Genomic DNA, 56,438 nt, shown 5'->3' on the forward strand with positions numbered 1-56,438 from the left:
ACCCCACATGGACTGGGGATCCCATGCCCGCTCACGAACGGCGTTGGATGCGCCCACCACCGCAGTCGCAATCATGAATTCGCCGTTTGCGACCGTGGTCAGGAAGCGGTAATCCGGGTGCAAGACGCTCGACGCGCAACCACCCTCTACGTCATACGTATTGTAGCTGTAACCCGCATATCCGTATCTGCCGTTCATTCCTGTAACGCCGGACGTTCGCGCACCTTCCGGCTTGGTCGCAAACCAGCCAGCCAGTCCGGCGTCGGGGGTGCTGGGGGTCGGTGCCTTGAGACAGGTGGCACGGTCGCCGACTACGTCGGGAAGCTTCTCCACGCAGGCGGCGAAGTTTCCTTCCCATTGTTCGATCGAGCACACGTCCGCCGGTGCCCGCGTCGGCGCCGGGGCGGCGGTGGCGCCTAGGGCCGGCCAGCTGATGGTGGCGGCAGCCGCTACCAGCAGGGTGAGGACCAGAGAGGCTACCCGTGCTCGCGCGCGAGCCATCTACTCCTCCAGGTCAGCGGGGGTGCCCGGCGGGAGGATGGACGGCGTCTGGGCCGCTACCGCCGGGGTGGTGTCGAGGTGCTCGAGCAGGCCGTTCACGTACGAGACGTCGACTCTGATCTTCTGGACCCGGCCGTCGACGTCGCGCATGACGAACTCGCGGAAGCCTAGGCGGGTGGCCGACGACGTGTCCACGTTGGACAGCGACGCCAAGGTGGCCTCGTAGCCGTCGTTGACCGGGACGCGGAGCAGGCGCAGCGCCTCCGAGGCGATTTCCTGGTCTTCGGCTATGCGGCCGACGAAGACCGTGGACACCAGGTTTTGCACGTCCAGGCCGAGGATGTCGCGGGGGTTCTGCGACGCCACCAGGGCGGCCAGGTTCCACTTGCGGGAGTCGCGGGCCAGGCGCACCAGGAACGAGCGGCCCGAGCGCCAGCCCTCCATGAAGTGCGCCTCGTCGAGGCCGACCAGTTTGCGCGACGACATCGACCCGCCGTAGCAGCGGCGCACCGCCAGGCGGTGGGCCGTGTGCAGCATCGGCAGCGCGAGGGCTTCCTCCGCCGACCAGTACTCGCGCTCGATCTTGAGGTCCGGCAGGCGGAGGCCGGCCATCGTGATGACCGTGAGGGCCGCGTCGGCGCCGAGCAGGTGCTCCGGCGGGCGGCCGAAGAACAGCAGCGCCAGCGGCATCTCGGCCGTGTCGAGCAGCAGGTTGGCCAGTTCCTTGCCGTCGTCGTCGTCCATGCCGGCGAGGCACGCGACGACGTCGTCCAGAGTGGACGTCTCCTCGGCCGGGACCTGGCGCACCGCGTGGCGCAGCAGCGTGGCGGTGGACGCCTGGCGCGCGACCTGCGGCGGCACCAGCATCTGGCAGATGTCCTGCACCAGCATCCGGCGCTCGGCCCGCGAGTTGGAGACGGCGATCTCGTACTCCCGGTCGCCCGGCGCGCCCAGCGAGAACTCCGTGCGCAGCGGCGTCGGGATCAGCGAGTACGGCGCCAGCGTGCCGGCCTCCGAACCCGTCAGGTTGAGCACCCGGGAGAACGGCCGCAGCTCCGGCATCTGGCACAACCGGGCCAGCGGGCCGGACGGGTCGAGCAGGGTGACCTGCACGCCGCGCCGGGCGGCCAGGTAGCCCAGCGCGCCCAGCAGCGTCGACTTGCCACCGCCGGGCTCGGCGACGAAGACCGCCAGGCCGGACCGCTCGCGTACCTCCATCGGGAAGTGCAGGTCCAGGAAGACCGGGCGGCGGCAGGTGCCGGCGGTGCGGCCGATCAGGTCGCCGCGCCGGTCACCGACCGTGGAGGCGGCCTGGGGCAGCGCCGCGGCCAGCAGCTTGACCGGCATCCGGCGGATGTAGCCGGTGTTGGCGATCGGCTCGCCCGGGATGAACTCCCGCGCCAGCCAGTCCTGGTTCTTGGGGTGCTGCAGCGAGATGCGCAGCTCGCGTGAGTAGAGCTGGATGAGCCGGCGCGCCCGCTCGAGGCACTCGTCTCGGGTGCGGCCGCCGACCGCGATCCGGTGCCAGCCGTGGGCGCGCGCCGACTCGACCGGCAGCCCGGTGGTCATCTCGTCGCCGATCACCAGCGCGCGCTTGGCCAGCCGCTCCAGCTCGGGCGGGGCGTCGATGCCGTGCTCGGCGTAGTCGAGCTGCTGCGACCGGATCATCCGCAGCCGGTGCTCGAGGTTGCGGAACGAGTCACCGGAGCCGAGCACGTCGACGCGCGACGAGAGCTCCATCGGCCACGGCAGCCGCTCGTGGAAGTGCATCCACGGCTCGTGCCGCTCCGGGATCTCCAGCGGCTCCATCCGGCCGACCGCCAGCACCGCGACGTGCCGCTCCTCGCCGGTCATCCGGTTGACGAGCTTGACCGTCGACCCGTACGGCGTGCGGTAGCGCTCGATCTGCTCCGTCAACCCGAGCAGGTCGCCGCGCTCCCACTGGCCGTTGGTGACGGGGGAGAGCGTGTTCGGCGGCGCCATGCACAGCGCGACCGACCGGTAGAGCAGCCACTCCAGCTCGGTCGGGGTGACCCGGCGACCGCGCATGCCGAACGCGCCGAGCACCTCGTCGAACTGCTCCACCGTGCGACCCAGCTTGCGCCGCTCACCCTCGGCGACCCCGCGGCCGAACGTGCGCAGCACCCGCTCCGACAGGCTGTTGCCGAGCGAGCGCCGGGCGAAGGTCACGCCGAGGTACGTCTGCCCCTCCGCGTGGTTGACCGACAGCAGGTGCCGCTGCGCCGCGACGAGGTGGTCGGACCACGACGTCGCGCCGGGCACACCGGCCAGCGGGGCAGGCGTGTGCGCGTCGACCGTGCGGGCCCACTCGTCGGCCGGGAACGGCCGGGTCGTGCGGCGCAGGTGCAGCCGGAAACCAGCGAGGCCGGCATATTGCTCCGAGATCGCCGAGAGCAGCGCCTCGCGCTCGGCGTCGGGCCGGAATGCCCAGCGCACCTCCGGCAGCCAGTACCAGGCCGTCACCGTGTTGGGCGTGAACGTCAGGTGGCCCGCGATCTCGGTGATCGCCAGCCCAATGGCGGGGTCGCGGTCGCCGAACTTGATCTGCGGCGCCTTGACCTGCACCGGCTTCTTCGCCGGCTCGCGCTGCTCCTTGCCCTTGCGGCGCGGCGGCTTGGCCGGCTCGCGCACGGCCGGCAGGCGCCCGCCGGGCAGGTCGGGGGCGCGCTCGGACCGCGGCGCGACCTCCGCGCCACGCTCAGGCGCCGACGGCAACGGGGGTACGCCGGGCGCGGCGCCCATGGCCGGCCGGCGGGGCCGGGCCGGCTGCTGCTGGGGCGCCGCGAGCCGGCTGGTCGCCGGCGGCTCGGGCCGGCGGCGCGGCTCGGGGCGGGCGTCCGGTCGTGGCTCCGGCGGGAGATCGAGCCCGGGGTCTAGGAAGGCGTCGGTGCGCGCCACGGGCTCGCCACGGCGCCCGGCCCGGTTGTCGACGCGCGCGTCGCCCGGCGCCCGGTTGGCCCGGCTGACGATCCGCTGCCGGTCGACCGCCGGCCCACCGGCCCGCGCCGCCTCCCCGCCACGACGGCGGTCACCGCCGCGCCCCGCCTCATCGCCTCGGCGGTAGTCCGCGTCACCTGGCCGAACACGGTCGTCGCGGCGACGTAGGTCGGCGTCGCCGGCGCGCGCCGGCTCGCCTGCAGCGGCGTGTGGCCCAGCGCCGTCGTAGCCGGGATCGGCGCCATGCGGGAGAGCCGGGTCTGTGAAAGCAGGATCCCCGAAGGTGGCATCCGGGAAGCCCGGATCCGCGCCGTCCTCGAGAGCTGGGTCGGCGAAGGCCGGATCGGCGTAGCCCGGATCCGAGTAGTCCACAGCGAGCGCATCGGCGGCACCACCACGGTGCGTCGCCTCCGCACCGTGAACCCGCGGCTCGGACCGCTCACCGCCGACCGGGCGGCCAGGCCCGGAGGCGGGTTCTCCCGCTCCCCAGCGCGGCGGGTCGGCGTCGGTCGGGTGGGTGCCGTTTCCGTTGCCGGCCGCGTGCCGGCCGCCGGCCTCGCCGGTCTCACCCGCCCGGGGTGGCGGCGCGCCGGTCCCGCCGAACAGGTCGAGGAACGGCGAGTCGATGTCGGCCTCGGGCGGCGTGGGCCGGCGCCCGGCGGGCACGCCGCCGCGGCCGCGCTCGTCGGTCGGCCGGGAGCGTGGCGGGCCCGGCGCCTGGAACACGGCCACCGAGCCGTGGCCGGGGGTGGTCACGAGCTCGTCGTCGGTGCGGTCCTCGTCAAGATCCGTCGCAGGGTAGCCGCTCGATCGCGGACGGTGACCGCCGCCTCCGGACTGCGCGTCGGCCGGACGGGACTCCGGCGGGACGGGTCGACTCATGCGAGAACCTCGCTCCGTTCCGCGTACGCACCGATCCGAGGGGTCATACCAGCTCCTCGCGAATGCGGATCTTGGTCGCGATCAGTCGCGGGTCACGCTGTTCGACGGCGGGCTCGCGGGTGCGGCGCCAGTCGGTCAGCGCGGTGCGGATCACCATGCGCGCCGGGCGGTCGGGATCGACGTGGCGGAAGATGAACGAGGTCGTCACGATGGCGAGCGCGATCTCCCAGGCCGGGAAGAGTTCGACGTCGAACGTGAACAGCCAGTGGATGAACATGTAGAGCGGCACGAGAAGCATGAACAGCCCGTATTGCGCATAGGGCAGGTGGACCGGAAGCGTGTATCCGGGCGGGCCCAGGTAGACCAGGCGGGCCCGGTAGATGTCGTCATCGGTGCGCAGCCGCATCTCGTGCTCCGCGGCCTATTCGAAGATCAGCTGGATCAGGTAGTCGCCGACGAAGAACAGCGTGGCCGCGCCCGCGATGAACACGAGGCCCACGATGGCGATGGCGGAGCTGGTCAGGACCTTCGAGATCTCACCCCGGCTCGCACGCCCGATGAAGATGACGCCGAGCACGGCCAGCAGGATCGGCGCGACCTTGCCGGCGAAGAAGGTGACGATGCCCTCTGTGTCGATGCCCTTCGGGTCTGCCTCACCCGCGATGACGTGGGTGAGCACGCCCGAGGCGGCGTGCGCGTATGCGCCCCACGCCTGCTGGACGAGCTCAGTGGCGATCATCGGAACTACCTCCCCGGTGCCGACGGCCGGCGGAGCCGCGGCACTGCGATTGTCAGGCCTTCGGGTGACGTTTTGTCGTACGCCGTGTCCGCTGGCCCGGGTGTTGTGCGCTCACCGCTAACGGTGTCTCATGCTCGGGCGTTTTGTCCCGGTTTCGGCCCGTCTCCTCCGTATCAGCGCCGGAATCATTAGCAATTGCAAAGCGTACGGCGGCGTCCTCCTTCGAACAAGCTACGTGGAATTCGCCTTCACGTGCCGGGCGCGAACCCTGTGACTCCTGTGGCACACGAGTTCGAAATCAAGACCACGAGCCCCGTTCGGTACGGTCTACGGGTGGCCGATCTGCTGCGGTCGCCCGACCCGGTGGTGATGGGCGTCCTCAACGTCACGCCCGACTCGTTCTCGGACGGCGGGCGCTACTTCTCCACCGACGCGGGCGGCGGGCTCGCGGCCGCGGTCGCGCACGGCGTCGCCATGCACCAGGCGGGCGCCCACCTGGTCGACGTCGGTGGCGAGTCCACCCGGCCGGGCGCCGACCGGGTCGATCCGGAGACCGAGGCGGCCCGGGTCCTGCCGGTGATCCGCGAGCTGGCCGCCCGGGGCGTGCCGATGAGCATCGACACCACTCGCGCCAGCGTCGCCGCGGCCGCCCTGGAAGCCGGCGTCACGGTGGTCAACGACGTCTCCGGCGGGCTCGCCGACCCGGCGATGGCCAAGGTCGTGGCCGATGCGGGCTGCCCCTGGGTGCTGATGCACTGGCGCGGGCACTCGCGCCGGATGGCCGACTTGGCGACCTATCACGACGTGGTGGCCGAGGTGCGCGACGAGCTGCGCCAGCGGGTCGACGAGGCGCTGGCCGCCGGGGTCGCCGCCGACCGGATCGTCGTCGACCCGGGCCTGGGCTTCGCCAAGCGGGCCGAGCACAACTGGGAGCTGACCGTGCGCCTGCCGGAGCTCATCGCGCTCGGCTACCCGTTGCTCTTCGCCGCCAGCCGCAAGTCCTACCTGGGCAGACTGCTCGCCGACCCCGACGGCACGCCCCGCCCGGTCGACCAGCGAACCGCCGCGACAGTGGCGACCAGCGTGCTGGCGGTCGCCGCGGGCGCGTGGGGCGTACGCGTGCACGACGTCCGCGAGACCGTCGACGCGATCGCCGTGTGGGAGGCCAGTGGCCGCCCCCGGCTGGCCGGAGGAATGAAGAAGGAATGAACGACCGGATCACCCTCAAGGGGCTGCGGGCCCGCGGGCGGCACGGGGTGCTGGCCAGCGAGCGCGCCGAGGGCCAGGACTTCCTCGTCGACGTGGAGCTCGAGCTCGACCTGAGCGCGGCTGCCCGCGACGACGACCTGACCAAGACGGTCGACTACGGCGTGCTGGCCGGCCGACTGGTCGAGGTGATCACGGGCCGGCCGGTCGACCTGATCGAGACGCTCGCCGACCGGTTGCTCGACGTCTGCCTCGACGACCAGCGCGTACGCGCGGCCACCGTCACCGTGCACAAGCCGCACGCGCCGATCCCGCACGAGTTCGCCGACGTCTCGGTCCGCATGCGCCGGGGGAGGGCGGAGAGCTGACCCGGGCCGTCCTGTCGCTCGGCAGCAATCTCGGTGACCGGCTGGCCCACCTGCGGGCCGCGGTTGCCGCGCTGACGCCCGTACTCGAAGCGGTTTCGCTGGTCTATGAGACCCCACCATGGGGCGATCCGGACCAACCGAGCTATTTCAACGCGGTGGCCCTCGTCCGGGACGAAGCGGCGACGGCCCGCGACTGGCTCGACCGGGCCCAGGCCATCGAAGCCTCAGAAGGCCGGGTACGCGACCCCGAGCGCCGGTTCGGCCCCCGCACGCTGGACGTCGACGTGATCGCCGTGTGGGCCCCCGACGGCCGGCCCGTGACCAGCGACGACCCCGTGCTCACCCTGCCGCACCCCCGGGCCCACCTGCGGGCGTTCGTGTTGCGCCCGTGGGCCGACCTCGAACCCGACGCCGAGCTGCCCGGACACGGCCGGGTGGCGGAGCTGCTCTGGTCCGGGCCGGCGGCTGACGACGTCGCGGCGGTGCGTGCCCGCCCGGAACTGCGGATACAGTCGGCGGGATGAGCCAGCAGTCTCCCCCGCGCGGCCACGGGCCGCACCGGCCGCGGATGGGCCCGACCCAGCCGGCGACGCTGGTGCTGGCCGCCCTGGTGGCCGCCGCCCTGGCCTGGCTGCTGGTCAGCATGACCTACGCGAGCCTGCCCGACCTGCCGTGGTCGCCGACCGCGGTGCTGGCCGGCCTGGGCGTGCTGGAGGGCTACCTGGCGCTCAACACGCGCGCCCGGATACAGCGCAAGCCCGGCCGGCCGCCGGTCGACCCGCTCGCGGTGGCCCGGTTCGCGGTGCTGGCCAAGGCGTCGTCGCTGGTCGGCTCGATCTTCGGCGGCTTCTTCGCGGGGCTGCTGATCTTCCTGATCTTCAAGCACACCGACGCGGCCCGCCACGACCTGCCGGCCGCCATCGGCGGTGTGGTCGGATCCGTCATCCTCGTCATCGCCGCGCTGCTGCTCGAGCGCGCGTGCCGGGTGCCGAAGCAGCGCGACGAGGACGAGAACCGCGACGACGACGCCCGCTCCACACATCTCTAGGGCCAGCGGCAGGCTTGTGCACAGGGGGTGACGTCCGGGCGGCGGCGCGGTTAGGGTGCGTGCGAATGGTAGGAAGGCGCACCTGATGGGCTACGACGAATCGATCTACCGGCGACGCGTGGGCGACAACACCGACGCGGGCGGTCCTGGCGACTACCGCGACGACTACCCGCCCGGCGACTTCGGCGTCGGTGAGCTGCGCGCGAGCGAGACCACCGACACCAAGCGGCAGGCCGTGTCGCCGGCCGCGCTCGACGACGTGTTCGACGACCCCGCGCACGGTGAGCCGGGCCGCGACCGGCTGGCCTTCCATATCGTCTGGGAGATCCTGCTCCTGCTCGGCGTGGCCGCGGTGGGCTACCTGCTCCTCCGCGACGACTCCGGAGCGTTACGAGGCAATGCCCTGGAGCAACTCCTCGTCGCCGGCGCCGCGCTCGGTCTGATCGCGATGGGCGCCGGGCTGACCCTGCGGGCCGGCGCGGTCAACCTGGCCCTCGGTCCGGTCGCGGTCGCCTCCGCATTGCACTTCGCCGAGAACGGCGACCGTGGCGTGGTGCCGACGCTGGCCCAGGCCGCCGTCGCGGCGCTGGTGCTCGGTGTGGTGGTCGGCGTCGTCGTGGTGGTCTTCCACGTGCCCGGCTGGGCCGCCAGCCTCGCGGCCGCGCTCGGCACGCTGGTGTTCATCCAGCGCCGGCCGCTGCCGGTCGACGTGCAGGGCGACTACGACCCCAGCAACCACGCCCTCTACCTGTTCGTCGGTGTTGCCGTGGTGGCGGTGCTCGGCGGCCTGCTCGGCACCGTGAAGTCGGTCCGCCGCGCGGTCGGCCGGTTCCGCCCGGTCGCCGATCCCGCCCGCCGCCGTGGCTCGGTCGCCGCCCTGCTCACCGCCGGTGCCATCGCCATCTCGATGCCGCTCGCGGCCGGTGCCGGGGTGCTGCTCGCCTCGTCCGCCGAGGGGCCGGTCGCGCCGGCCAGCGGGCTCGAGTGGACGGGCCTCGCGGTCGGTGCGGCGCTGCTCGGCGGGACCAGCGCGTACGGCCGCCGTGGCGGCATCTTCGGCACGGTGCTCGCCGTCGCGCTGCTGGTCGTGGGCCAGCGCTACCTTGCCGTGCGGGGCTGGGAAGAGGTCACGCCGGCCGCGCTGGGCGCCGGCGCGATCGCGCTCGGGCTCCTGGTGACCCGGCTGGTCGAGACGTTCGGCCGGCCCAAGTCGGCGGTCACCGACGAGACGCAATGGCAGACCGCCACCCCACGCGGCAACACGCTCGGCGACCGCACCGACTCGTGGTCGTCGCTGCCGGCCCAGCCGACCGAGAGCCGGGCCGACGCCTGGGACACCGAGCGGTGGAACGGCGACCGCTGACGCGGCGGGCTAGGCTCGGATCATGACCGAGTCGCCGGAGTTCGCCGCGCTGGACGCGCTGTCCACCGAGGAGCTGCGCGAGCGCGCGTTCCATGTCGCCCGGGAACGCCTCGACGTGCGCTTCTTCTGGTCGGTGCTGCGCCACCTGCCCGGCAGCGAGAACGCCGCGGGCCTGGACGGGGACCTCAGCGAGACTGCCTCGTTCGTCGACGACGCGGTGGCGGTGTTCCGCGAGTTCGAAGGGAGCGGCCTCGGCGAGGAGGAGCCCCTGCTACGGGCGAAATTCATCGACTATCTCCTCAAGCACGACGCACCGAAATAGCGAATCGCGCCGATTGGCGGCGATAAGTCCGCCAGGTTTCGTCGATGGATGCCGCCGGGAAATACCGGCGCCATGGCTCTCACCAACCGATACAAGACCGCTACCGGGTCGGGCACCGTTGCTGCCCTGATCCTGGTGCTGGTCTTCGGTAGCCCCTGGTATCGCGACTGGGTGAGCGAGAACCACACCGACCAGACGGCCGGTGGCTGGTTCCTGCGACTGCTCGCCTATCCCGCCTGGCGGTTCGACTCCAACGACCCGCTCCAGGACGTGCTCGCCGACGACCTGCGCGCGATTCTCGTCGTGGTACTCACGGCGCTCTTCCTATATCTCCTGCCCGGCAGCCAGCTCGCCCGGGCCCGCGGCACGCTCAGCCAGCTCTTCGCCGGCTGGGGTGCGTTCGTCTTCGCCGGCGCGTTCGCCGGCCTGATCACCGCGCTCGTGCGCAGCAACCCGACCCTGCTGGGCGCGTTCGGCGCCGCCGGCCAAGGCGCCACCTACGGCTTCTTCGTCGGCTGGATCATCGGCATCGTCACCTTGGGCGCCTGGCGCGGCACCCGCAGCTGACCCTGACCCGTCGCGGACCCGGCTTTCCCCCAGCCGGGTCCGCGGCTTTATTCGGCCGGGTAGTCGATGCTCAGGATGCGGTGCCGGCTGATCAGGCCCAGCACGCGGTCGCCGTCCTTGACCTCGGCGTAGTCGCTGTTGGTGACCAGCATCGCGGCCAGCGCGTCGTAGAGCGAGGTGCCCACCTCGACCGCCGGGACGGGCCCGTCCAGGGTCACGTCAGCCGCCGGGACCAGCATGTCCTCGGTGACCGGGAGCACCGCCAGGCGGCGGATGCCGCGGTCCTTGCCGACGAACTCGCGCACGAACGGCGACGCCGGCTCGCCCAGCAGCTGGGCCGGCGTGCCGAACTGCTCGACGTGGGCGCCCTGCGAGAGCACGACGATCCGGTCACCCATCCGCACGGCCTCGTCGAGGTCGTGGGTGACCAACACGACCGTCTTGCGCACCTCCGCCTGCAGCCGCAGGAACTCGCGCTGCAGCCCGGTGCGGGCGATCGGGTCGACCGCGGAGAAGGGCTCGTCCATCAGGAGTACGACCGGGTCGGCGGCCAGGGCACGGGCGAAGCCGACCCGCTGGCGCTGCCCGCCGGAGAGCTCGTGCGGGTAGCGACGGCCGTAGCGGGCCGGGTCCAGGCCGACCAGGTCCAGCAGCTCGTCGGCCCGCTCGCGGGTGCGCTGCTTGGGCCAGCCGAGCAGGCGGGGCACCGTACCCACGTTGGTGTGGATCGTCTGATGTGGAAATAGGCCGACGTTCTGGATGACGTAGCCGATCCGCCGGCGCAGTCGCACCGCGTCCGTTTGGGTCACGTCTTCGCCGTCGATGAGGATCTGTCCCGCGGTGGGCTCGATCAGCCGGTTGATCATCCGCAGCACGGTCGACTTGCCGCAGCCGGACGGGCCGATCAGCACGACCAGCTCACCGGCGTTGATGGACAGGTCCAGGCTGTCGACGGCCACGGTGCCGTCCGGGTACTGCTTGCGCACCGAGCGGAGCTCGATCGGCGCGGCCTTGCGATCGGCCGGCGCGCGCGTGCCGCCCTCCGGGGTAGCGTCCACCTATGTCCCTCCGCGACCTGGCGTATCAGGATGCCGCCAATCCCTGGTTCTCCTGGGACTACATCCAGACAAACTCGACCACCATCCTTGACGCTCTTGGCGAGCATGTCACGTTGACGGCCGAAGCCGTGGCCGTGGCCGCGGTGGTGGCGATCCCCATGGGCGTGGCCGCGTACTGGTTCCGCCGGCTCAGCGGTCCGATCCTCGCGCTGTCCGGTGTCCTCTACACGATCCCGTCGCTGGCCCTGCTGGCGTTCATCGCGCCGGCGGTCGGGCCGACGAAGTCGACGTCGGTGCTGATCGGCCTGGTGCTCTACGCGCTGCTGTTGATCGTCCGCAACACGTTGGCCGGGCTCACCCAGGTGCCGCGGGAGGCGCAGGACGCCGCGCTCGGCATGGGCTACAGCCGGTGGGGCCGGTTGCTCCGCGTCGACCTGCCGCTCGCGTTGCCGGGCATCATGACCGGGCTGCGGCTGGCGACGGTGTCGACCGTGGCGTTGGTCACGGTCGGCGCGCTGATCGGCAAGGGCGGCCTGGGCAACCTGATCCTCGGCGGGTTCCGCAACAACTTCTTCAAGGCCGAGATCACCACCGGCACCATTCTGTGCGTACTCCTGGCGTTGGTGCTCGACCTGTTGCTGATCGGCGCCGGCCGGCTGCTCACCCCTTGGACCAGGAGAGCCCGTTGAACATCGTGCATTCGGCGTGGATCTATCTCAACGACCCGCTCAACTGGACCAACCCGGGCGGCATCCTCGACCGGCTCGGCGAGCACCTGACCATCTCGGCGGCCGCGGTCGCGATCGGCTGCGTGGTCGCCTGGCCACTGGGCGTGTGGCTGGGCCACGCTGGCCGCGGCGGCGGGCTCATCGTGCTGGTCTCCGACCTCACGCTGGCCATCCCGACGGTGGCGCTGCTGACGATCCTGCCGCTGACCGCGCTCGGGTTCGGCCAACCGCCGATCATCGTGGCGCTCGCCGTGTTCGCGATCCCGCCACTGCTCGCCAACGCGTACACGGGAATCAGGCAGGTCGACCCCGAGACGCGGGACGCGGCCAAGGGCATGGGGTTGTCCGGCTGGCAGCTGCTGCGCCGGGTCGAGCTGCCGCTGGCGGTGCCCTACCTGGCGGCCGGTTTCCGCACGGCGGCGGTGCAGGTGGTGGCGACGGCGGCGCTGGCCTCGTACGTCAACGGCGGTGGGCTCGGGCAGATCATCGCCGAAGGGTTCGGGCTGGGCATCTCGGCGGCCGGTGGGCAGATCCTCGCGGGCGGCGTGCTGGTCGCCCTGCTGGCGTTGCTGGTCGAAGGCATTCTGGCGCTGATCGAACGGCTGGTCACGCCGGCGCCGCTGAAGCCGGCCCGCCGCCGGGCCGACCAGGAGGCCATCGCGACGGGAGCCGCGCCGCGCCCGTAACGATCGTGATGACAACAACCACAGATTCTTGTCGGACCCTCCTGACAACATGTTGGGTGAGAACTCGCGGACGGGAAGATTGTCCCTCCGTCCGTCGGACACGCGGCCGGCCCTGACGGGTCGCGCCGGGACACGGAAGGCGGGCTTCATGCGCGCTGTTTCACGGCTCGCGACGGGGGCGGCAGGCGTCCTCTTCGTGGCTGGACTTCTTGCGGGTTGCGGTGAGGCCGGATCGTCCGGCACCGACGCGCCCGCTTCCGCCGCGGCGGGCGCGGGGTGCGCCCCGGTCGCCGGCGACCAACTCGTCGTCCTGCAAGACGACAAGAACCTGCAGAACAGCGACAACGTGGTCGCTGCCATCAACACCAAGGCGGCCAGCCCCCAGGTCGTCGCGGCCACCAACAAGGTCGCCCAGTCGCTCGACACCCAGAAGCTGATCCAGCTCAACCGGGCGGTCGACGTGGAGCGCAAGACCCCGGCCGTCGCGGCGCAGGAGTTCGCGACCGCCAACAACCTGACCGCCGGCATCCAGCGCGGTCCGGGCGGCGACATCGTCGTCGGTGCGGCCAACTTCAGCGAGAACCAGACGCTCGGCGAGCTCTACAAGATCACGCTGACCGCGGCCGGCTACAACGTGACCGTCCAGCAGATCGGCAACCGGGAGCTCTACGAGCCGGCGCTGGAGAAGGGCGACATCCAGGTCGTCCCCGAATACGCGGCCACCATGCTCGACTTCCTCAACACCAAGGTCAACGGCGCCAACGCCCCGGCGCTGTCGTCGCCCGACATCAACCAGACGATGAGCCAGCTCCGCCCCCTGGGCGAGAAGGTGGGCATCACGTTCGGTGAGCCGTCGGCGGCGCAGGACCAGAACGCGTTCGCGGTCACCAAGGCCTTCTCCGACAAATACGGCGTGACCACGCTGTCGCAGCTCGCGGAGAAGTGCTCGGGCTCAGCCACCGTCCTCGGCGGCCCGCCCGAGTGCCCGCAGCGCCCCAAGTGCCAGGCGGGCCTGGTCAGCACCTACAACTTCAACGCCGGCAAGTTCAGCTCGCTCGACGCCGGCGGCCCGCAGACCAAGAACGCGCTGCGCACGGGTGCGATCAGCGTCGGCCTCGTCCTCTCCTCCGACGGGGACCTGGCAACCACCTGACCGCTCGCTCCGGGTCCGGCACGCGTTCTGGTGCCGGCCCCGGACCGGCAGCACGGCCTCGACCAGCGCGGTCGGCGCCGAGCGGTTTCGGCGGGGTCGGGCGGGTTTGGGCGTAGCCGATCGCCGTTTCGACCGGCATCGGGCAAGTGGGTGGCGGGTGCCGGCCATTTCGCTGTTACCGAACTCTCGGTAGGCTTCCGACCCATGCCGACGACCGACGACGAGGAGCCGCGGGGCCGCCCGTTGCTCAAGTTGTTGTTCTGGGCCGGCATCGGGCTGGCCCCGATCGCCATGCTGTTGCTGCTGCTCGCCGACGGCAACGGCCCGCTGCGGATCGCCGCTGTGCTGGCCGTCCTGGCGGTGGTCCTCATCGGACTCTCGATCGGTCTGCGGTCCGACTCCGACGCCCTGCGGGGCGAGCTCGAGGACATGGTCGCCGACGAGATCGACGGGTTGCAGGGCGACGTGCGGCGGGACATCGAGACCGCCGCGCGGGCCACCCATCGGCAGCTCGGCGAGAAGCTTCAAGCCCTGCAGCAGACCGTCGACGCCATGCGGGCCCAGCTCGACGCGCAGCGGGCCGGACCGCGGCCGCCGTCGGTCGGCGTGCCGACCCAGTCGCGGGACGCGGCCAGCGCCGCGGTCACCTATGGCGCCGCGCGCGAGAGCACCGCGCGCGAGAGCGTGGGCGCGGGACGCGGCGAGGGCGCCACGTACGGCGCCGCTCGGGCCGACTACGGGCGCGACTCGGCCGACGACGACCGTTCCGCGGCGCAACCGGCGATGGCGGCGGGCGGGCGCACCTACGGCGGATCAGGCGAGAGCCAGCCGGGCACGGCGCGGACGCCGCGGGGCCGGATGCCGAGCGGCGTGGTGCGGCACACCGAGACCGTCCAGGTGACCACCCGGCACACCGTGGTCGATGGTCGCGGCGGCACCAGCTACGGCACCGGCGACATCTACGGCGACGACAACCGCTACCGCGACGACAGCCGCTACCGGGACGACAACCGCTACGGCGACGACGACCGCCAGGGCGGACGCCGATCGGCCGACTACAGCGGCGGCACCTACGGCGGCGGCTCCTACAGTGGCGGCTCCTACAGCGGCGGCTCCTACGGCAGCCGCCGGGAACCCGACGAGGACACCGGCTACCGCGGCCGGCGCAGCCGGGACGACGACGACGCGGAGCCGACCGGCTACGACGCCTACCGCGGCCAGGCCGCCGACTGGCAGGACCCCCGCGACGGCGAGGAGTCCTTCACCGACCGCCGGCTGCGCGAGCTGCGCGGCGACCGGCCCGCGATCGAGCGCGGCGACGACCCGGTCCTCGACCCGCAGTGGTCCTCCGCGCGGGCCGGCGACCGCTGGGCCTCCGTGCGCGCCGACGACCAGGGCCGCGAGCTGCGCATGGGCGAGCGCCGGGCGAGCGTGCGGGCCGACGAGTCGGGCACCGAGTACCGCGTCGAAGACCGCTGGGCCGCCGTCCGCCGGGACGACGACGACCGCTCACCCAGCCGCCGCGACGAAGACCGAGCGGGCAGCGGCGCCGGTCCGGACCAGTGGTACGCCGACGCCTGGTCGGACAGCCGCTCCCGGACCGGGTCGACCTACGGTGCCACCCGGGACGACGCGGGCGACGACTGGCGCCGGAGCGGCGGTGCCCGCGCGCTACCGCAGGCCCACCGCGACGAGTCCTGGGGCCGGGGCGCCTACGACGACGACCGTGGCGGCGACGACCGCTGGCGCTGAGAGCAAGCAGAGCTCACTTGTCGATGTCGCCCACCACGAAGAACATCGAGCCCAGGATCGCGATCAGGTCAGGCACCAGGCAGCCGGGCAGCAGCGTGCTCAGCGCCTGCACGTTGGCGTAGGACGCGGTCCGCAGCTTCATCCGCCACGGCGTCTTCTCGCCCCGCGACACCAGGTAGTAGCCGTTGATGCCGAGCGGGTTCTCGGTCCACGCGTACGTGTGGCCCTCCGGCGCCTTGACCACCTTGGGCAGCCGCACGTTGACCGGCCCCGTCAGCCGGTCGACGCGGTCCAGGCACTCCTGCGCCAGGTCGAGCGAGACGAAGACCTGATCGAGCAGCACCTCGAACCGCGAGTGGCAGTCACCGGCGGTGCGGGTCACCACGGGCACCGACAGCTCGCCGTACGCCAGGTAGGGATCGTCCCGACGCAGGTCCAGATCGAGCCCGGACGCGCGCCCCACCGGACCCGACGCACCGTAGGCGGCCGCCTGTTCGGCCGTCAGCACGCCGACGCCGACCGTGCGGGCCAGGAAGATCTCGTTGCGCCGGATGAGGTTGTCGAGGTCGGGGAGCCGGCGGCGGACCTCGCCGATCGCCGCCCGGGCCCGCCGCGTCCAGCCGGCCGGCACCTCCTCCTTGAGCCCGCCGACCCGGTTGAACATGTAGTGCATCCGGCCGCCGGACACCTCTTCCATCACCGTCTGCAGCGTCTCGCGCTCGCGGAACGCGTAGAACACCGGTGTGATGGCGCCGATCTCCAGGGGGTACGAGCCCAGGAACATGAGGTGGTTGAGCACCCGGTTGAGCTCGGCCAGCGCCGTCCGCAGCCAGACCGCCCGCTCGGGCACCTCGATGCCCATCAGCCGCTCCACCGCGAGCACCACGCCGAGCTCGTTGGAGAACGCCGACAGCCAGTCGTGCCGGTTGGCGAGAACGATGATCTGGCGGTAGTCGCGCACCTCGAACAGCTTCTCCGCGCCCCGGTGCATGTAGCCGATGATCGGCTCGCAGGAGACCACCCGCTCGCCGTCGAGCACCAGCCGCAGCCGGAGCACGCCGTGCGTGGAGGGGTGCTGCGGGCCGATGTTGAGCACCATGTCGGCGGTGTCGAGCCCGGCACCGGTGCCGACGGTCACCTCACGGAGATCCGACATAGCCGCCATCGTCCCACGCCCAGCCGTCGATACCCACCGGCTGGACGAGCCACCAGTGATCACCCAGGCCGCCCCGCGCGGTGAGCTCGGCCGCGGCCGACGCCGCCGCCAGCGCTCGCACGTAACCGGCCGGGTCGGTGGACGCCAGGCGGATCGGTGGCCGCCCGCCGTCGGCGCCCAGCGCGCGCAGGGCCTGCCGCTGGGACATCAGCTGGTACGGCCGCCCGGCGACCGCGGACCCGGCCACCGCGACGGAGTCCATGGCGACGTGCGCCGTCACGTCCCGAGTCCCGTCCGGCACCGGTGTCACCTGCCGCCCCTGCACATATCCGGTCAACGTCCCGTCGAACGGCCGATCGTCCCGCAGATGCCCGTAGTCGACCGCCACCGCCAGCCCACGCTCGACCGCTCCCACGGCCCCGGCCCACGCCTCGTCCCGACTCCGCCCGACCTCCCGCCGCGCCTCCGCCGCAACCGGCCCGTCCTGCTCTGCTGCCATCGGCGCATCACCTGTCGGGTCGCTACCGGTGATGCGTCCGTGGCTGCAGAGCAAAGGGGGCCACCAACGGTCCAGCCAGGCGGCGTCGGCCGGTTCGGTCGGCCCGCCGAGGTGCTCCTCCCCGGTGGGCGGCTCGACCTCGACATAACGGTCGCCGACGACCACGTCGAGCGGGACGTTGTCGAGCCACTCCGTGGCGATCAACAGCCCGGTGATCCGATGCGGGGGCGAATGGCGCCAGTCGATCTCGCTCGGCAGGAACGCAGGCCGGGGCGCGAGCTCGACGGCAACTGCCCGCACGCGGGTGCGCAGGGCCGGAGGTGCGGCGGCCAGCACCCCGGTGATGAGCTCACCGCGACCCGCGCCCACATCGACGAGGTCCAGCCGATCCGGCCGCCCCAGAGCCTCGTCGACCCGGGCCAACAGCCGGGCGACGGCCCTGGCCAGCACCGGTGAGGCGGTGGCGCTGGTGCGGAAGTGACCGGCCGGGCCGGCGCCGGAGACGAAGAACCCGTGCGGCCCGTAGAGGGCCCGCGACATCGCCGCAGACCAGCGCATCCACAGCAGCCTAGTGGCGGACAAACATGCCCGTGAAAGTCTTCACACAAGCTGTGTCCGGTCTGTTTCCAGATCGCATACTTGATGTTGACCGGTACCTAACCTGCGCGAGGACTGGATCAATATGAGCGCACTGCCGCGCCAGACCATCGGCATCATCGGCACGGGCCGCGTCGGGGCCGTGCTCGGGGCCGCTCTCCGGGCCGCCGGCCACGATGTCGTCGCCGCCTCCGGCGGCTCCGCCGCCGCACAGGGCCGCATCGCCCGCCTGCTCCCCGGCACCCCGGTGCTCCCCGCCGAGCAGGTCGCCCGGGCCGCCACCGACCTGCTGGTGCTCTCCGTGCCCGACGACGCCCTGGCCGGCGTGGTCGACGAGATCGCCGGCGTCCTGCGCCCCGGCCAGGTCGTGCTGCACACCTCCGGCGCGCACGGGCTCGCCGTCCTCGGCGCGGCCGCCATCGCCGGCGCCCGCCCGCTCGCCCTGCATCCGGCGATGACCTTCACCGGTACGGCCGCCGACCTCGCCCGCCTGCCCGGCATCTCCTACGGGATCACCGCGCCGGCCGACCTCAAGGCGTTCGCCGAGGACCTGGTGCACGACCTGGGTGGCACCCCGGAGTGGGTGGCCGAGCACGACCGGGCGCTCTACCACGCCGCCCTCGCGCACGGCGCCAACCACCTGGTCACCCTGGTCAACGAGGCGATGGACCGGCTGCGCGACGCCGGGGTCGTCTACCCGGAGAAGGTGCTCGCCCCGCTGCTGCACGCCGCGCTCGACAACACCCTGCGGATGCGCGACGCCGCCCTGACCGGGCCGGTGGTCCGCGGCGACGCCGGCACGGTGGCCCGGCACGTGGAGACGCTGACGGAGACCGCGCCGGACTCCGTACCCGCGTATGTGGCCCTGGCCCGGCGCACCGCGGACCGCGCCATCGCCGCCGGACGGCTGCGCCCCCACGACGCCGAGGCCCTGCTCGACGTGCTGGCCAGCGACCGCCCGGAGCGGGTCGCGTGAACGTCGTCGAGACAAGGGCAGACCTCGCGGCCGCGCGGAAGGACCTGCCCGGCACCGTGGCGGTCGTGATGACCATGGGCGCCCTGCACTCCGGCCACGAGGCCCTCCTCAAGAACGCACGGGACCACGCCGACTCGGTGATCGCGACCATCTTCGTGAACCCGCTCCAGTTCGGACCTAACGAGGACTTCGACCGCTACCCGCGGACGATGGAGGCCGACCTCGAGATGTGCCGGCGCACCGGCGTCGACCTGGTCTTCGCGCCGAGCCGCGACGAGGTCTATCCCGGCGGCGAGCCGCAGGTGCGGGTCAACCCGGGCCCGCTGGGCGAGCTGCTCGAAGGGGCGAGCCGGCCCGGCTTCTTCCACGGCGTGCTCACCGTGGTGCTCAAGCTCTTCAACCTGGTCCGGCCCGACCTGGCATTCTTCGGCGAGAAGGACTACCAGCAGCTGACGCTGATCCGCCGCATGGTGCTCGACGTCAACCTGCCGATCGAGGTGCGTGGCGTGCCGACGGTGCGCGAGGCCGACGGGCTCGCGCTGTCCAGCCGCAACCGCTACCTGACCGAGTCGGAGCGGGTCGCCGCGCTGCGCCTCTCGGGGGCGCTGCGGGCCGGCGCGGCCGCCGCCCAGCGCGGCGCCGACGCCGACGGCGTGCTGGCCGCCGCCCATCAGATCTTCGCCGACGGTACGACCGACGTGCGGCTCGACTACCTCGTGCTGCTCGACCCGGACCTAGGCCCCCCGCCCGGCCACGGACCGGCCCGGATGCTGGTCGCGGCCAAGGTCGGCGGCACCCGCCTGATCGACAACATGCCGATCGACCTCGGTTGATCGCTAACCTGGGGTGACCAGGCGGTTGCGCTCCGCCGTCCCGATGTGCTCCGCTTAGGACGGAGCGCAACGCCCCCGGGGAGGACGCGATGCGTCGATGGACGGCAGCGGTCGTGGTGCTGGTGCTCGCCAGCGCCGCTTGTGGCAGCAACGGCAGCGGTGGTGGCGGTGGCGGCCAGGCGGCCGCGCCCGGGCCGTCGGCCCAGACAAGCTCACCTCCGCCACGCTGCCACGCGCAGGTCGCGGAGGGCACCGCCGACGCGCGCGACGGCACCGTCGACTGCGCGGCGCCGCACCTGGCCGAGACGGTCCACATCGGTGAGTTCACGGGCGCCGCGGCCACCGCCGACTCGTTTCCGCCGCCCGTCAGCCGGGCGATGGCCGCGGTCTACGACGAGTGCGACAAGCGGGCGGCGACCGCGCTGGGCGACGACTGGCGCGTCGGGCGGCTCCGGCTCGACGTGGTGCTCCCGTCGACCACGGTCTGGACGGCCGGCGAGCGCTGGTTCCGCTGCGACCTCGTCGAGCTCACCGGCGTCGGCCCGGACGGGAAGGTCGCACAGCGCTCCGGCAGCCTCGCCGGCGGCCTGGAGGCGCCCGACGCGCCGCTGCGGCTGCGCTGCGTGCTGGTCAAGCTCGACCGCAAGGCCAACGTCGCGACGGTCGCCGACAGCCCCTGCGACGTCAAGCACGAGGGCGAGTTCGTCGGTGTCTGGACGGCGCCCGGCAAGGTCGCCTACCCGGTAAAGGACCGCGACTACGTGCCGTTCTACGAGGGCTGCCTCAAGACCATCGCGGCGTACGTGAAGGTGCCCTACGCGCCGGGCTTCGCGGCCCGGACCGGTTACGTGCCGGTGCTGCCCAGCAAGAACGCCTGGGCGATGGGAGACCGCGATGTGCGCTGTTTCCTCTGGGTCCGGTTCCGCCCGCTGAACACCTCGCAGAAGGGGGTGGGCGAGAAGGGTTTCCCGGCGAATATCGGGCAGTCGAGTTAGCCTGCGCACGTTTCGCCGGTCCGGGCGGACACCTGAATATCTGACGGGGTTCACTGAACAGATGGACCCCCGTGTCGCGGAGTTGCCGGAACTGCCCCGACGCCTCGCCGGCCCGGCACCGGGCTGGGCCGAGTCCACCGACGTGGTCGTGGTGGGCTCGGGCATCGCCGGCCTGACCGCCGCGCTGCACCTGCGCGCGGCCGGCCGGCACGTCACGGTGGTGACCAAGGAGAACATCGACGACGGTTCGACCCGGTGGGCCCAGGGCGGCATCGCCGCGGTGCTCGACCCGTTCGACAGCCCGGAGGCCCACGCCGCCGACACGGAGGTCGCCGGCGTCGGCCTGTGCGACCCGGCCGCGGTGAAGGTGCTGGTCGAGGAGGGCCCTACCCGCGTGCGCGAGCTGATGCGGCTCGGCGCCGAGTTCGACCGCAACGCCGACGGCTCGCTGATGCTCACCCGGGAGGGCGGCCACCACGCCAACCGGATCGTGCACGCGGGCGGCGACGCCACCGGCGCCGAGGTGCAGCGCGCCCTGCACGCGGCCGTGCGGCGCGACCCGTGGATCCGGGTCGTCGACCACGCGCTCGTGCTCGACCTGCTCACCGACGCCACCGGCCGGGCCTGCGGAATCACCCTGCACGTGCTCGGCGAGGGCACCGAGGACGGCGTCGGCGCCATCCTGGCCCGGGCCGTCGTGCTCGCCACCGGCGGGATGGGCCAGGTGTTCGCGTCGACGACCAACCCCGTGGTGTCCACGGGCGACGGTGTCGCGCTGGCCATCCGGGCCGGTGCCGCGGTCACCGACATCGAGTTCGTCCAGTTCCACCCGACCGCCCTCTATCTCGGCGACGCCGCCCGGGGCCAGCAGCCACTGGTCAGCGAGGCGCTCCGGGGCGAGGGGGCCCACCTGGTCGACGGCGACGGCAAGCGGTTCATGGTCGGCCAGCACGACCTGGCCGAGCTGGCCCCGCGCGACATCGTCGCCAAGGGCATCCACCGGGTGCTGCTCGCCGAGAACACCGACCACGTGTTCCTCGACGCCCGGCATCTCGGCGCCGAGTTCCTCGCCCGGCGCTTCCCGACGATCGTGGCGTCCTGCCTGGCCGCCGGCGTCGACCCGGGCACCGACCCGATCCCGGTGGCGCCGGCCGCGCACTACGCCAGCGGCGGCGTCCGCACCGACCTGCACGGCCGCACGTCGATCCCGGGGCTCTACGCGTGTGGCGAGGTGGCCTGCACCGGCGTGCACGGCGCCAACCGGCTGGCCAGCAACTCGTTGCTCGAAGGGCTGGTGTTCGCCCGCCGGATCGCCGACCACATCGCCACCGAGCTGCCGGAGCAGGCGGAGCCCGCGCCGGCCACGGCCGACGGATGGGTGCTCGACCCCGGCGTGCGCTCCGCGCTGCAGCGTGCGATGACCCGCGGCGCCGGGGTGCTGCGGTCGGCCGGTTCGCTGGCCGCCACCGCCGGGACCCTCGTCGGGCTCGGCGCGACCCGGGGCCGGCCGGCCACCGCCAGCTGGGAGGCGACCAACCTGGTCACGGTCGCGACCGCGCTGGTCGCGGCGGCCACCGCGCGGGAGGAGACCCGCGGGTGCCACTGGCGCGAGGACCACCCGACCGCCCGGCCCGAGTGGCTCGGCCACCTGTTCCCCGCCCTCGACGGCACGGGGACCCCGACGCTCGCCTGGGAGGCGTGATGCTGCCGCAGTGGATCTTCGACGACCTCCGGGCCAAGGGCCTCGACCCGGCCGAGGTCGAGCGGGTGGTGCGCGGCGCCCTCGACGAGGATCTCGGGCCCCAGCACCGCGACGTGACCAGCGAGGCGACCATCCCGGCCGACCAGGTCGACACGGCCGACGTGGTGGCCCGGGCCAACGGTGTCCTGGCCGGGCTGCCGGTGGCGGCGGCCGTGTTCGCGCTCGCGGGCCCCCGTACGCCGGAGATCGTGCTCAAGGCCCGTGACGGTGACCGGGTGTCCGCCGGCGACGTGCTGGCCACCGTGACCGGCCCGACCCGCACCCTGCTGACCGCCGAGCGCACCGCGCTGAACCTGCTCAGCCGCCTATCCGGCGTGGCGACGCACACCCGGCGCTGGGCCGACGCGCTGGCCGGCACGAAGGCGATGGTGCTCGACACCCGCAAGACCACACCGGGGCTACGGGCGTTGGAGAAGTACGCCGTGCGCGCGGGCGGCGGCACCAACAAGCGGATGGGCCTCTACGACGTCGCCATGATCAAGGACAACCACAAGCTGGCCGCCGGCAGCGTCGCCGAGGCGTACCGCCGGGTCCGGGAGGCGTTTCCCGAGGTGGCGGTCCAGGTGGAGGTCACCACCGTCGAGGAGGCGATCGAGGCCGTCGAGGTCGGCGCCACGTTCCTGCTCTGCGACAACATGACGCCGGCGGTGCTGCGCGAGGCGGTCGCGGCGGTCGGCGACCGGGCCGAGCTCGAAGCGACCGGGGGGCTCACCCTGGAGGTCGCGCCGGCGTACGCCGCGACCGGCGTCGACTACCTTTCGGTGGGGGCGCTGACCCACTCGTCACCTATCTTGGACATCGCGCTCGATCTTCGCCCGCCGCACCTGAGCCGGAGCTGACCCCACATGCTGCTGTGCATCGACATCGGTAACACCAACACGGTGCTCGCCACGTTCGACGGCGACAAGTTGGTGCACAACTGGCGGATCAAGACCGACGCCCGCTCCACGGCCGACGAGCTCGGGCTGATGTTCCGCGGGCTGCTGGCCGGCGACGCGGTGGAGATCACCGGTGTGGCCGCGTGCTCGACGGTGCCGGCCGCGCTGCGGTCGCTGCGCACGATGCTGGCCCGCTACTACGGCGACCTGCCCAACGTGATCGTGGAGCCCGGTGTGAAGACCGGCGTCCAGCTGGCCATCGACAACCCCAAGGAGGTCGGCTCCGACCGGGTGGTCAACACGCTGGCCGCGTACACCCTTTTCGGTGGCCCGTCGATCGTGGTCGACTTCGGCACGACGACCAACTTCGACGTGATCAGCGCGCGTGGTGAGTTCCTGGGTGGCGCGTTCGCGCCCGGCATCGAGATCTCGTTCGACGCGCTGGCCGCCCGTGCCGCGCAGTTGCGCAAGGTCGAGCCGGCCAAGCCGCGTTCCGTGATCGGCAAGAACACCGTCGAGTGCCTGCAGGCCGGGCTCTATTTCGGCTTCGCGGGCCAGGTCGACCACATCGTCGACCGGATGACCGAAGAGCTCGGCTCGGTGAAAGCGGTGATCGCCACCGGCGGGCTGGCCCCGGTGGTGCTCGGCGAATGCCGCACGATCACCCACCACGAACCGATGATCACACTGATCGGCCTGCGGATGGTCTACGAGCGCAACGTCGACGCGCGATAGACCTCGGTGCGGTAGGGCAACGGGAACGACGCCCGGCCGGCGAGGTCCGGATGCGTCTCCGCCAGCTCCGCCACGGCCGTGGTGAAAGCTTTCCGAGTGTCCGGGTCCGCCGTCAGGTAATAAGACCGGGTGGTCATCATTTCCACCAGGTGGGCAGCGGTGAGCGACGTCTCGTGCGCGAATTCGTGGTGCTCCACCGCGGTGAACCGGTCGCCGAACGAGGTGGGCCGATCGTGTTCCTGGTCACCGGCCGCGGTCGCGATCCGGTCGAGTGCCGCGACCCATGGTTCCCTCCGGTCACGGAAGTTCCACACCGCCGCGAAATAGCCGCCAGGCCGCAGCACGCGGGCGGCTTGCGCATGTGCCTCCGCCGGGGCGAACCAGTGGTACGCCTGACCGGCGACAACCGCGTCCACGCTTCCATCCGGCAATGGAATGTCTTCCGCGCCGCCCGCCAGGACGGTCACACCGGGACTGACGGCGGCCAGTCGCGCGCGCATTTCCGGATCCGGCTCGACGGCGATCACCTCGTAGCCGGCGTCGATCAGTCCGCGGCTCAGGATGCCGGTGCCCGCCCCGAGGTCGGCCACCCGCAGCGGCGCCGGGCCGCCGACCGCCCATTCCAGTGCGGCGCGCGGATACGGCGGGCGGAATCGGTCGTAGCGCTCGGCGGCCACGCCGAACGACAGCGCGTTGCGCTTCTTCGCGTCCATCGCGGGGCAGCGTACCGCGGCAATTCGTGACCGACGGCAATGTGACGGCCACCGATCCGGGCGGTGTCAATGGATCCATCGCTCGACCGCCGGCACCCAGCGTGGCCGCGCGGTCTCATCCACGAGATTCCGATCAGAGCGTGACGCGCCTAACAGCCATGGATCACCTTGAGGGTGCCAATCCAACACGCTCTGTCGTGTAATCGGAATCGTGCCGGCCGGCGCTGGCACGGTGATTTAACGAAAAGAGCAGGACGCGGACTCGGATTTTGCCGCGCTATTGACCGATCGCGCGGCGAAGGAGCTATTGTGCTCTTGTTTGTGGGAGGGACCACGCGAAAGGACAGCGGCCCGTGGCCAAGCAGATCATTCACAAGTTGGTCGACGACATCGACGGTGGCGACGCCGACGAGACGGTGAAGTTCGCCCTCGACGGTGTTCAGTACGAGATCGACCTCTCCAAGAAGAACGCCGACAAATTGCGGAACGCAATCGCGCCCTACCTGGCGGCCGGCTCCAAGGTGGGCCGGGGCGGGGTCGTGGTCGGCGGGCGTGCGGCGCGCGGCCGGGGCGGCGCCGCCGCCGACCGCGAGCAGAACAAGGCGATCCGCGCCTGGGCGAAGAAGGAAGGCAAGGACATCTCCGACCGGGGACGCATCCCGCAGGAGATCGTCGACGAGTACCACGCGAAGGCCGGCCGGTAAGGCGGACGACGTCGGTAGGCGGGGACCCCTCCCTGTCGGGCGCCCTCGGGTGACCCGGCCGTCCCCGCTCCGGCCTTCGTCCTTTGTCCGTTTTGTGCCCGCAATGCCCGTCGTTCGTCACGCCCGACTCAGTTGATCTTCATGAATCGCAACCTCGCGTGTTCGCTCTGCGCGTACACGTTCCCACCCGGGAACACCCGATAAGCGTGCAGAGTTGGCAGATACGTCGCGGACAGGGGTCAGTCCGGCGCGCACGGCCGTAGCTGACCGCGCCCGCGGCGATAGAGTGAGGGTGCGCAGGCGTCTTCCCCGGGCGTCTGTGCATTGGTTCCGCCAAGTCGCTGGTCCGGCCAGACTCAGGCGCACGGCACGTGAGGAGCACGAGGGCATGTTCGAGCGGTTCACCGACCGAGCGCGACGGGTTGTCGTCCTGGCTCAAGAAGAAGCCCGGATGCTCAACCACAACTACATCGGCACTGAGCACATCCTGCTCGGCCTCATCCACGAGGGTGAGGGTGTCGCGGCGAAGGCGCTGGAGAGTCTCGGTATCTCCCTGGAAGGCGTCCGCCAGCAGGTCGAGGAGATCATCGGCCAGGGTCAGCAGGCGCCGAGCGGGCACATCCCGTTCACGCCGCGGGCCAAGAAGGTGCTCGAGCTATCGCTGCGCGAGGCGCTGCAGCTCGGTCACAACTACATCGGCACGGAGCACATCCTGCTCGGGCTGATCCGTGAGGGCGAGGGCGTGGCCGCCCAGGTGCTGGTCAAGCTCGGCGCCGACCTCAACCGGGTCCGCCAGCAGGTCATCCAGCTCCTCTCCGGCTACCAGGGCAAGGAGCCGGCGGCCGCCGGCGCCACCCCGGGCGAGGCCGCGCCGTCGACGAGCCTGGTGCTCGACCAGTTCGGCCGCAACCTCACCCAGGCCGCCCGCGAGGGCAAGCTCGACCCGGTCATCGGGCGCGAGAAGGAGATCGAGCGGGTGATGCAGGTGCTCTCCCGCCGCACCAAGAACAACCCGGTCCTGATCGGTGAGCCCGGCGTCGGCAAGACGGCGGTCGTCGAGGGCCTGTCCCAGCGGATCATCAAGGGCGAGGTGCCCGAGACGCTCAAGGACAAGCAGCTCTACACGCTCGACCTGGGCGCCCTGGTGGCCGGTTCCCGTTACCGCGGTGACTTCGAGGAGCGCCTCAAGAAGGTGCTCAAGGAGATCCGCACCCGCGGCGACATCATCCTGTTCATCGACGAGATCCACACCCTGGTGGGTGCGGGTGCCGCCGAGGGCGCGATCGACGCGGCCTCGATCCTGAAGCCGATGCTGGCCCGGGGCGAGCTGCAGACGATCGGCGCGACGACGCTCGACGAATACCGCAAGCACCTCGAGAAGGACGCCGCTCTCGAGCGCCGGTTCCAGCCGATCCAGGTGGGTGAGCCCTCGCTGGCCCACACCATCGAGATCCTCAAGGGCCTGCGCGACCGCTACGAGGCGCACCACCGCGTGTCGATCACCGACGCCGCGCTGGTCGCCGCGGCCACCCTGGCCGACCGCTACATCTCCGACCGCTTCCTGCCCGACAAGGCGATCGACCTGATCGACGAGGCCGGCGCCCGGATGCGCATCCGCCGCATGACCGCGCCGCCGGACCTGCGTGACTTCGACGAGCGGATCGCCCAGGTGCGCCGCGACAAGGAGTCCGCGATCGACGCGCAGGACTTCGAGCGGGCCGCGCAGCTGCGCGACAAGGAGAAGCAGCTGCTCGGGCAGAAGGCCCAGCGGGAGAAGGAGTGGAAGGCCGGCGACCTCGACGTCGTCAGCGAGGTCGACGACGAGCAGATCGCCGAGGTCCTCGCCAACTGGACCGGCATCCCGGTCTACAAGCTGACCGAGGAGGAGACCTCCCGGCTGCTGCGCATGGAGGACGAGCTGCACAAGCGGGTCGTCGGCCAGGAAGACTCGGTCAAGGCCGTGTCCAAGGCGATCCGGCGCACGCGGGCGGGCCTCAAGGACCCGAAGCGCCCCTCGGGCTCGTTCATCTTCGCCGGCCCGTCCGGCGTCGGTAAGACCGAGCTCTCCAAGGCGCTCGCGGAGTTCCTGTTCGGCAGCGAGGACGCGCTGATCCAGCTCGACATGTCGGAGTTCCACGACCGCTACACGGTCTCCCGCCTGGTCGGGGCGCCTCCCGGCTACGTGGGCTACGACGAGGGTGGCCAGCTCACCGAGAAGGTGCGCCGCCGGCCGTTCTCCGTCGTGCTCTTCGACGAGATCGAGAAGGCCCACCCCGACGTCTTCAACACGCTGCTCCAGATCTTGGAAGACGGTCGCCTGACCGACGGTCAGGGTCGCATCGTCGACTTCAAGAACACGGTGATCATCCTGACCACCAACCTGGGCACGCGGGACGTCGCCAAGGCGGTGTCGCTGGGCTTCCAGGCCTCGGAAGACTCCGACTCCAACTACGAGCGGATGAAGCAGAAGGTCAACGACGAGCTCAAGCAGCACTTCCGGCCCGAGTTCCTCAACCGGATCGACGACACGATCGTCTTCCACCAGCTGACCGAGATCGAGATCCTGTCGATCGTCGACATCATGATCCAGCGGATCGAGGCTCAGCTGCGCAACAAGGACATGGGCCTGGAGCTGACCGACAACGCCAAGAAATACCTGGCGAAGAAGGGCTTCGACCCGGTGCTGGGTGCCCGGCCGCTGCGCCGCACCATCCAGCGCGACATCGAGGACAGCCTGTCCGAGCGGATCCTCTTCAACGAGCTCAAGCCTGGTCAGATCGTCGTGGTCGACTGCGAGGGCGACCCCGACAACATCGAGAAGTCCAAGCTGGTGTTCCGCGGCGCGGAGAAGCCGGTCGAGGTGCCCGACGCGGTGCCGGCCGACCTCGGCGCGGCGGAGGCCACCGAGTAAAGCGGTTCACGAAAGGGCCCGGCGCGAACGCGCCGGGCCCTTTCGCTATCTGCCGCTGGGCAGTGCGAACAGCTCGCCGGGGAGCGGGTCGACCAGGCCGTCGTCGATCAGCCCGCGTAGGGCGCGGTCCCGCTGGGTCGGCTCCGACCAGACCACGTCCAGCCGGGCCCGCGGCACCGGTTCGGCGGCTTCCCGGAGCACGGCCAGCAGCAGGCCGCGGACCTGGCGATCGGTGCCGGCGTAGGTCTGTGGGCGGCGGCTGGGGCCATCGAGCGCGGGACGGCCGGCCGCGCGCCAGGCGCACCGGTCGACGACCGGGCAGACCGCACAGCGCGGCGTGCGGGCGACGCAGACCACCGCGCCGATCTCCATGAACGCGGCGCTGGCCCGGGCCGCCGCGGCCGGCTCGTCCGGCAGCAGCGCCTCGGTCGCGACGAGGTCGGCCGGGCGGGTGGTTGGTCCGGCGTCCGCGGCGCCCGCCACGGCGCGGGCCACGAACCGGCGCACGTTGGTGTCGACGACCGGCTGGCGCTGCCCGTAGGCGAAGGCGGCCACCGCCCGCGCCGTGTAGGCGCCGACCCCTGGCAGCGCGAGCAGCGCGTCGAGGTCGTCGGGAACCACGCCGGCGTGCCGTTGCGTGATCGCCGTGGCGCACTCGTGGAGGCGCAGCGCCCGGCGCGGGTAGCCCAGCCGGCCCCACATCCGGATCGCCTCGCCGGGCTCGTCGGCGGCCAGCGCGGCCGGGGTGGGCCAGCGGGCCAGCCACGCCTCGTAGGCCGGGAGGACCCGGCTCACCGGCGTCTGCTGGAGCATGACCTCGCTGACCAGGACGGCCCAGGCAGCGGTGTCCGGGTGCCGCCACGGCAGGTCCCGGGCGTTGGCGTCGAACCAGCGGATCGCCGCGGCGGCGATGGTCTCTTCGGGCATGTCCCGTCGATCCTGCCACGGCTGATCCGGCAGACTCTCTGGGGTGGAGGAGCTTGCGATCACCGTGATCGGCCGCGACCGGCCCGGCATCGTGGCCGACGTCGCCGGCGTGCTCGCCGACCTCGGCGCCAACCTGACCGACTCGACGATGACCCGGCTGCGCGGGCACTTCGCGATGACGCTGGTCTGCACCGGGCCGCCCGCCGCCGACGTCGAGGCCGCGCTGGACCCGCTGGCGGCGAGCGGTCGGCTGCTGGCCACCGTGCGGTCGGTCGGTCCGGAGGAGACCACGGCCCCGACCGGTGAGCCCTATGTGCTCAGCGTGCACGGCGCCGACCGGCTCGGCATCGTCGCCGCCGTCACCCGGGTGGTCGCCGACGCCGGCGGCAATATCACCGACCTGACAACCCGGCTCGCCGGGCCACTCTACGTGCTGGTCGCCGAGGTCGAGCTGCCGCCGGGCACCGCCGCGACGACCGAGCAACGGCTCACGGAGGCGGCCGCCGGGCTCGGTGTCGACGTCGTGCTGCGCCGCGCCGAGTCCGATGTCCTGTGACGCCGAGGTGAGCCTCGACGGGTGGCTCACCGACGTCGCTCCCGGCACCGTCCGGCCCGTGGTCAGCGCGCCCGACCCGGTGCTGGCCCAGGAAGGCGCCGAGGTCGACCCGACCGACCCGGCCGTCGTCCGGCTCGCCGCCGACCTGATCGCCACGATGCGCGTCTCGCCCGGCTGCGTGGGTCTCGCCGCGCCCCAGGTCGGCGAGTCGGCGCGGGTCTTCGCGGTCGACGTCACCGGCCACCCGAAGGCCGTCACGGTGCACGGCACCTTCGTGCTCTGCAACGCCACCGTGGTCTCGGCGACCCGCTGGCGTCCGGGCCGCGAAGGCTGCATGTCGGTGCCCGACCTGACCGGCGACGTGAAGCGGGCCAGCCGGGTGGTCGTCGAGGGCGTGCTGCCCGGCACCGGAGAGCCGGTGCGGTTGACCGCGGACGGCTTCGAGGCCCGGGCGCTGCAACACGAGATCGACCACTGTGCCGGGTTGCTGTTCCTCGACCGGGTGGCCGGCGCGCACGCGCTGTATCAGCGCAAGGTCTATCTGTAAACCACCGCCGGCAGCTCTCATGTCGCGCGGCGCGTCGCGCGGATGGGAACGGCGCGCACCGATACGGTGATCGCATCATGCGTCTGACGGTTGGCCCCCTGCCACCCGCCGTCTATTGGCGGCGTCGGGCGATCGTGCTCGGAGCGGCCGTCGTCGTCATCTTCCTCATTGTGCAGTCGTGCTCGGGCGGCGACGCCAACTCCGTAGGGAGCGGCAAGAACGGGAAGACCAGCGCGCCCGCCGCCACGCCGACGAGTGACGTGACGGTCCTGCGCCCACAGGTCGACCCGACCGAGCCCGCCCCGACCGAAGAGGAAGAGCCACCGCCGAGCAACCCCGCCCCGCGTACGGGCGACGCGGCCCCGCCGCCCGACGACGGCTCCTGCACCGACGCGGAAATGCTGATCACCCCGGTGCCCGAGGCGACGAGCGCGCCGCGTGGTGCCGTCCTCGCGATCCGCCTGCGCATCAAGAACACGGGCAAGCGCACCTGCAACCGCGACGTGGGCGCCGACCAGCAGGAGCTCTACATCAAGAAGGGCGCCGAGAAGGTCTGGTCGTCGGACACCTGCGGCAACGTCAAGGGCAGCGACGTGCAGCCGTTCACGCCGAACTTCGAGCGCGAATATCGCGTCGACTGGAACGGCAAGGACGTCAGCAAGTGCGCCGACAACCTGGCCGACGGCCCGGTGCCGGCGGCCGGCGACTACCAGGTGTTCGGTCGGCTGGCCACGAAGACCAGCAACCCGGTCAAGCTGACGCTCAAATAGGACGCCGGCTCAGACGTAGCGCTCCAGAATGGACGCTTCGGCCAGGCGCGACAGGCCTTCGCGGACGCCGCGGGCCCGGGCGTCGCCCACGCCGTCGACCGCCTGCAGGTCTTCGACCGTGGCGCCGAGCAGGCGCTGCAGGCTCCCGAAGTGGTCGACCAGGCGGTCGACGACCGTGCCGGGCAGCCGGGGGACCTTGGCCAGCAGGCGGAAGCCGCGCGGGCTCACGGCGGCGTCCAGCGCGTCGGAGGCGCCCGGGTAGCCGATCGCCTTGGCCACCGCGACCAGGTCGATCAGCTCGGTCGCCGACAGCAGGTCGAGCTCGACCAGGGCCTCGTCGAGGGTGCGGGCGCGACGGCCGACCGGCAGGTAGTCGCGGATGACCAGGGTGCGGTCGGCGTCGACGCCGGCCATCAGCTCGTCTAGCTGCAGGGCCAGCAGGCGGCCGTCGGTGCCAAGCTCGACGACGTAGCCGGAGATCTCGTCGGCGATGCGGCGGACCATCTCGAGGCGCTGCACCACGGCCACCGCGTCGCGGACCGTGACCAGGTCTTCGATCTCGAGCGCGGAGAGCGTGCCGGAGACCTCGTCGAGGCGCATCTTGTAGCGCTCGAGGGTGGCCAGCGCCTGGTTGGCGCGGGACAGGATGGCGGCCGAGTCGTCGAGGACGTGGCGGTGGCCGCTCACGTAGAGGCCGATGATGCGCATCGACTGGCTGACCGAGATGACCGGGTAGCCGGTCTGCTTGGCCACCCGCTCGGCCGTGCGGTGCCGGGTGCCGGACTCTTCCGAGTGGATCGACGGGTCGGGCATCAGGTGGACCGCGGCCCGCACGATGCGGGTGCCGTCGCTGGAGAGCACCACCGCGCCGTCCATCTTGCACAGCTCGCGCAGCCGGGTCGCCGAGAACTCGACGTCGAGCGGGAAGCCGCCGGTGCAGATCTCCTCGACGACGCTGTCGTAGCCGAGCACGATCAGGGCGCCCGTGCGGCCCCGCAGGATGCGCTCCAGGCCGTCGCGCAACGCGGTGCCGGGCGCCATCAGCGCCAGGTTGGCGCGCAGCGGGTCACCCGCGGCGCTGCTGGTGTTTGGCGCCGGGCCCGACGGCGCGGACCCGACGACCCGCTGCTGGGGTGCACCGGCGACACCAGCGCGGCCCGGCAGGCTCGCGCCAGGGGTCTTGTTGGGGTCGCGGTCGAACGGCACGGGCAACAGTCTACGGACCGTCATGAGCTCGCTGCGGTCACGGTTGGGGGCGGGGTGGCCCTGGCCGGGTCGGAAGTGACCAGCGTGACCGGCATTATGGTGCGAATCGGGCGAATTGCCGGCGGTCATTCGGCCGAGAACCGAGCCGCCCACTGCAACGCCGCGGCCAGGTCAGGAACCTCCTGCACCGTCAGGCCGGGCGTGGCGACCCCAGTCTTGGCGGGACCGCAGTCGGGCGGCACCAGCGCGTAGCGGAAGCCGAGCCGGGCCGCCTCGGCCAGCCGCCGCGGCACCGCCCCGACGCGACGGACCTCGCCGGTCAGGCCGACCTCGCCGATCGCCGCGAGCCGGGGCGAGACGGCCAGATTGAGACCGCCGGACGCGACCGCGAGCGCCATCGCCAGGTCGGCCGCCGGCTCGGTGACCCGGATGCCGCCGACCGTGGCCGCGAACACCTCGCGGTCGTGCAGGGTGAGCTGCTTGGTGCGGGTCTGCAGGACGGCGAGCACCATCGCGAGCCGGGCGCTGTCGATGCCGGAGACGGTGCGCCGGGGCGAACCCGGGACCGCGGCCCCGATCAGCGCCTGCACCTCGGTCACCAGGGCGCGGCGGCCCTCCATGGCGACGGTCACGCAGGTGCCCGGCACCGCCTCGGCGTAGCGGGTCAGGAACATGCCGGACGGGTCGGCCAGGCTGGCGATGCCCGCCTCGTGCATCTCGAAGCAGCCCACCTCGTCGGCCGCGCCGAACCGGTTCTTCATGCCCCGCACCAGGCGCAGCGCCGAGTGCTTGTCGCCCTCGAAGTGCAGCACGACGTCGACCAGGTGCTCGAGCACCCGCGGCCCGGCCACCTGCCCGTCCTTGGTGACGTGGCCGACCAGCACGGTGGCGATGCCACGCTCCTTGGCCACCGCGACCAGCGCCGCCGTCACCGCGCGGACCTGGGTCACGCCGCCCGGGACGCCTTCGCCGGGGGAGGAGATGGTCTGCACCGAGTCGAGGACGAGCAGGCCGGGCTTGACCGCGTCGAGGTGGCCCAGCACGGCCGACAGGTCGCTCTCGGCGGCGAGGAAGAGCCGCTCGTCGAGGGCGCCGATGCGCTCGGCGCGCAGGCGCACCTGGCTGACGGACTCTTCACCGCTGATCACCAGCGACGGCGTGTCGCCGGCGGCCGCCCAGCGCTGGGCGACGTCGAGCAGCAGAGTCGACTTGCCGACACCGGGCTCACCCGCGAGCAGGACCACCGCGCCCGGCACGAGACCGCCGCCCAGGACCCGGTCGAGCTCGCTGACACCGGTGGGCCGGGCCCGGGCCGGGGCCGCGCTGATCGTCGCGATCGGTCGGGCCGGCTCGGACGGCATGCGGGTGGCGACCACCTTGCCGGCCACGGCCGGGCCGGTGGTGCTCTCGACGACGGAGCCCCACTCGCCGCACTCGGGGCAGCGCCCGAGCCACTTCGGCGGCTGGTGACCGCAGGCGTCGCAAACGTAGGCCGGCCGAGCGGCGGATCGCGTACTCACCCGCGGAACTTATCGCGCGGGTACGACAGACCTGGCTAGCCCTGTTCGGGGGCGACGTCGGCTTCGTGGCCCTCGTCCGGGACGACCGCCGGGCCGCGGGGCAGCGGCGACAGCGGGACCGCCAGCACGGCGTCGACGGTGAGCTGCTGGCCACCGAAGTCGAAGACCACGGGCACCTGGTTGCCCTCGTTGAGCTCCTCGCGCAGCCCGGTCAGCAGCAGGTAGCTCTGCCCTTGCTGGTTGAGCGTCACGTAGCCCGCGGGCGGGATGGTCACCTCGGCCGGGCCGCCCACCTGGGCCGGCGCGGCCGGCGTGGTAGGCGCCGCGGTCGGGGTCTCGCTCGCGCCGGCGGACGGCGTCGCTGAGGTGGTCGCCGCCGGCGTCGTGGGCTCGGCGGCAGCGGTCGGGCTCGCCGCGACGTTCGGGTTGACCAGCCGCACCGACTCGGCGGCGGGGCTGCTTACGCGTACGGTCACCGGCGAAGCCGTGTTGTTGTAGAGCGCCACCGCCAGCCGCGCGTCGGAGCCCGCCGGGTAACCGTCGAGCTTGAAGTCGGCGACCAGGTTACGCACGCTGTAGCTGCCGCCGTTGGCCGCGGCGAGGTCGGCGTCGACACCGTCGATCGCCGGCACCGTGTCGGCCGTCGACGAGACCTGGCCGGAGCCGCAGCCCGTCAGCAGCAGGCTCGCTGATGCCGCGACGGCCAGGCCGGCGAGCAGCACCGCGCGACGGCGGGTCCCGAACTTCGAGCGCGTCACGTCGCTCCTCCTCGCATCGCTTCCAGGGGCCGCTCCGCCCGGCCGCGCTCCAGGGTAGTGGGACGTGATCCGCCGTGGACGATCGACCCGCGCGCAGCGCGCCGCGCGCCCGACCGGTCACACCACGCGACCGCTCGCCACCAGCAGAACGACGTCGATGACGGCCACCGCCATCACCGCTCGGAACATCGCCACGGGCCGGCCACCGCGGGCGGCCGCCGCCCGGCCCGCGTACCAGCCGAGGGGCAGCACCACGACGGCCGCGACGATGGCCGCGACGCCGGCCCACGACGGCGGCCCGGCCGGACCGGCGACCAGCGCGACGGTCGCGCCGAACAACAGCACGGCGGCCGCGATCCGCGATCCGCCGGGGCCGAGGCGTTGCGGCAGGCCGCGTACGCCGGTCCGGCTGTCGTCGTTGAGATCGGGCAGCGCGTTGGCGAAATGGGCGCCCGCGCCGAGCAGGGCCCCGGCCAGCACGAGCCAGGCGGGCGGGGCCGGTGCGCCGGGCAGGGCGACCACCACGAATGCCGGCAGCAGCCCGAACGACACGGCGTACGGCAGCACGGACAGCGGCGTCAGCTTGAGCGGCCAGTCGTAGAGGAGGGCCGAGACCAGCGCGGCGATCATCAGCAGCGCGGCCGGGAAGCCGGTGGTGAGCGCGACCAGCACGCACGCGACTGACGCGACGAGCCCGCACCGGCCGACCAGCGTGCGGTCGACGGCGCCGGTGGCGACCGGCTTGTCGGTGCGGCCCACCGCGCGGTCGCGGCCGGCGTCGAGCCAGTCGTTGACCCAGCCGATCGCGAGCTGGCTGGCGAAGATCGCGCCGGCGGTCCGGGCGATGCCGGCGGCGTCGTGCCCGACACCCCACGCGAGCAACGCGGTGACGGTCGTGACCGCGACGGCGGGCTCCGGATGGGACGCGCGGACGAGCGCCCGGATCGGCCATGACATGACCCGAAGTCTGCCGGTTCGGTGACGGTCGTGCCAGGCATGACCTGCCTGTACCGTTTGGGAAATGCGGCCACGGAACGACCCGCGCCAGTACGACGACCTGGCTGGCGAGTGGTGGCGTCCGGACGGTCCTTTCGCGATGCTGCACTGGCTCGCCGAGGCGCGCGCGGAACTCGTCCCCCCGGCTCCGTCGCCGGGTGCCCTGTTGGTCGACGTCGGCTGCGGCGCCGGGCTGCTCGCGCCGCACCTGAAGGACCGTGGCTACCACCATGTCGGCGTCGACCTCGTGCCCTCGGCGCTCGAGCAGGCCGCCAGCCACGGGGTGACGCCGGTCAACGGTGACGCGGCGGCGATCCCGCTGGCCACGGGCAGCGCGGACGTGGTCGTCGCCGGCGAGATCCTCGAGCACGTCCCCGACCTGGCCGCCACCGTCGCGGAGCTGTGCCGGGTCTTGCGCCCGGGCGGGTTGCTGGTGCTCGACACGCTCAACGACACGGCGGTGTGCCGGGTCCTGGCCGTGCACATAGCCGAGCGCATGCCACGCGCGCCGCGGGGTATCCACGATCCCGGCCTGTTCGTCGACCCGGTCCGGCTCACCCGGCTGTGCGCGGGGCACGGCGTGCGCCTGTCCGTGCGCGGCATCCGGCCGTCGGTGCCGGCGGTGGCCGGCTGGTTGGCCGGTCGCCGTCCGCGGCCGGGCCGGCGGCGGATCGTGCCCGTCGCCAGCACCGCCGTGCTCTACCAGGGCCGCGGCGTGAAGACAGCGAACGCTGGAGGGGGCAAGGGGTGAACGCGCTGGAAGCGGCGCGCCGGGTCGCGCCACGCATGGCGGCCCGTGCGGGCGACTACGACCGGGCGGGTGACTTTCCCGTCGACGACTTCGCCGACCTGCGCGCGGCTGGCCTCTTCGGGCTCATGGTGCCGACCTCGCTCGGCGGCGCGGGCGCGAGCTTCGCCGAATACACGGCGGTGGCCTACGAGCTCGCCCGCGGCAACGGCGCCTCGGCGCTCGTGTTCAACATGCACGCGTCGGTCACCGGCGCGCTCGGCGCGGTGACGGCGGAGCTGGCCGAGTCGCTCGGCCTGCCGGACAGCGCCCTGGCCGCCCGCGACCGGCTGCTCGCCGACGCGGCCGCCGGCTCCTGGTACGGCGTGGCGATGAGCGAGCGGGGCGCCGGCTCCCGGCTGTCCCAGCTGGCCACCACCTACGAGCCGGTCGAGGGCGGCTACCACCTCAAGGGCGCCAAGACGTTCTGCTCGGGGGCCGGGCACGCCGACGCCTATCTCGTCGCCGCCCGCAGCATCGGCGACCAATCGGTGGTCTCGCAGTTCCTGGTGCCTGCCGACAGCCCGGGCCTGCAGGTCGAGCAGACCTGGGACTCGCTCGGCATGCGGGCCACCTCCTCGCACGACCTGCACCTCGACGTGACCGTGCCGGCCGACCGGCTGCTCGGCGGCATGGAGGGTCTGGCCCTGGTGGTCGCCCAGCTCATGCCGCACTGGCTGATCGCCAGCTACGCCGCCGTCTATGTCGGAGTCGCGCAGGCCTCGATCGACGCCGCGGTCGAGCACCTCAGGGCCCGCAAGCTCACCCACCTCCCGGCGGTACGCGCCCGGGTGGGCCGGGCCGACGCGGCGGTGGCCGCGGCCCGGCTGGTCGTCGCCGAGGCCGGCCGCCGGGTCGACGAGGAGCCCGGCGAGGCGGAGACCAACCGCTGGGTCTGGCGGGCAAAGCTGCTGGCCGGCACGACCGCGGCCGAGGTGGCGGCGTCGATGCTGGAGGCGGCCGGCACCTCCGCCACCCGCCGCGGCCATCCGCTGGAGCGCCTCTACCGCGACGCCCGCTGCGGCTCGCTGCACCCGGCCACCTCGGACGTCTGCGCCGACTGGCTCGGCATAGCGGCCCTGGGCGGCGACCCGGACCACGACGGATCGGCACCTCGGTGGTGAGCGGCCGGCCGACGGTCGCTGGGATCGGGTTGGCCTTGCCGCCCGCGGCGAAGCAGACGGACCTGTGGACCGAGTACTTCCAGCACCACTTCCCGGCCTCGGCGCGGTCGTTGGCGGAGCGGATCTTCAACAACGCCGGCGTGGTGACCCGGCAGGCCTCGGTCAGCCCGCTGCTCGAGGACGTCTCGGACTGGCCGACCGAGAAGCGCATGCAGCGTTATCTCGTCGAGGCGCTGCCGCTGGGCAAGGAGGCGGTGACGCGGGCGCTGACCGACGCCGACCTGTCGATCAACGACATCGGGCTGTTCGCGGTCTGCTCGTGCACCGGCTACGTCACCCCGGGCCTGGACATCCTGCTCAGCCGCGACCTCGGCATGGCGCCGGACACACAGCGGCTCTTCGTCGGCCACATGGGCTGCTATGCGGCGCTACCGGGTCTGGGCGCCGTCGGCGACTACGTGACCGCCCGCGGCCGGGCGGCGCTGCTGCTCTGCGCCGAGCTGACCAGCCTGCACATCCAGCCGTCGGTGACCCGCTTCGACACCCAGCAGATCGTGGCGCACGCGCTCTTCTCCGACGCGGCGGCCGCCGTCGTGGTGCTGCCCGGCGGCCCTGGCTATGCGCTGGCCGAGGTCGCCTCGGTCACCGACACCGCCACCGCCGACCACATGACCTGGGACGTCACCGACCTCGGCTTCCGGATGGGCCTCTCGCCCAAGGTGCCGCAGGTGCTGGCACTGCACGTGCGGACGCTGGTCGACGACCTGCTCGCCCGGCACGGCCTGCGCCGCTCCGACGTCGACGGCTGGGCGGTGCACCCGGGCGGCCCGCGGATCCTCAACGTGGTCGAGCGCGAGCTGGAACTGCGCCCGGAACAAATGGCCGCGTCGCGGGAGACGCTGGCCGAGAACGGCAACTGCTCGTCGCCGACCGTGCTGCTGATCGTCGAGCGGCTCCGCCGCCGGCCCACCCCGCCGGAGCGGATCGTCACGCTCGCGTTCGGCCCGGGCCTGACTCTCTACGCCTCGCTGCTGACTCGCTCGGCATAGAAAGCGACCGGCCGGCGCGATGGTCGCGCCGGCCGGTGATCAGTGGGATGGCCCTCGGGTCGAGCGCGCATTGGTGTCGCGCTGGTTGCGCCGCGCGCGGTTGATCCGCCGGAACAGCCGCTTGCGGTCAGCCTCGGCGATCAGGTCGCGCTGGTGGTCGTGGGCCAGGGTGAGCATGAGCTCCGGGTTCTGATACATCTCGCGTCTCCTTGGTGGTGTTCGCTGATGTATCCATGCTCTGCCATGGCGGCCCCGCTGACATCGGGAGCGATTCCTAACTTCCGGCCGCCCGGGTACTTACCGACCCACCTAAGCCGCCCTAGGCATACCTAGGGTCTGCCTCGAAGTGCTGACCGGGCTGCGGCGGACCCAGGCGTCGGCTGGAACCACGCCGGTCACGACCGGATACGACACCGGTATCCGGTCGCGCCCGGCGCGGCCCCAGCCGACGCCTGGGCCTCGCCTCGCTCCGGCCCCCACTTCGAGGCAGACCCTAGCGAGCGGGCAGAAAAGCCAGGTCCGCGGCGTACGCGCTGATGGGTGTGCTGTCGTTGACGACTCGGGTCAGCTCGCCGGAGCGGGCGACGAGCGCGACCGGTGTGGCGCCGCCGGGGACCAGGTCGTCGCCGAGGAAGTTGGCCAGCCCGCCGCCAGGGTCGCGCAACCGGCGCACCGTGGCGTTGGCCGGGCCGGGCAGTGTCGCGGTGGACGGTGGCGGCGTGGTGCCCCGCACCGCCCCGATGGCGACCACCGTCACCTCGGGCGGCACCTCGTCGGCGATGTCATCGGCGCACGGGCAGTCGTCGGAGAGGATCAGCACCGCCGGCAGCAGGGTGGCCAGCGGCACGGCGTTGCCCGCGTCGTCGAGCAGGTCGAGGGCCGGCACCATGCGGGCCGCCGGCGAGGTGGGGTTGCCGGTGGAGCTCGCCGCCGCGGGGGCCGGCGTGCCCCGCCGGTCGTTGGGCCAGGCCGCCGCGAACAGGCTGATCACCGCGGCCAGCAGCGCCGCCGTCATGATCAGCAAGGGAATCCGGAGCGAGGCCGGCTCGTGGGCGCCCTCGTCGCCGTCGGGCGGGACGCTGCCCCGGAAGCCGCCGTCGGGGAAGACCCGCGCGCCCGACCGCGAGCCGCCGACCCGCTCCTCGCGCAGCTCCTGGCGGACCTGGGCGGCCTCTTCCGCGAGGGCCGAGGCGTCGTCGGGGATGCGCACGTCGGGCGGGAGCTCCGGAAGCTCGTCGAAGGGCCCGCTCTCACCGTCGTGCGGCGTGCCCATGCTGCCCCCTGCGACCTCGCGCGCGCCCGCGGACGCGTCTGACCTCCAGAGTGGCGCACGAGTCGCGGGAGCGCCACAGTTCAATTCGAGATGGCCGACGTTCGATCTTCCAACCCGGCCGGGTCCGCTCCGAGTCAGGCGGCGGATGACCCCTGCGGGTTACCCTTAGAGGTGGGAAGCATTCGCATCCGATATCGACGAGACCCCTGCGTATTCGTAACACGAAGGTTACTCAGCGTGTTGGAAAAGCTCGGCGCGGAGCGTGTCAAGCCGGAGAAAGACCTGTCACAGGCCCTCTGAGCTGCACTAACGGTCAGGACCGGGATGGGACATCGGTGCTCCCGCGTGTTACCCTAGACACAGCGAAAGGGGTTTCGAACCTATGGTTTTCAGTGTCGGCGAGACCGTTGTTTACCCCCACCACGGGGCCGCACTCATCGAGGCAATCGAGACTCGGGTCGTCAAGGGCGAGGAGAAGCTTTACCTCGTTCTCAGGGTCGCTCAGGGTGACTTGACGGTGCGGGTGCCCGCCGAAAACGCCGAGATCGTTGGCGTGCGTGAGGTGGTCGGGGAAGAGGGCCTGGGCAAGGTCTTCGATGTGCTCCGTGCCCCGCACACCGAAGAGCCGACCAACTGGTCGCGGCGTTACAAGGCAAACCTGGAAAAGCTGGCTTCGGGCAACCCCCTCAAGGTTGCCGAGGTCGTGCGTGACCTGTGGCGCCGCGAGCGGGAGCGGGGCCTGTCGGCGGGCGAGAAGCGCATGCTCGCCAAGGCGCGCGACATCCTGGTCGGCGAGGTGGCGCTCGCCGAGAAGAGCACCAAGGACGAGGCGGAGATCCTCCTCGACAAGGTGCTCACCGAGGCCTGAGTCCGTTCCGCACAGATCAACTCCTCGCGAGGACCGCGACGTGACCGCGCAGCTCAACCCGCGCGGTGACGTCGCGGTCCTCGTTCCAGCCGCGGGCAGCGGCACCCGCCTCGGTCCCGGCGCCCCCAAGGCGCTGCGGCTGCTCGGTGGCGAGTCTCTCCTCGTGCACGCGGTGCGCCGCATCTGCCAGGCGCCGTCCGTCGCCGCCGTCGTGGTGGCCGCCCCGCCCGACGATGTCGCGGCCGTCGAAACTCTGCTCGCTCCGGTCGCACCGGTCACGGTGGTCGCCGGCGGCGCGCACCGGCAGGCGTCGGTCGCGGCCGCGCTGGCCGCCACCCCCGCTCACCTGCCGATCGTGCTCGTCCACGACGCGGCCCGGGCCCTGACACCGCCCGCCCTCGTCGAGTCCGTCGCGGCCGCCGTGCGGGCCGGCGCCGACGCGGTCATCCCCGTCCTGCCGGTGATCGACACGATCAAGGAGGTCGGCCCCGACGACGCCGTCCGCGGCACGGTCGACCGGTCACCGCTGCGCGCCGTGCAGACACCGCAGGGCTTCCGCCGGGACGTCCTCGCCGCCGCGCACGCCGCCGCCGTCGACCCGCTCACCGACGACGCGGGCCTGGTCGAGAAGCAGGGCGTACGGGTCACCTGCGTCCCCGGCTCCGATCACGCTCTGAAGATCACCCGGCCGTTCGACCTGCTGCTCGCCGAGCATCTGCTGGCCACCGAATAAGCTGCCCCGCGTGAACCTCAAGGTGGGCATCGGCACCGACGTGCACGCGTTCGCCGCCGGCCGCGAGTGCTGGGTCGCGGGCCTGCTCTGGCCTGGCGTCGACGGCCTGGCCGGCCACTCCGACGGCGACGTCGCCGCCCACGCCGCCTGCGACGCCCTGTTCTCCGCCGCCGACCTCGGCGACCTCGGCAGCAACTTCGGCGTCGACCGGCCCGAGTTCGCCGGCGCGTCCGGCGTCACGCTGCTGGGTGAGGCGGCCCGCCGGGTGAGGGAGGCCGGCTTCGCCATCGGCAACATCTCGATCCAGGTGATCGGCGTGCGCCCGAAGATCGGCCCGCGTCGCGCCGAAGCGCAACAGGTGCTCAGCACGGCCGCCGGCGCGCCCGTGACCGTCTCCGGCACGACCACCGACGGGCTCGGCCTGACCGGCCGGGGCGAAGGACTGGCCGGTCTCGCGGTGGCCCTGCTGCACACCAACGGCTGAGGCTACGCTCGTTGCCGTGTCGAGCATGGACGCCGAGTCGGCGGAAGGTCACCTACGCCGCGCGGAGCTCCTCGCCGACCTGGGGCACTTCGACGAGGCCGTGGCCGAGCTCGACCCCGCGCTGACCGCCGACCCCGGCGACGGCGCCACCCTGGCCCTGCTGGCGGCGATCCAGCTGGCCGCGGGTCGGCCTGAGCCGGCGCTGGCGGCCGCCGAGCGCGCGGTCGCCGCGACGCCGGCCGCCGTCGCGCCACAGGTGACCGAGGGCGAGGCGCTGCTGCAGCTTCGCCGGTTCAAGGAGGCCGCGGCCGTCGCCGAGCGCATTCTCGATGCCGGCCCCGACGACCCGTACGCCCAACTGCACGGCGCCGCCCTTCTGGGTGAGGCGCGCAACGGCCAGCGGGCCCTCGACGCGGCGTGGCAGGCGGTCGCCCTCGCGCCCCAGGACGCCCGGGCCCACCTGGTGCTGTCCGGCATCGCTGACCGCCTCCAGCTCACCGACCTCGCCGAGCAGGCCCGCGACGAGGCCATGCGGCTCGACCCGGACCTCGCCTCGACCACCGGCGGGTCCCTGGGCCGCTACACCGTGCCCGAGCCCAAGGCGCGCGACCTGCGCCCCACGGCGGAGACGGCGATCGGCTGGCTGGCCCTCTATGCCGGCGCGTTCACGGTGCCGGCGGCCATGCTCGCCGCCGTCCTGCACGCCGTGCACCCCGGCACGTCGCGGGTGGTCGCGATCGTGCTCGGCTTGTGCGGCCTGGGTCTGGTGGCCCTGTTCGCCGCCCGCCTGCCCGGGTCGCCGCGCGAGACGTTCCGCCGCGACCGTGCGTCGACCGTGGCCGGCGGCGCGACGATCGCCGGCCCGCTCTGCGTCATCGCGTACGGCATCGTCGGCTCGCCCTGGGCCGTCGCGGTCGCCCTGGCAGCGACCGCGGTGGCCGCGATCGCGGTGGTCTCCCGCATCCGGTTCTAGGTGGGACCAGCCGGTTCTAAGCCGGGCCGCGACCCGACCACGTCCACGCGTAGCCCGTGTCCTCGCAGGACAGGGCCGCGTCGCAGAGGTCCAGCGGGCGGAAGGTGTCGACCATGACCGCGAGCTCGTCGAAGTAGTCGATGCCGATCGAGCGCTCCGCCGCGCCCGGCTGCGGACCGTGGGTGAACCCGGACGGGTGCAGCGACATCGAGCCCTGCTCGATGCCGGAGCCACGCCGCGCCTCGTAGTTGCCGCCGGTGTAGAACAGCAGCTCGTCGGAGTCGACGTTGTGGTGGTTGTAGGGCACCGGGATCGACAGTGGGTGATAGTCGACCTTGCGCGGGACGAACGAGCAGATCACGAAGTTCGGACCCTGGAAGGTCTGGTGTACGGGCGGCGGCTGGTGCACCCGGCCCGTGATCGGCTCGAAGTCGTGGATCGAGAACGCCCACGGGTAGAGGTGTCCGTCCCAGCCGACCACGTCGAACGGGTGGCTGGCGTAGACGTGCTTCGTCCAGCCGCGCCGGTGCTGCACCAGCACTTCGACGTCGGCGCCGTCCTCGACCAGCGGCGCCGACGGCCCGCGGATGTCGCGCTCGCAGTAGGGCGCGTGCTCGAGGAACTGGCCGCGCACCGACAGGTAGCGCTTGGGCGGCCCGATGTGCCCGGTCGCCTCGATGGCCAGCAGCCGCAGCGGCTCGTCGCCGGTCGGCACCAGCCGGTGGATCACCGAGGTCGGGATGATCACGTAGTCGCCCGGGCCGGCCTCGAGGAGGCCGAACGTCGACTCGACGCGCAGCGCGCCGGACTCGACGTAGAGGCACTCGTCGCCGACCGCGTTCCGGTAGAGCGGCGACGGGCGGTCGGCGGTCACGTAGGAGATCCGCACGTCGTCGTTGGCCAGCAGGTGGGCCCGGCCGAGCACCGGGTCGGCCCCGGCCGTGTCGAGCTTGTGGGTGCGCAGGTGGCGCGGCTTGAGCGGGCGGTTCGGCGTGCGGGTCCAGGCCGGCGGGTCGAACGCCTCGGCGGCCACGATCGCCGTCGGCATCGCGCGGTGGTAAAGAAGCGACGAATCGGACGAGAAGCCCTCCTGTCCCATCAGCTCCTCGGCGTACAGGCTGCCGTCGGGCTGCCGGAACTGGGTGTGCCGCTTGCGGGGCACCTCGCCGACGCTGCGGTAGTAGGGCATGTCGACCTCCCGTCGGCGTCCGATAATCGGACGTCATTGTCCGTTTCTTGTAGCGTCCACTAAGTTCAGTAACCGTGTCAACCGATCGCCGGGCACCCACCGACCAGCCGTTGATCGCCCCGCTGTTCCACCGCCTCGTCGACGACGCGGCGGTCTTCCCGCCGGGTAACGCCGCGCTGCCCGACGCGGTCACGGCCCACCGCGAACACCGCACCGCCTGGTACGCGGAGCTGGTCGGCCCGCTGCTCGTGCCGGCCACCTCGGTGGACGCCCTGACCGGCCTGCTCGACCCGGCGGAGCGGATGGCCGTCGGCATCATCGGCGACCTGCCGATCGACCGGCTCGACGTGCCCGACGACCCGCGGGTGACGGTCCGCCAGATCGAGGCGGCGGTGGCCAAGCGGGGCGAGGACCCACAGCCCGGCATCGCCCGCATGCTCGACCTGGCCGCCCGCCGGCCCGAGCTCGACGTCTACGCCGAGGTTCCGCTCACCTTCGGCCTGCTGGCCGGGCTCGACACGATCGCCGAGGCCCGCCGGGCCGGCGCCCGGGTGGCCGCGAAGTTCCGCACCGGCGGGCTCGCCGCCGAGCTGTTCCCGACGCCGGTCGAGCTGGCCGCGGTGATCTGCGCGTGCCGCGAGCGCGAGCTGCCGTTCAAGCTGACCGCCGGGCTGCACCACGCGATCCGGCACGCCGATCCGGAGACCGGCTTCACGCACCACGGGTTCCTCAACATCCTGGTCGCCGCCGGCCTGGCCGCCGACGGTGGCGAGGTCGCCGAGGTGGCCGAGCTGCTGGCCGCCACCGACGCCGTGCCGCTGATCGAGCCCGCCCGGGCCCGGCGCGACCAGCCCCGGGGGCTGTGGGTCGGGTTCGGCTCGTGCAGCATGATCGAGCCGCTGACCGACCTGATCCGGCTCGGCCTGGTGAACGGGGGATACGAGGGATGACCTGGGTTCCGGGTGCGGAGGGCTCGCCGTACGGCGTCCATAACCTGCCCTACGGTGTGTTCCGGCACGGCGACCGGCCGACCCAGGCCCGGATCGGCGTGCGGATCGGCGACCTGCTGCTCGACCTCGACGGCGCCGAGGCGGCCGGGCTGGTGCTGGCCGGCGGTGCGCTGCGCGCCCCCACGCTCAACCCGTTCCTCGCGCTCGGCCGCGCCCAGTGGAGCACGGTCCGCACCCGGATCACCGAGCTGGTCACCGACCCGGCGCACCGGGCCGCCGTCGAGCCGCTGCTGCTGCCGCTGGCCGAGGTGGAGCTGGTGCTGCCGTTCGAGGTGGGCGACTACGTCGACTTCTACTCGTCGGAGCAGCACGCCAGCAACGTCGGCCGGATCTTCCGCCCCGACGACGAGCCGCTGCTGCCCAACTGGAAGCACCTGCCGATCGGCTACCACGGCCGGGGCGGCACGGTGGTCGTCTCCGGCACGCCGGTGATCCGGCCCAGCGGCCAGCGGGCCACGCCCGACGGCCCGGTCTTCGGCCCGTCGACCCGGCTCGACATCGAGGCCGAGGTCGGCTTCGTCGTCGGCACGCCGTCGGAGCTGGGCAGCCCCGTGCCGGTCGACCGGTTCGCCGACCACGTCTTCGGGATCGTGCTGGTCAACGACTGGTCCGCCCGCGACCTGCAGGCCTGGGAATACCGCCCGCTCGGCCCGTTCCTGGCCAAGTCGTTCGCCACCTCGGTCGCGCCCTGGGTGGTGCCGCTGGACGCGCTGGCCGACGCCTGGCTGCCCGCGCCCGACCAGGACCTGCCGGTCCTGCCGTACCTGCGCGACGTGCCGCACCTCGGTCTCGACCTGCGGCTCGAGGTTGACTGGAACGGCACGGTGGTCAGCCGGCCACCGTTCGCCGGCATGTACTGGACACCAGCCCAGCAGCTCGCCCACCTGACCGTCAACGGCGCTGCCGTGCGCACCGGCGACCTCTACGCGTCCGGCACGGTCTCCGGGCCGACCCGCGCCGAGACCGGCTCGTTCCTGGAGCTGACGTGGGGCGGCACCGAGCCGGTCAGGCTGGCCGACGGGGTCGAGCGGACCTTCCTCGAAGACGGCGACACGGTGACGATCACCGCGACCGCGCCCGGTCCGGACGGCGTGACGGTCGGCCTGGGCGAGGTCCGGGGCACCATCGCTCCGGCGCGTGCGCCGCACCGGTAGGGTGCCCAGCGTGGTGGGAGCGGCCCGGCGCCGGGTGGTCGCGGTGCTCGCCGGCCTCGTGCTGGTGGCGGGCGCCGCCCTCGTCGTCTACCGGGTCTTCGCGCCCGGCGAGGTGTTGGCCGAGCCGACCAGCACCTATCCCGTGGCGCCGACCCCGCGCCCGCCGGCCGTGCTGGGCACGCTGCCGGCCGCGCCGCTGATCGTCGACGGCCGGCTGCGGGTGGTCGCCGACAAGCGCCAGGTCCGCGCCGACGGGCCGGTCGACTCGCGCTACCTCAACACGCCCTACTGGTCGTTCCGGCGGTGGCCGGCCGAGCTGATCGGCGTCGTGGCGGCCGGCGGCACGGTGGTCACCCGCTGGTCCGACGGCGAGCTCGTGGGCCTGGACGCCCGCACCGGGCGTGACGTCTGGCGGGCCAAGGGCGAGAAACCCGCGGTCCCCGAGTACGCGGGCCGGCGCACCGGCGCCCAGACGGTCTACGCGCCGCCGGGCCTGTTCCTCTCCGGCGACACGGTGGTGGTGGCCGGGCCGACCCGCACGCAGGCGTTCGCGCTCGCCACCGGCGCCCCCGGGTGGCAGCAGCCGGCCCAGCCGTGCCCGACCCGGCCGGACCCGAGCGGCTTCAGCACGGCCGACGGCCGGGTGGCCGTCCTGCGGGCCTGCGACAGCGCCGTCCGGTTGTTCGACGTCGCCACCGGCGCGGCCGCCGGCGTCCTGGACCTGCCGGCGCACATGGGTCCCGAAACGGTGCTCGATCCGCTCGACTGCGCGACGCCGCGCACGGCCTGCGCCGGCGTGCGGGTCGACTCGTTCGCCGAACGCAACGCCTGGCTCTTCGTCAACGGCGAGATCCGGCCCGCGGGGCTCTCCGACGACGCCCGCATCGGCCGGCCCGCGCCGCTCGCCGGGCCGGGCGCCCAGCTGGTCGGCGGCCTGGCCGTCACGGTCGACGGCACCGCGATCGTCGCGTCGGGCATCGACGACCGGGCGGAACGCTGGCGTCGCGAACTGGGCGACCCGCGGCTCGGCGATCCCGACCTCACGATCCTGGCCGCGGCCGACGGCCGGGTCTACGTGCTCACCGCCGACCGCGACCTGGTGACGCTCGACGGCGCCTCGGGCGCGGTGGTCTCCCGGTTCCGCTACACGTACTTCGCGGAGAAGACCGACTGGCGGCCCGGCTGGTCGTACGCCGCGGGTGGTTACCTGTTGACCGAGCGGCTCGACGACCTGGACGCGCCCGACGACGCCGACTACTACTTCGACCCGCAGCCGGTCATCCTCGCCGCCGTCTAGATTTAGAGCGCCGCGGCAGCCGCGGCCAGGAACGCGTCGTTCTCGGCCGGCGTGCCGATCGTGACGCGGACGCCCTCGCCCTGGAACGGGCGCACGATCACGCCCTGCTTCTCGCAGGCGGCGGCGAACTCGGCCGAGCCGGCGCCCAGTGGCAGCCAGACGAAGTTGGCCTGCGACTCCGGCACGTCGGGCACCAGCGCGCGGATGGCGGCGGTGACCCGCTCCCGCTCGGCGACGACCAGCGCGCAGCGCCGGGCGACCTCGTCGGCCTGGGCCAGCGCCGCCAGCGCCGCGGCCTGGGCGACCGCGCTGGTCGAGAACGGCGTGACCACCTTGCGCACGGCGGCCGCGACGGCCGGCTGAGCGACCAGGTAGCCGATCCGGACGCCGGCCAGGCCCCACGCCTTGGACAGCGTGCGCAGCACGACGATGTTGGGGCGGTCGCCGTAGGTTTCGAGGCCGTCGGGCACGTCGGGGTCGGTGATGAACTCCCGGTACGCCTCGTCGAGGACGACCAGCACGTCGTCCGGCACGCTGTCGAGGAAGCGGTCGAGCTCCGGGCGGCGGATCGCCGTACCCGTCGGGTTGTTGGGGTTGCAGACCAGGATCATCCGGGTCCGGTCGGTGATCGCCGCCGACATGGCCCGCAGGTCGTGCTCGTGGCCCGCGGTGTTCGGGACGCGCACGCTGCTGGCCGCCGTCGTCGCGGCGATGATCGGGTAGGCCTCGAACGAGCGCCAGGCGTAGAGGATCTCGTCGCCGGGCAGGCAGGTGACCCGGGCGAGGTGCTCGGCCAGCGCGACCGAGCCACAGCCGGTGGCGACGCGGTCGGCCTCGACGCCCAGCTTCGCGGCCAGCGTCTCGCGCAGCTCGACCACGCCCATGTCGGGGTAGCGGTGCGCGGTGGCGGCCGCGGTGGCCACCGCCTCGACGACGCCGGGCAGCGGGCCGTAGGGCACCTCGTTGCTGGCCAGCTTGATCGCCTCGGTCATGCCGAGCTCGCGGGCCAGGTCGGCGGGGTTGCGACCGGGCACGTAGCTGGGCAGCGTGTCGAGGTCGGCCCGGGTGAGGCGGGGGGTCATGACGGGCCTCCAGGAGAAGGGGGCGGCGGGCTGGCGCCGGCCGGGGTGCGGGGGTGGGCGACGACCACGACCGTGCGGGCGGCCTTGTCGTGCAGGGCCTGGTGCAGCGGGCGGTCGACGGTCAGCCAGAGGCATTCGACGAACTGCCAGATGAAGCCGACGCAGCAGGTCCAGAACAGCATCGGCAGGCCGAGGATGTTCCAGCGGCGCAGCGAACGGCCGAAGCCCATCTTGGGCTGGCCGTCGACCCGGACCACCCGCAGCCCGACGAGGCGCTTGCCGAGGGTCTGGCCCGTGTTGGCGACGGCCGGCACCTCGTAGGCGAACCAGAGGGCGCAGGCGATGATCAAGATGACCAGCTGGAGGCGGCTGGCCTCGGCGCTGGGCGTGATCCGCATCAGCTCACCGAAGGACTCGCCGTCGGCGGCGCGGGCGTTGAACTCGCGGTAGAACGGCAGGACCTCCTGCACGTACTGGTAGACGAACCAGCCGTTGACCACGACGTTGAGCAGAAGCACGGCCGCGATGTCGATCAGGCGCGCGACCAGCCGCAGGCCGGGGGAGGCGAGCGGGACGCCGATGGGCGCGACCGGCGCGGGCGGGGGCAGGGTCTGCACCGGCGGGTACGCCGGACCGCCGTAACCCTGGTGCGCCTGGCCGTTGGGCGCCGGCGGCGGGGTGCCGTAGCCGGTCGGCGGTGGCTGGCCGTAGCCCGGGGTCGCCGGGGAGGTCGGCGCAGGCGCCTCGGGCGCAGGGGACTCCGGCGGGGGCGGCGGCACCTCGGGCGGGCCGTCGGGTGGCGTCGCGTCGGCGGGCAGGGGTGCGCCGATCCAGCCTTCACCGTCCCAGTAGCGCTGGGTGGTGGGTTCGGCTGGGTCCTTGTACCAGCCCGGGGACACTGAGCTCACTGGACGACCTTAGCGACCAAGGTCTCGGCCGCCTTGTCGTGGAGGGTCTGCTGCAACGGCTGGTCCCACAGTTGCCAGAGACCGTCGATCAGGCCGAGGAACGGGACGAAGGAACCGGCCACGAACTGCACGAGGTAGCGGCGGACCAGAATGCCGCGGTCGAGCCGTTGGTCGGGCTGGACGGGCAGCACCCGCAGCGACATCACCCGCTTGCCCGCCGTCTGTCCGGATCGCAGCTGGTACTCCACGAAATAGAGGTAGCCGAGGATGATCTGGATCGCGACCAGCGTCGCGTAGCCCAGCACGAGCAGCGTCATCGTGCCGCCCGTGATCCGGCCCTCGTCGATGTCCCGCGTCAGGGGCAGCAGGATCATGAAGATCGTGACCGGGCAGTACAGCGCGAAGGCGATCACTCCGACGATCAACGAATCGATCAGGTACGCCAGGAAGCGGTCACCGAACCCGGCCAGCGGATGACCGGTCGGGCCGATCGGGGCCGGCGGCCGGGCGTACCCCTGCTGATGGGGTATGTGGCCCGGGCCGACCGGCGGGATGGGCGCCGGCGGCCCGGGCTGGCGCGGGTCCCGCGCGCCGGGTGTGGGCTGGGGGTCGGGGTGCACCCGGACAGTGTTACAGGTTGCCGCGCGCTTCCTGTTCCCGCTCGATCGCCTCGAAGAGGGCCTTGAAGTTGCCCTTGCCGAAGCCGAGCGACCCGTGCCGCTCGATCAGCTCGAAGAACACGGTGGGGCGGTCCTGCACCGGCTTGGTGAAGATCTGCAGCAGGTAGCCGTCCTCGTCGCGGTCGACGAGGATCTTGCGGTCCTTGAGCTGCTCGATCGGCACGCGCACGGTGCCGATCCGCGCCCGCAGCTCCGGGTCGTCGTAGTAGGAGTCCGGGGTGTCCAGGAACTCGACGCCGGCCGCCCGCATCGCGTCGACGCTGGCCAGGATGTCATTGGTCGCGATGGCGATGTGCTGGGCGCCCGGGCCGTCATAGAACTCGAGGTACTCGTCGATCTGCGACTTCTTGCGGGCGACGGCCGGCTCGTTGAGCGGGAACTTGACCTTGCGGGTGCCGCTGGCCACGACCTTGGACATCAGCGCCGAGTAGTCGGTGGCGATGTCGTCGCCGATGAACTCGGCCATGTTGGTGAAGCCCATGACGCGCTTGTAGAACTCGACCCAGTGGTCCATCTTGCCGAGCTCGACGTTGCCGACCACGTGGTCGACGGCCTGGAAGTAGCGCTTCGGCTGCAGGCCGGCGGCGACGGCGGCGGAGCGGTCGACGATCGGCTTGCGGGCCACGAAGCCCGGCAGGAACGGCCCGCTGTAGCGGGAGCGGTCGATCAGCGAGTGCCGGGTGTCGCCGTAGGTCGCGATCGCGGCGTAGCGGATCGTGCCGTGCTCGTCGGACAGCTCCATCGGCTCGGTGTGCACCGCCGCGCCCTGCTTGACGGCGTACGCGAACGCGGCGTCGACGTCGGGCACCTCCAGCGCGATGTCGACGACGCCGTCGGAGTGCTTGCGCACGTGCTCCGCGTCGGTCGCGTCGGGGCGCACCGCGCCGCGGAACACGAACCGGGCGCTGCCACTGGTCAGCACGTACTCGGCGTAGTCCCGGAAGCCCTGCTCGGGCCCGCGGTAGGCGACGCAGGTCATCCCGAACGCGGTCGAGTAGTAGTGGGCGGCCTGCTTGGCGTTGCCCACCAGGAACAGCACGTGATCGAGGCCCTTGACCGGGAACGGGTCGTTGGCGATGTCGTGCTCGACCGCGCCGATCAACCGGTCGGCGGTGGCCTGGTCGATGTCGTTGAGCGCCTGAGTCATCGTCGACTCCCCTCGTGTGGCTGCCGTGTGTGCCGAGCGTCACCTGGATCCAGGCGCTGGTCAACTGTCCTAGAATTGTCTGCGCAGCTTGTGCAATCCGTCCGGAGGATGGGCGAAATGACGTCGCAGATTGTCCAGCTCGACGGCCTGGATGCCGCCTTGATCAACCTGCTGGCTGAGGAGCCCCGGATCGGCGTCCTTGAATGCTCCCGACGGCTGCGGGTGGCCCGCGGGACGGTGCAGGCCCGGCTCGACAAGCTCGTCGCGCGCGGGGTGATCCGCGGCTTCGGGCCCGAGATCCAGCCGGCGTCGATCGGCTACGGGGTGACCGCGTTCGTGACGCTGGAGATCAGCCAGCGTCAGGGGCACGACCCGGTAGCGGTGCACCTGTCGCGCATCCCCGAGGTGTTGGAGGCGCACACGATCACCGGCTCCGGCGACCTGATGTGCCGGGTGGTGGCCCGGTCCAACGCCGACCTGCAGCGGGTGATCGACCGGATCGTCGCGCACGGCACGGTGGCCCGGGCATCGACGATCATCTCGTTGACGGAGCAGATTCCGTTCCGGGTGCTGCCGTTGGTCGCCGCTGCTTCGGCGGGCGGGCCGGGGCCTTCCGCGGACGCGGATTAATCTCACAAATCGCATCGACACGGGTTTATCGCCGTCCCGGGATCGGCTCCGGCGTGTCGTTACGGTGTGCCGGTGGCGAGGGGGAACGGCCCCTGTGTGAAGTGCTGGGCCGCGTTCGTGGCGGTCCTCCTCGTCGTGGGCTACTTCACCGGCGTGCTGACCCCGCTGCTCGACCGCGTCTGGGCCATGGTCAACACCTCCAGCCCGATGACGAACCCGGCGCCGCTGTGGCAGCAACAGCTCGGCGGCACCCCGCGCAGCGGCACGATCGCCGGCGGCGCGGTGATCATCGAGCACCGCACGCTGGTCGAGTCGCGCGGGCTCGGCTCCGGCGCGCAGCTCTGGGAGCACAAGGCCGACTGGGCCGCGGTCGCCGGCGAGGGCGCCAGCGCCGTCGTGGTCACCGGCAAACTGCTGGTCAAGGGGTACGAGGTGGTCGACCCCATGTCCGGCTCGGTGCGCCGCCGCGACACCGAGGCCCGGGCGGTCTGGACCTATCGCAACGGCATGCTCGACGTGCGCTGCCACGGGCCGGAGGACTGCACGCTCAGCGCCTGGGACCCGCTGGGCTCCACCCCGCGCTGGAGCGTGCAGATCCCGGGCATCGGCTTCGTGCTGTTCGCCGACAACCCCGACATCCTCGGCACCCAGCCACTGACCGCCAAGCGGATCGACGGCAACGCCGGTGGGCCCGACCTGATGCCGCCGATGGTCGGGCTGCCGATCGACGACCAGGTCTTCGTCGTCGACACCGCGGCCGGGCAGGTGGTCCGCGAGATCACGCCGGAGCGCGACGAGCGCATCGTCGTGGTCGGCGGTCGGGTGCTGCGGATCAAGGCGGTCTCGGCCGACGGGACCTGTTACTTCTCGGTGGTCGCCTCGGACGCCGCGACCGGTGGCGAGGTGTGGCGCAACGCCGGCATCAACCTGCGCACGGCCAAGGACGGCGGGTGCGCCCAGCGCGACGACCCGGCCGGTGGGCGCAACGTGATCGTCGGGGTCGCGGCCGACGCCCGCGAGCTGGTCATCGACGCCTACGACGGGCGGTTCCTGTTCACCGGCGCCCCGGGCGAGCACCTGCTGGGCGTCGACGATCGCTACGCGGTCGTGCGTACCGCCGATGGTGGCGCGGTGCGCAGCGTCGAGCTCGGCGGCAACGGCCGGTGGCAGCGCCCGGCGGCGCCGCGCAGCAACGTGGCGCTGACCCCACCCGCGGTCGTCGTGGTCGACGAGAAGCCCGACAAGATCATTGCGGTCAACCCGGGTACGGGCGCGGAGCTGGTCAACGTCCGCTCGGACGCGGACGTGCTTGCCGTGGGCCCCGCCGGCATGATCGTCGTGAGCGGCCGCGACATCGCCTACCTGCCCTTCCGCGGCGCCGCTGGAGGGCCGGCTCCGCCGCCGGCTGGCGGCAATCCGGGCACACCGGACGATGACTGGCCCGAGTGCGGCGGCCCCAAACAAGAGGTCTGCAAAGGCGGCTAGGCTAGCCGCTCATGAGCGACGCTGCCTTCCGTTACTCGCCGCTGTTGCCTGTCGGGGACGACCTGACGGAGTACCGGCTCATTACGGACGAGGGCGTCGACGTCGTGATGGGGCCCGGCGGCCGGCAGTTCCTGACGGTGGATCCGGCGGTGCTGACGGCGTTGACCGCGGAGGCGATGCACGACATCGCGCACTACCTGCGGCCGGCGCACCTCACCCAGCTGCGCTCCATCATCGACGACCCGGCGGCGTCGCCCAACGACCGGTTCGTCGCGCTGGACCTGCTGCGCAACGCGAACATCGCGGCCGGTGGCGTGCTGCCGATGTGCCAGGACACGGGCACCGCGATCGTGATGGGCAAGCGGGGCCGGCACGTGTTGACGGACGGCACCGACGAGGAGGCGATCGCGCGGGGCGTCTTCCAGGCGTACACCCGGTTGAACCTGCGCTATTCGCAGCTCGCGCCGATCTCCATGTGGGAGGAGAAGAACACCGGGACGAACCTGCCGGCCCAGATCGAGCTGTACGCGGAGGACCCGGGCGGGCAGCCGGACGCGTACAAGTTCCTGTTCATGGCCAAGGGCGGCGGTTCGGCCAACAAGTCGTTCCTCTATCAGGAGACGAAGGCGCTGCTCAACCCGACGCGGCTGATGCAGTTCCTCGACGAGAAGCTGCGGCTGATCGGCACGTCGGCGTGCCCGCCGTACCACCTGGCGATCGTCATCGGTGGCACCTCGGCCGAGCACGCGCTCAAGACCGCCAAGCTGGCGTCGGCGAAGTACCTCGACGGTCTGCCGACCTCGGGCTCCCTGTCGGCGCACGGTTTCCGCGACCTCGACCTGGAGGCGTCGGTCCTGGAGCTGACGCGGGACTTCGGCATCGGCGCGCAGTTCGGTGGGCGCTACTTCTGCCACGACGTGCGCGTGGTGCGCCTGCCGCGGCACGGCGCCTCGTGCCCGGTCGCCATCGCGGTCTCGTGTTCCGCTGACCGACAGGCGGTCGCCAAGATCACGCCGTCGGGGGTCTGGCTGGAGCGCCTGGAGACCGACCCGGCGCGCTTCCTGCCCGAGGTCACCGACGAGCAGCTCGACGCGACCGAGGTCGTGCGGATCGACCTCAACCGGCCGATGTCGGAGATCCGCGCGGAGCTGTCGAAGTACCCGGTGAAGACCCGGCTGTCGCTGACCGGCCCGCTGGTCGTGGCGCGCGACATCGCCCACGCCAAGCTGCTGGAGCTGCTGGACGCGGGCCAGCCGCTGCCCTCTTACATGCGCGACCACGCGGTCTACTACGCCGGCCCGGCGAAGACGCCCGAGGGTTACGCGTCGGGCTCCTTCGGGCCGACCACCGCCGGGCGGATGGACTCCTACGTCTCCCGCTTGCAGGAAGCCGGCGGCTCGCACGTGATGCTGGCCAAGGGCAACCGCTCGGCCCAGGTGACCCGCTCCTGCGCCGCGAACGGCGGCTTCTATCTAGGCTCGATCGGCGGCCCGGCGGCGCGGCTCGCCCAGGACTGCATCAAGAAGGTCGAGGTCCTGGAGTACGCGGAACTCGGCATGGAAGCGATCTGGAAGATCGAGGTCGAGGACTTCCCGGCCTTCATCGTCGTCGACGACAAGGGCAACGACTTCTTCGCCGAGGTCACCAAGCCCGTCCTGACCGTCGGCCGCCGCGCCTAAGACTACCGGAGTTCTTAGAACTTTCCCGCTCTTGCATCAGTCCTCAGCGATCGGTAATCTCCTCATAGGAGGGTGCCGTGGCCCAAGTCGAGATCGATGACGAGACCAACAGTTACCTCGAGTTCGCCGCCAACCTGACCGGGCAGACGAAGGGCCAGGTTGTCGCGCAACTGGTTGCACGCAGTCGTCTCACCACGCAGCCAGAAGCGGTCGACGGCTCGCCTTCAACCGTGAAGATCCATTGCGACTACAACGGATTTCGGACGAAGGCACTGTTCCACCGGGGTCCGGGCCGGATCGAGATCGAGGACGGCCCGCTCAAGGGGCGCGCGTTCCGCAGCCCGAGCGAGGCCGCTCGCGAGGTCGTGCGTCATTACAACCCGGCGGTCTCACCTCATCGCAACGGGTGGGTCTTCTGGGTCGTGACTGCGACAGGCAAGCAACTCCAAACCATCCGTCCGTAGCGTGATCGACGGGCAGAGCAGTGCCCCGGGTTGCTTGCGAGCAGAGGCAACACCGGGGCGTACGGATCGATTATAGGCCAGATTCGAAGTGCGCTTCGGGGGAGAGTTCATCGTGGGGTTCGGTGAGGTCGAGAAGGCGCTCTCGCCGGCCCGCGTCGAGCCCTATTTGCGGGGCATGGGCGGCGACCGGCCTGCGGCCATCAGGCTATATGAGTGGAACACGGCGATTTCGGGTGCGTTCTATGAGTCGCTTGCCCATCTTGAGGTAGGCCTGCGGAACGGCATCAACGATCAGTTGCGTGCGATGGCTCACCGCGACGACTGGTGGGACTCGCCTGCGCTGACATTGACGGCCAGTGCCCTGGACATGCTGGTCAAGGCCAAGGGCGAAGTCGCTCGACGTGCCAACAGCAAGCCTGGCCACGTCGTCGCCGCGCTTCCGTTCGGGTTCTGGGTGGGATTGCTCAGCGCGGGCCGCGGATGCAACTACGAGACAACTCTCTGGCGCCCGGCGATACACCGCGCGTTTCCGCATTACCGTGGTCCGCGGGCACCGCTCCACCAGCGGCTGGAGACGTTGCGGCTGCTGCGCAACCGGATCGCGCATCACGAGCCCATCCATCGTCGCCATCTGGCCGCCGATTACGGCACCCTGCTTCTTGCTGCCGGTTGGCTTTCGGCTGATTTCGCGGTCTGGATTCGCTCGACGAGCCGGATACCCGCAGTGCTCGCCGCGCGTCCGCCAATCCCCTGAGCGGTCTGGATCACTCTGCGTGCTTCCCGCGCTCGGGGGAGGATGGTGGGGTGACGGCGGTTGAGGAGAACGGGTTCCGCGTCGAGCGGGACACCATGGGTGAGGTACGGGTGCCGGCCGAGGCGTTGTGGCGGGCGCAGACGCAGCGGGCGGTGGAGAACTTCCCGGTGTCGGGGCGGGGCATCGAGCCCGGCAACATCCGGGCGCTGGCACAGATCAAGGGGGCGGCGGCCGCCGTCAACGGCGAGCTCGGGGTGATCGACGCCGACCTGGCCCAGGCGATCCAGGTCGCCGCCGC

At 72.2% G+C, this 56,438-nt stretch carries 58 protein-coding genes (2 of these 58 only partly in view); 38 read left to right on the forward strand and 20 right to left on the reverse strand.

Annotated features, from left to right (window positions below; genetic code table 11):
* The 4 genes in view from O7635_RS11210 to O7635_RS11225 are tightly spaced (at most 43 nt apart) and all read right to left on the reverse strand, a layout consistent with a single transcriptional unit that may run on beyond the window.
* Positions 1-501: the beginning of an MFS transporter gene (locus O7635_RS11210; protein WP_278080346.1), read on the reverse strand. The gene continues 1,416 nt to the left of window position 1, outside the view; only the first 501 of its 1,917 coding nucleotides appear in the window; its start codon is at positions 499-501; the stop codon falls past the left edge of the window.
* The gene (locus tag O7635_RS11215; RefSeq protein WP_278080347.1) at positions 502-4,341 is read right to left on the reverse strand and encodes an ATP-binding protein; all 3,840 of its coding nucleotides are present in this window, start codon (positions 4,339-4,341) and stop codon (positions 502-504) included.
* A gap of 43 nt (positions 4,342-4,384) precedes the next feature.
* A complete protein-coding gene (locus O7635_RS11220; protein WP_278080348.1) occupies positions 4,385-4,747 on the reverse strand; it encodes a hypothetical protein in 363 nt (120 codons plus the stop codon).
* A gap of 15 nt (positions 4,748-4,762) precedes the next feature.
* Positions 4,763-5,080 carry a hypothetical protein gene (locus O7635_RS11225; RefSeq protein ID WP_278080349.1) on the reverse strand — a complete coding sequence of 106 codons (318 nt, stop codon included), beginning with the start codon at positions 5,078-5,080 and terminating at the stop codon, positions 4,763-4,765.
* A 333-nt stretch (positions 5,081-5,413) separates the two neighbouring features.
* Here O7635_RS11225 and folP point away from each other — a divergent pair, with 333 nt between their 5' ends.
* From folP to O7635_RS11260, 7 genes are all read left to right on the forward strand, one after another.
* Positions 5,414-6,289 carry a dihydropteroate synthase gene (gene folP, locus O7635_RS11230; protein ID WP_278080350.1) on the forward strand — a complete coding sequence of 292 codons (876 nt, stop codon included), beginning with the start codon at positions 5,414-5,416 and terminating at the stop codon, positions 6,287-6,289.
* A complete protein-coding gene (gene folB / locus O7635_RS11235; protein WP_278080351.1) occupies positions 6,286-6,654 on the forward strand; it encodes a dihydroneopterin aldolase in 369 nt (122 codons plus the stop codon). The genes folP and folB overlap by 4 nt, the downstream gene beginning before the upstream one ends.
* Entirely contained in the window at positions 6,651-7,178 is a 528-nt protein-coding gene (folK, locus tag O7635_RS11240) for a 2-amino-4-hydroxy-6-hydroxymethyldihydropteridine diphosphokinase (RefSeq protein WP_278085445.1), read from the forward strand. The genes folB and folK overlap by 4 nt, the downstream gene beginning before the upstream one ends.
* Positions 7,175-7,702: a DUF3180 domain-containing protein gene (locus tag O7635_RS11245; RefSeq protein ID WP_278080352.1), complete on the forward strand. Its 528-nt coding sequence runs from the start codon at positions 7,175-7,177 to the stop codon at positions 7,700-7,702. The genes folK and O7635_RS11245 overlap by 4 nt, the downstream gene beginning before the upstream one ends.
* 85 nt (positions 7,703-7,787) lie before the next feature.
* Complete coding sequence (locus tag O7635_RS11250; RefSeq protein WP_278080353.1) at positions 7,788-9,065, forward strand: ABC transporter permease; 1,278 nt, start codon at positions 7,788-7,790, stop codon at positions 9,063-9,065.
* 22 nt (positions 9,066-9,087) lie between these two features.
* The gene (locus tag O7635_RS11255; RefSeq protein WP_278080354.1) at positions 9,088-9,387 is read left to right on the forward strand and encodes a hypothetical protein; all 300 of its coding nucleotides are present in this window, start codon (positions 9,088-9,090) and stop codon (positions 9,385-9,387) included.
* Positions 9,388-9,459: 72 nt separating this feature from the next.
* Complete coding sequence (locus O7635_RS11260) at positions 9,460-9,954, forward strand: hypothetical protein (RefSeq protein WP_278080355.1); 495 nt, start codon at positions 9,460-9,462, stop codon at positions 9,952-9,954.
* A gap of 47 nt (positions 9,955-10,001) precedes the next feature.
* Here the strand turns inward: O7635_RS11260 and O7635_RS11265 are convergent, their stop codons facing one another.
* Positions 10,002-11,012: an ATP-binding cassette domain-containing protein gene (locus tag O7635_RS11265; RefSeq protein ID WP_278080356.1), complete on the reverse strand. Its 1,011-nt coding sequence runs from the start codon at positions 11,010-11,012 to the stop codon at positions 10,002-10,004.
* A 2-nt stretch (positions 11,013-11,014) separates the two neighbouring features.
* Here O7635_RS11265 and O7635_RS11270 point away from each other — a divergent pair, with 2 nt between their 5' ends.
* From O7635_RS11270 to O7635_RS11285, 4 genes are all read left to right on the forward strand, one after another.
* Entirely contained in the window at positions 11,015-11,701 is a 687-nt protein-coding gene (locus tag O7635_RS11270) for an ABC transporter permease (protein ID WP_278080357.1), read from the forward strand.
* Positions 11,698-12,426: an ABC transporter permease gene (locus tag O7635_RS11275; RefSeq protein WP_278080358.1), complete on the forward strand. Its 729-nt coding sequence runs from the start codon at positions 11,698-11,700 to the stop codon at positions 12,424-12,426. The genes O7635_RS11270 and O7635_RS11275 overlap by 4 nt, the downstream gene beginning before the upstream one ends.
* A 148-nt stretch (positions 12,427-12,574) precedes the next feature.
* Positions 12,575-13,579: a glycine betaine ABC transporter substrate-binding protein gene (locus O7635_RS11280; RefSeq protein ID WP_278080359.1), complete on the forward strand. Its 1,005-nt coding sequence runs from the start codon at positions 12,575-12,577 to the stop codon at positions 13,577-13,579.
* A gap of 204 nt (positions 13,580-13,783) precedes the next feature.
* Positions 13,784-15,331, forward strand: a complete 1,548-nt coding sequence (locus O7635_RS11285; RefSeq protein WP_278080360.1) for a hypothetical protein — start codon at positions 13,784-13,786, stop codon at positions 15,329-15,331.
* A gap of 13 nt (positions 15,332-15,344) precedes the next feature.
* On the opposite strand, the gene O7635_RS11290 is transcribed toward O7635_RS11285, so the two are convergent.
* Both O7635_RS11290 and O7635_RS11295 read right to left on the reverse strand, forming a co-directional pair.
* Complete coding sequence (locus O7635_RS11290; protein WP_278080361.1) at positions 15,345-16,496, reverse strand: NADH-quinone oxidoreductase subunit D; 1,152 nt, start codon at positions 16,494-16,496, stop codon at positions 15,345-15,347.
* Positions 16,471-17,550, reverse strand: coding sequence for an SAM-dependent methyltransferase (locus O7635_RS11295; RefSeq protein WP_278085446.1), 1,080 nt, complete (start codon positions 17,548-17,550; stop codon positions 16,471-16,473). Before O7635_RS11295 ends, O7635_RS11290 begins: the two co-directional genes overlap by 26 nt.
* Positions 17,551-17,668: 118 nt before the next feature.
* Here O7635_RS11295 and O7635_RS11300 point away from each other — a divergent pair, with 118 nt between their 5' ends.
* The 6 genes from O7635_RS11300 to O7635_RS11325 all read left to right on the forward strand — a co-directional run bounded on the left by O7635_RS11300 (position 17,669) and on the right by O7635_RS11325 (position 23,762).
* Positions 17,669-18,559, forward strand: a complete 891-nt coding sequence (locus tag O7635_RS11300; RefSeq protein ID WP_278080362.1) for a DUF2520 domain-containing protein — start codon at positions 17,669-17,671, stop codon at positions 18,557-18,559.
* The gene (gene panC / locus O7635_RS11305) at positions 18,556-19,392 is read left to right on the forward strand and encodes a pantoate--beta-alanine ligase (RefSeq protein ID WP_278080363.1); all 837 of its coding nucleotides are present in this window, start codon (positions 18,556-18,558) and stop codon (positions 19,390-19,392) included. The genes O7635_RS11300 and panC overlap by 4 nt, the downstream gene beginning before the upstream one ends.
* A gap of 89 nt (positions 19,393-19,481) precedes the next feature.
* On the forward strand, positions 19,482-20,387 hold the full coding sequence (locus O7635_RS11310) for a septum formation family protein (RefSeq protein ID WP_278080364.1): 906 nt from the start codon (positions 19,482-19,484) through the stop codon (positions 20,385-20,387).
* 61 nt (positions 20,388-20,448) lie between these two features.
* Positions 20,449-22,089 (forward strand): L-aspartate oxidase, encoded by a 1,641-nt coding sequence (locus tag O7635_RS11315; RefSeq protein ID WP_278080365.1) that lies wholly within the window; start codon positions 20,449-20,451, stop codon positions 22,087-22,089.
* On the forward strand, positions 22,089-22,988 hold the full coding sequence (gene nadC / locus O7635_RS11320; RefSeq protein ID WP_278080366.1) for a carboxylating nicotinate-nucleotide diphosphorylase: 900 nt from the start codon (positions 22,089-22,091) through the stop codon (positions 22,986-22,988). Before O7635_RS11315 ends, nadC begins: the two co-directional genes overlap by 1 nt.
* A 6-nt stretch (positions 22,989-22,994) precedes the next feature.
* Entirely contained in the window at positions 22,995-23,762 is a 768-nt protein-coding gene (locus tag O7635_RS11325) for a type III pantothenate kinase (protein WP_089255807.1), read from the forward strand.
* Here O7635_RS11325 and O7635_RS11330 read toward each other — a convergent pair.
* Positions 23,735-24,439, reverse strand: coding sequence for a class I SAM-dependent methyltransferase (locus O7635_RS11330; RefSeq protein ID WP_278080367.1), 705 nt, complete (start codon positions 24,437-24,439; stop codon positions 23,735-23,737). The two genes, O7635_RS11325 and O7635_RS11330, sit on opposite strands and share 28 nt — an antisense overlap.
* 389 nt (positions 24,440-24,828) lie before the next feature.
* Here O7635_RS11330 and O7635_RS11335 point away from each other — a divergent pair, with 389 nt between their 5' ends.
* Positions 24,829-25,179, forward strand: coding sequence for an Lsr2 family protein (locus O7635_RS11335; RefSeq protein WP_089255811.1), 351 nt, complete (start codon positions 24,829-24,831; stop codon positions 25,177-25,179).
* Between the two features lie 388 nt (positions 25,180-25,567).
* On the forward strand, positions 25,568-28,090 hold the full coding sequence (locus O7635_RS11340) for an ATP-dependent Clp protease ATP-binding subunit (protein ID WP_278080368.1): 2,523 nt from the start codon (positions 25,568-25,570) through the stop codon (positions 28,088-28,090).
* Between the two features lie 45 nt (positions 28,091-28,135).
* Here the strand turns inward: O7635_RS11340 and O7635_RS11345 are convergent, their stop codons facing one another.
* Positions 28,136-29,017 carry an A/G-specific adenine glycosylase gene (locus O7635_RS11345; protein WP_278080369.1) on the reverse strand — a complete coding sequence of 294 codons (882 nt, stop codon included), beginning with the start codon at positions 29,015-29,017 and terminating at the stop codon, positions 28,136-28,138.
* Positions 29,018-29,060: 43 nt separating this feature from the next.
* On the opposite strand from O7635_RS11345, the gene O7635_RS11350 reads away from it, so the two are divergent.
* The 3 genes from O7635_RS11350 (at position 29,061) to O7635_RS11360 (ending at position 30,890) form a co-directional block, all read left to right on the forward strand.
* Positions 29,061-29,573: an ACT domain-containing protein gene (locus O7635_RS11350; protein ID WP_278080370.1), complete on the forward strand. Its 513-nt coding sequence runs from the start codon at positions 29,061-29,063 to the stop codon at positions 29,571-29,573.
* Positions 29,563-30,120, forward strand: coding sequence for a peptide deformylase (locus O7635_RS11355; protein WP_278080371.1), 558 nt, complete (start codon positions 29,563-29,565; stop codon positions 30,118-30,120). Before O7635_RS11350 ends, O7635_RS11355 begins: the two co-directional genes overlap by 11 nt.
* Positions 30,121-30,197: 77 nt before the next feature.
* Entirely contained in the window at positions 30,198-30,890 is a 693-nt protein-coding gene (locus O7635_RS11360; protein WP_278080372.1) for a hypothetical protein, read from the forward strand.
* A 9-nt stretch (positions 30,891-30,899) separates the two neighbouring features.
* Here O7635_RS11360 and disA read toward each other — a convergent pair whose 3' ends face one another.
* From disA to O7635_RS11380, 4 genes are all read right to left on the reverse strand, one after another.
* Positions 30,900-32,096: a DNA integrity scanning diadenylate cyclase DisA gene (disA, locus tag O7635_RS11365; protein ID WP_278080373.1), complete on the reverse strand. Its 1,197-nt coding sequence runs from the start codon at positions 32,094-32,096 to the stop codon at positions 30,900-30,902.
* Between the two features lie 125 nt (positions 32,097-32,221).
* Complete coding sequence (gene radA, locus O7635_RS11370) at positions 32,222-33,616, reverse strand: DNA repair protein RadA (protein WP_278080374.1); 1,395 nt, start codon at positions 33,614-33,616, stop codon at positions 32,222-32,224.
* A gap of 35 nt (positions 33,617-33,651) precedes the next feature.
* Entirely contained in the window at positions 33,652-34,374 is a 723-nt protein-coding gene (locus O7635_RS11375) for a hypothetical protein (RefSeq protein ID WP_278080375.1), read from the reverse strand.
* A gap of 117 nt (positions 34,375-34,491) precedes the next feature.
* On the reverse strand, positions 34,492-35,331 hold the full coding sequence (locus O7635_RS11380; RefSeq protein ID WP_278080376.1) for a UbiA family prenyltransferase: 840 nt from the start codon (positions 35,329-35,331) through the stop codon (positions 34,492-34,494).
* A gap of 64 nt (positions 35,332-35,395) precedes the next feature.
* On the opposite strand from O7635_RS11380, the gene O7635_RS11385 reads away from it, so the two are divergent.
* From O7635_RS11385 to O7635_RS11395, 3 genes are read left to right on the forward strand one after another with little or no spacing between them, the layout of a single operon-like run.
* Positions 35,396-36,121: a methyltransferase domain-containing protein gene (locus O7635_RS11385; protein WP_278080377.1), complete on the forward strand. Its 726-nt coding sequence runs from the start codon at positions 35,396-35,398 to the stop codon at positions 36,119-36,121.
* Positions 36,118-37,281 (forward strand): acyl-CoA dehydrogenase family protein, encoded by a 1,164-nt coding sequence (locus O7635_RS11390; protein ID WP_278080378.1) that lies wholly within the window; start codon positions 36,118-36,120, stop codon positions 37,279-37,281. The genes O7635_RS11385 and O7635_RS11390 overlap by 4 nt, the downstream gene beginning before the upstream one ends.
* Positions 37,275-38,330, forward strand: a complete 1,056-nt coding sequence (locus tag O7635_RS11395; RefSeq protein ID WP_278080379.1) for a type III polyketide synthase — start codon at positions 37,275-37,277, stop codon at positions 38,328-38,330. The genes O7635_RS11390 and O7635_RS11395 overlap by 7 nt, the downstream gene beginning before the upstream one ends.
* Before the next feature lie 39 nt (positions 38,331-38,369).
* Here the strand turns inward: O7635_RS11395 and O7635_RS11400 are convergent, their stop codons facing one another.
* Together O7635_RS11400 and O7635_RS11405 are read right to left on the reverse strand one after the other, a co-directional pair.
* Entirely contained in the window at positions 38,370-38,528 is a 159-nt protein-coding gene (locus O7635_RS11400) for a hypothetical protein (protein ID WP_278080380.1), read from the reverse strand.
* 295 nt (positions 38,529-38,823) lie between these two features.
* The gene (locus O7635_RS11405) at positions 38,824-39,603 is read right to left on the reverse strand and encodes a hypothetical protein (protein WP_278080381.1); all 780 of its coding nucleotides are present in this window, start codon (positions 39,601-39,603) and stop codon (positions 38,824-38,826) included.
* A gap of 382 nt (positions 39,604-39,985) precedes the next feature.
* Here O7635_RS11405 and O7635_RS11410 point away from each other — a divergent pair, with 382 nt between their 5' ends.
* From O7635_RS11410 to O7635_RS11425, 4 genes are read left to right on the forward strand one after another with little or no spacing between them, the layout of a single operon-like run.
* Entirely contained in the window at positions 39,986-40,471 is a 486-nt protein-coding gene (locus tag O7635_RS11410) for a CarD family transcriptional regulator (protein WP_203702940.1), read from the forward strand.
* A gap of 40 nt (positions 40,472-40,511) precedes the next feature.
* Positions 40,512-41,204, forward strand: a complete 693-nt coding sequence (gene ispD, locus O7635_RS11415) for a 2-C-methyl-D-erythritol 4-phosphate cytidylyltransferase (protein WP_278080382.1) — start codon at positions 40,512-40,514, stop codon at positions 41,202-41,204.
* Between the two features lie 10 nt (positions 41,205-41,214).
* Positions 41,215-41,688 (forward strand): 2-C-methyl-D-erythritol 2,4-cyclodiphosphate synthase, encoded by a 474-nt coding sequence (gene ispF, locus O7635_RS11420; protein WP_278080383.1) that lies wholly within the window; start codon positions 41,215-41,217, stop codon positions 41,686-41,688.
* Positions 41,689-41,713: 25 nt separating this feature from the next.
* The gene (locus O7635_RS11425) at positions 41,714-42,661 is read left to right on the forward strand and encodes a tetratricopeptide repeat protein (protein WP_278085447.1); all 948 of its coding nucleotides are present in this window, start codon (positions 41,714-41,716) and stop codon (positions 42,659-42,661) included.
* Between the two features lie 16 nt (positions 42,662-42,677).
* Here O7635_RS11425 and O7635_RS11430 read toward each other — a convergent pair whose 3' ends face one another.
* Positions 42,678-43,850 carry a cupin domain-containing protein gene (locus O7635_RS11430; RefSeq protein ID WP_278080384.1) on the reverse strand — a complete coding sequence of 391 codons (1,173 nt, stop codon included), beginning with the start codon at positions 43,848-43,850 and terminating at the stop codon, positions 42,678-42,680.
* 113 nt (positions 43,851-43,963) lie between these two features.
* Between O7635_RS11430 and O7635_RS11435 the strand changes: the two genes are divergently transcribed.
* The 3 genes from O7635_RS11435 to O7635_RS11445 are packed head-to-tail and all read left to right on the forward strand — an operon-like array spanning position 43,964 to position 47,311.
* Positions 43,964-44,800 carry a hypothetical protein gene (locus O7635_RS11435; protein WP_278085448.1) on the forward strand — a complete coding sequence of 279 codons (837 nt, stop codon included), beginning with the start codon at positions 43,964-43,966 and terminating at the stop codon, positions 44,798-44,800.
* Complete coding sequence (gene fahA / locus O7635_RS11440) at positions 44,797-46,014, forward strand: fumarylacetoacetase (protein ID WP_278080385.1); 1,218 nt, start codon at positions 44,797-44,799, stop codon at positions 46,012-46,014. The genes O7635_RS11435 and fahA overlap by 4 nt, the downstream gene beginning before the upstream one ends.
* Before the next feature lie 10 nt (positions 46,015-46,024).
* Positions 46,025-47,311: a PQQ-binding-like beta-propeller repeat protein gene (locus O7635_RS11445; protein WP_278080386.1), complete on the forward strand. Its 1,287-nt coding sequence runs from the start codon at positions 46,025-46,027 to the stop codon at positions 47,309-47,311.
* 2 nt (positions 47,312-47,313) lie between these two features.
* Here O7635_RS11445 and hisC read toward each other — a convergent pair whose 3' ends face one another.
* Genes hisC through hppD form a run of 4 tightly spaced genes read right to left on the reverse strand, consistent with a single transcriptional unit; the run spans position 47,314 to position 51,128 of the window.
* Positions 47,314-48,393, reverse strand: a complete 1,080-nt coding sequence (gene hisC, locus O7635_RS11450; RefSeq protein ID WP_278080387.1) for a histidinol-phosphate transaminase — start codon at positions 48,391-48,393, stop codon at positions 47,314-47,316.
* Complete coding sequence (locus O7635_RS11455; protein WP_278080388.1) at positions 48,390-49,301, reverse strand: RDD family protein; 912 nt, start codon at positions 49,299-49,301, stop codon at positions 48,390-48,392. Before O7635_RS11455 ends, hisC begins: the two co-directional genes overlap by 4 nt.
* Positions 49,298-49,921: an RDD family protein gene (locus tag O7635_RS11460; protein WP_278080389.1), complete on the reverse strand. Its 624-nt coding sequence runs from the start codon at positions 49,919-49,921 to the stop codon at positions 49,298-49,300. Before O7635_RS11460 ends, O7635_RS11455 begins: the two co-directional genes overlap by 4 nt.
* Before the next feature lie 10 nt (positions 49,922-49,931).
* Positions 49,932-51,128 carry a 4-hydroxyphenylpyruvate dioxygenase gene (gene hppD, locus O7635_RS11465; RefSeq protein ID WP_278080390.1) on the reverse strand — a complete coding sequence of 399 codons (1,197 nt, stop codon included), beginning with the start codon at positions 51,126-51,128 and terminating at the stop codon, positions 49,932-49,934.
* Positions 51,129-51,245: 117 nt separating this feature from the next.
* Between hppD and O7635_RS11470 the strand changes: the two genes are divergently transcribed.
* The 6 genes from O7635_RS11470 to O7635_RS11495 form a co-directional block, all read left to right on the forward strand.
* Positions 51,246-51,758 (forward strand): Lrp/AsnC family transcriptional regulator, encoded by a 513-nt coding sequence (locus O7635_RS11470; RefSeq protein WP_278080391.1) that lies wholly within the window; start codon positions 51,246-51,248, stop codon positions 51,756-51,758.
* Positions 51,759-51,830: 72 nt separating this feature from the next.
* Positions 51,831-53,243, forward strand: a complete 1,413-nt coding sequence (locus tag O7635_RS11475; RefSeq protein ID WP_278080392.1) for a PQQ-binding-like beta-propeller repeat protein — start codon at positions 51,831-51,833, stop codon at positions 53,241-53,243.
* 11 nt (positions 53,244-53,254) lie between these two features.
* Positions 53,255-54,922 carry a fumarate hydratase gene (locus tag O7635_RS11480; protein ID WP_278080393.1) on the forward strand — a complete coding sequence of 556 codons (1,668 nt, stop codon included), beginning with the start codon at positions 53,255-53,257 and terminating at the stop codon, positions 54,920-54,922.
* 77 nt (positions 54,923-54,999) lie between these two features.
* A complete protein-coding gene (locus tag O7635_RS11485) occupies positions 55,000-55,386 on the forward strand; it encodes a hypothetical protein (protein WP_278080394.1) in 387 nt (128 codons plus the stop codon).
* Between the two features lie 112 nt (positions 55,387-55,498).
* Positions 55,499-56,140 carry a hypothetical protein gene (locus O7635_RS11490; protein WP_278080395.1) on the forward strand — a complete coding sequence of 214 codons (642 nt, stop codon included), beginning with the start codon at positions 55,499-55,501 and terminating at the stop codon, positions 56,138-56,140.
* Between the two features lie 50 nt (positions 56,141-56,190).
* A protein-coding gene (locus tag O7635_RS11495) for a class II fumarate hydratase (RefSeq protein WP_278080396.1) crosses the window boundary here: on the forward strand, positions 56,191-56,438 show its start. 1,153 nt of this gene lie beyond the right edge of the window; only the first 248 of its 1,401 coding nucleotides appear in the window; its start codon is at positions 56,191-56,193; its stop codon lies off the right edge, out of view.

This window comes from Asanoa sp. WMMD1127 (genome assembly GCF_029626225.1).
Lineage (GTDB): Bacteria > Actinomycetota > Actinomycetes > Mycobacteriales > Micromonosporaceae > Asanoa.

Coding starts and splice junctions, on each gene's coding strand:
- O7635_RS11215 (WP_278080347.1), bottom strand. CDS start 4,341: ATGAGTCGACCCGTCCCGCCGGAGTCCCGTCCGGCCGACGCGCAGTCC.
- O7635_RS11220 (WP_278080348.1), bottom strand. CDS start 4,747: ATGCGGCTGCGCACCGATGACGACATCTACCGGGCCCGCCTGGTCTAC.
- O7635_RS11225 (WP_278080349.1), bottom strand. CDS start 5,080: ATGATCGCCACTGAGCTCGTCCAGCAGGCGTGGGGCGCATACGCGCAC.
- folB (WP_278080351.1), top strand. CDS start 6,286: ATGAACGACCGGATCACCCTCAAGGGGCTGCGGGCCCGCGGGCGGCAC.
- O7635_RS11245 (WP_278080352.1), top strand. CDS start 7,175: ATGAGCCAGCAGTCTCCCCCGCGCGGCCACGGGCCGCACCGGCCGCGG.
- O7635_RS11250 (WP_278080353.1), top strand. CDS start 7,788: ATGGGCTACGACGAATCGATCTACCGGCGACGCGTGGGCGACAACACC.
- O7635_RS11255 (WP_278080354.1), top strand. CDS start 9,088: ATGACCGAGTCGCCGGAGTTCGCCGCGCTGGACGCGCTGTCCACCGAG.
- O7635_RS11260 (WP_278080355.1), top strand. CDS start 9,460: ATGGCTCTCACCAACCGATACAAGACCGCTACCGGGTCGGGCACCGTT.
- O7635_RS11270 (WP_278080357.1), top strand. CDS start 11,015: ATGTCCCTCCGCGACCTGGCGTATCAGGATGCCGCCAATCCCTGGTTC.
- O7635_RS11280 (WP_278080359.1), top strand. CDS start 12,575: ATGCGCGCTGTTTCACGGCTCGCGACGGGGGCGGCAGGCGTCCTCTTC.
- O7635_RS11285 (WP_278080360.1), top strand. CDS start 13,784: ATGCCGACGACCGACGACGAGGAGCCGCGGGGCCGCCCGTTGCTCAAG.
- O7635_RS11290 (WP_278080361.1), bottom strand. CDS start 16,496: ATGGCGGCTATGTCGGATCTCCGTGAGGTGACCGTCGGCACCGGTGCC.
- O7635_RS11300 (WP_278080362.1), top strand. CDS start 17,669: ATGAGCGCACTGCCGCGCCAGACCATCGGCATCATCGGCACGGGCCGC.
- O7635_RS11310 (WP_278080364.1), top strand. CDS start 19,482: ATGCGTCGATGGACGGCAGCGGTCGTGGTGCTGGTGCTCGCCAGCGCC.
- O7635_RS11315 (WP_278080365.1), top strand. CDS start 20,449: ATGGACCCCCGTGTCGCGGAGTTGCCGGAACTGCCCCGACGCCTCGCC.
- nadC (WP_278080366.1), top strand. CDS start 22,089: ATGCTGCCGCAGTGGATCTTCGACGACCTCCGGGCCAAGGGCCTCGAC.
- O7635_RS11325 (WP_089255807.1), top strand. CDS start 22,995: ATGCTGCTGTGCATCGACATCGGTAACACCAACACGGTGCTCGCCACG.
- O7635_RS11340 (WP_278080368.1), top strand. CDS start 25,568: ATGTTCGAGCGGTTCACCGACCGAGCGCGACGGGTTGTCGTCCTGGCT.
- O7635_RS11345 (WP_278080369.1), bottom strand. CDS start 29,017: ATGCCCGAAGAGACCATCGCCGCCGCGGCGATCCGCTGGTTCGACGCC.
- O7635_RS11355 (WP_278080371.1), top strand. CDS start 29,563: ATGTCCTGTGACGCCGAGGTGAGCCTCGACGGGTGGCTCACCGACGTC.
- O7635_RS11360 (WP_278080372.1), top strand. CDS start 30,198: ATGCGTCTGACGGTTGGCCCCCTGCCACCCGCCGTCTATTGGCGGCGT.
- O7635_RS11380 (WP_278080376.1), bottom strand. CDS start 35,331: ATGTCATGGCCGATCCGGGCGCTCGTCCGCGCGTCCCATCCGGAGCCC.
- O7635_RS11385 (WP_278080377.1), top strand. CDS start 35,396: ATGCGGCCACGGAACGACCCGCGCCAGTACGACGACCTGGCTGGCGAG.
- O7635_RS11400 (WP_278080380.1), bottom strand. CDS start 38,528: ATGTATCAGAACCCGGAGCTCATGCTCACCCTGGCCCACGACCACCAG.
- O7635_RS11405 (WP_278080381.1), bottom strand. CDS start 39,603: ATGGGCACGCCGCACGACGGTGAGAGCGGGCCCTTCGACGAGCTTCCG.
- O7635_RS11410 (WP_203702940.1), top strand. CDS start 39,986: ATGGTTTTCAGTGTCGGCGAGACCGTTGTTTACCCCCACCACGGGGCC.
- O7635_RS11425 (WP_278085447.1), top strand. CDS start 41,714: ATGGACGCCGAGTCGGCGGAAGGTCACCTACGCCGCGCGGAGCTCCTC.
- O7635_RS11430 (WP_278080384.1), bottom strand. CDS start 43,850: ATGCCCTACTACCGCAGCGTCGGCGAGGTGCCCCGCAAGCGGCACACC.
- fahA (WP_278080385.1), top strand. CDS start 44,797: ATGACCTGGGTTCCGGGTGCGGAGGGCTCGCCGTACGGCGTCCATAAC.
- hisC (WP_278080387.1), bottom strand. CDS start 48,393: ATGACCCCCCGCCTCACCCGGGCCGACCTCGACACGCTGCCCAGCTAC.
- hppD (WP_278080390.1), bottom strand. CDS start 51,128: ATGACTCAGGCGCTCAACGACATCGACCAGGCCACCGCCGACCGGTTG.
- O7635_RS11470 (WP_278080391.1), top strand. CDS start 51,246: ATGACGTCGCAGATTGTCCAGCTCGACGGCCTGGATGCCGCCTTGATC.
- O7635_RS11480 (WP_278080393.1), top strand. CDS start 53,255: ATGAGCGACGCTGCCTTCCGTTACTCGCCGCTGTTGCCTGTCGGGGAC.